This window comes from Polaromonas sp., assembly GCF_030680935.1.
GTDB lineage: Bacteria > Pseudomonadota > Gammaproteobacteria > Burkholderiales > Burkholderiaceae_C > Polaromonas.
In genome coordinates this window covers 1-50,766 of sequence record NZ_JAUXUP010000064.1, presented here as the reverse complement: position 1 = coordinate 50,766, position 50,766 = coordinate 1, and the positions used below count along the sequence as shown (strand labels likewise).

Genomic DNA, 50,766 nt, shown 5'->3' with positions numbered 1-50,766 from the left:
AGCATTCTGATCAGCGCCTGGCTGCATTGCCCCGGTGGAATCACTTCTACAACTGGCACCGCCAGCACCATGGGATCGGGCTCAAACCACCCATGTCCAGGCTCTCAGCTACAAACAACCTCTTGACACTTCACAACTAGGAGCCGCGCAGGTTCCGCACCATCTCGATATGCGGAATCTCAACCTCATCAAAAACTTCGCCGCGCGGCGTAAAGCCGAGCCGGGCGTAAAAACCTTCGGCGCTTCGCTGCGCGTGCAGCAACACTTCGGTGTCGCCGCGCTGTTCGGCCTGAGCCACCAAGGCCTGAAGCAGCCCGCGCCCCAGGCTGGCGCCGCGCAGCACGCGGTTGACCGCCATGCGGCCAATTTTTGCACTGCCCGGCGCATGTTGCAGCAGCCGGCCGGTGGCAATCGGCTGGCCCAGGCCGTTGTAGGCCACGGCGTGGATGGCGGTGGCGTCGGCCTCGTCCCACTCCATGTCCATCGGAATGCCCTGCTCTTTGATAAACACCGCAGTGCGGATCACGCCGGCGTGCTCGCCCAGCTCTGACCACGCGCCGGTCTTGATCGTGACCATGGCATCGCCCGCCTCAAAGCCGGTCAGGATGTCGCGCAGCGCCTGCGGCACGGGCCGTGAGGTTTGCGTCGCCGGATCGGCAAACACGTAAACCAGCTCACAGCTGATCAGAAGTGCATCGCCGCGGAAGATGGCACCGGTGAACACCATCGAGGAGTTGCCGATGCGCGCGCATTTCATGCCGATATCGATCTGGTCGTCACAACGCGCCGAGCCGTGGTATTCGACCGTGGCCTTCTTCACATACAGGTCGCCACCGAGCTGGTGCATGGCTTCTTCATAGGGCAAGGCCAGTGCGCGCCAGTAGTCGGCCACCGCGGTGTCGAAGTACATCAGGTAATGCGCGTTAAAGACGATTTTCTGCATGTCCACCTCTGCCCAGCGCACGCGCAGACGGTGGAAAAATCGGAAGTCCTGTCGTTTCATATCAGTCTCTTTATTTGGCAAAGGCGTTTCGCAGGGCGTGCGCCGCATGGGCATGGGCTTGCCGGGCTTCGACAATGATGCGGCCCATCTTGATGAATTCGTGTGTCACGCCGCGGTAAATCTCCAGGTCCACCGTCACTCCGGCCGCGCGCAGTTTATCGGCATAGGCCACGCCTTCATCGACCAGAGGGTCGCATTCGGCCAGACCTACCCAGGCGGGGGCCACGCCCTCGACATCGGGCGCGTTGAGCGGCGCAAAACGCCGGTCTTCGCGATCGGCCGGGCTGCGCAGGTACTGGTTGAAGAAAAATTCAATGTGCGCGGCCTCCAGCACAAAGCCCTGGGCAAAACGCCGGTGTGAGGCCGAGTCCTGCTGCGCTGCGCAGCCCGGGTAAATCAGCAGTTGCAGCTCAAGCGGCAAAGCCATGTCCCGGGCCTGGATGGCGCAAGCCGCTGCCAGAGTGCCACCTGCGCTATCGCCGCCAACCGCCAGCCGGGTGCAGTCCAGGCCTTTGTCGTCGGCGTGAAAGGACAGCCAGGCCAGTGCGTCCCAGGCGTCATTGGCGGCGGTCGGGAATTTATGTTCGGGCGCCAGCCGGTAGTCGACCGAAATCACGGCGCAGCCGGCCAGTTGGCTGAGCTGGCGGCACAGGATGTCGTGCGAAGCGATGCTGCCAATCGTAAAACCGCCGCCGTGAAAATACAGCAGCACCGGCAGCGCCTCGTGGGATGGCGCGTACAGGCGCAGTGGCAGCGCATACCCGTCGCGTGCTGCAATGGTGAAGTCTTCTACCCGGGCCAGTAGTGGGGATGGAATCTCCAGAATGCCGGCGCCTGCCTCGTAGGCTGCCCGCGCCTGTAGCGGGCTCAGGGTGTGCATGGCTGGCCGCGCCGCGCGCGCCATGCGCACCAGCACGTCGCGCATGGCCGGGGTCAACAAATCGCTCGGGTCGGCGGGGCGCGTCATGGTATGAAAAAATCCGGTGATGGCGCGCCTATCACCAACGTGACGGCGATCAGGGTTTGCTTGTTTATCAAGGCGCTTCCAGCCATTAAAGTAAGGACACCAGATCGTACAACGCTACAAAGAGACAACACCCCATGGCCTTTATCTATTACGTGACACAAATCCAGTTTGACTACGGTGCAGTCAAGCTGCTCAAACAGGAGTGCGAGCGCGTTGGCATCACCAAACCGCTGATCGTCACCGACGCCGGCGTCAAGGCGGCTGGCGTACTGCAAAAAGCACTGGACGCGCTGCCCGGCATGACGGTGGCGGTGTTTGACCAGACCCCGTCGAACCCGACGGAAGCCGCGGTGCGTGCCGCGGTCACGGTGTACAAGGCCCAGGGCTGCGACGGCCTGATTGCCGTCGGCGGCGGCTCGGCCATCGATTGCGCCAAAGGTGTGGCGATTGCCGCCACGCACGAAGGCCCGCTCAAGACCTACGCCACCATTGAGGGCGGCTCGCTGAAAATCACCGACCGGGCCGTGCCGCTGATTGCCGTGCCCACCACCAGCGGCACCGGCAGCGAGGTGGCACGCGGCGCCATCATCATCCTGGACGATCACCGCAAGGTCGGCTTCCACTCCTGGCACATCGTTCCGAAAGCCGCCATCTGCGACCCCGAATTGACGCTGGGCCTGCCCGCCAAACTGACGGCCGCCACCGGCATGGACGCGATTGCACACTGCATGGAAACCTTCATGGCGCCCGCCTTCAACCCGCCGGCCGACGGCATAGGCCTGGACGGCCTGCAGCGCGGCTGGGCCCACATCGAACGCGCAACGCGCGACGGCAGCGACCGCGAAGCCCGCTTCAACATGATGAGTGCCTCCATGCAGGGCGCGATGGCCTTCCAGAAAGGCCTGGGCTGTGTGCATTCCCTGAGCCACAGCCTGGGCGGCGTCGATCCGCGCCTGCACCACGGCACGCTGAACGCGATGTTTTTGCCGGCGGTGGTCAGCTTCAACGCGAGCGCCGAATCGATTCAAAAGGAAAACCGGCTGAACCGCATGGCGCAGGCCATGGGTTTGGCTTCGGGCAGCGACATACCGGAAGCCATCAAGGACATGAATGCCCGCCTCGGTTTACCGGCGGGACTGGCTGCCATGGGTGTGCAGCGCGATCAGTTTGACCAGATCATCGTGGGCGCGATGGCGGACCATTGCCACAAGACGAATCCGCGGATCGCGACGGCGGGGGAGTATGAGGAGATGCTGGCGTCATCGCTTTGAACGTTGCCTGAACGGCAGGACTGTACTTATCAGAAATTCTTGACCGTTTTCTTGCGCAGCGATTCCGGCAGGTTCAGGGTCGCCGGGTCCCAACCTTCAATTTCCAGGACCCGGGTCAGACATTGCTCCATGAGTTCATGAGATTGCGCGGCTGCGGCCGCAATCGCTTCGTGCACCAGCCGGTCGTTGGCCGTGTCGTTGGCGCAGTTCATCTGGTAGTCGTATAACTCACGCAATTCAAACAGTGCGCGGCATACTTGTGCCGGGCAGGCGCACTGGTAAACCAGGGACTGGTCGATCACTTTGCTGAGTTGCGCGGCGCTGTATTTTTCTTGCATGGTTCAGGTTCCAGTGGAGGTTGGGGTGGTATCGGTGGCGGGGTTCAAGGCGATGCAGTCGATACCGTCATCAAAGCCACGAATGGCGATGCGTCCGATCGGTCGGGTGTTCGGATGGCTGAAGCGGGCCGCGGCGTAGGCTTGTTGGGTTGAGATGAGCTCGCGTGCGTTGGCCATGCTGCAAAGACGGGCAGCCAGATGCACGGTTGCGCCTATCACGTCGTATTGCTGCTTCTGCCCCGCCCGGCTGGAGTCGCCCACCAGGCCGGCCAGGATCAGCCCTCCTGCCACGCCAATCCCGTAGGGAAATATCTGCTGGCATCCATTGCCCGCCAGTTCCACGGCACAACGCAGCGCCAGATAGGATTTTCCCATTCCGCGGAAAACCGCCAGAATGCCATCGCCGGTGAATTTGACGACAGACCCTTCATAGTCGCGCACCAGCCTGGCCTGAATACTCAGGGTCTGGTTGAGCTGCCTGAAGAACTCGCGCGGCGGCAGTTGGGTGATCATCTCGGAGGAGCGGCGAATGTCGGTAAACAGCACCGTACCTTCAAAAAGCTCGACATCGCCGGCAGGATTCCGGTCCATGGCGGACAACGCATCCTCGGGCAACAGGTTTTCCAGTCGCGCAGCCTTGACTTCCATCGCGCGGGTGGCCTGTTTTCCTTGGGCCAGATCACCGAGTGCGGCCCTGAAACGCTGTATCAAAAACGGTTTTTCGAGGATGGCATCGACCGCGCCGGTGTCCCGGCTCCAGTTGCGCAGCCGCTTGATGGCCGGTCCTGCCGAGGCGATGGCCAGAATGGCCGTGTGCGGCGCGATCTGCCTGATCAGCCCACAGGTCTCCAGGCTCTCAGGAAAATCGAAGTGGTAATTGAAAACCACCAGATCCGGCGAGGTGCTGGCCAAGGACTGGGCCAGGCCGGAAACATCGGAGATATGCGCGACCTGGGTAAAACCTTGCGCCCGGATGTCGGCCATCAACAGGGCAGCGGTGACCGGATCGTGGTCCATCACCAGCAGTTGCATCTTGTTTTCGCTAGCCATGGGTTGGGGGTTCAAACTCTCTTGCTGTCTTGGGCGTAAGGGATGTTTCCCGACTTCCCATACCGCGAAGGACCTTAGCACAGGGTCTGAAGCCATGCTTGTTGCACTGGAACTGCCTTTGCTCGGGACATGCGTGTTGCGGTGACTTACAGCTTGTGCACCTGCCCCATGTCCGGCCGCAACAGCCACTCCTGCAACTCGTCCACCAGTTGCGCGCTGGATGTGACAGCGCTGCGCCAGGCCTTCATGCGGCCCGGCACATCGGTGCCGTAGCGCAAAAAGTCGTTGCGGTCGGGCAGCTTGCCGTTGGGCAGCGTTTTGACCCAGGCCGGGTCGGGCGCGAGCAGCACCATGTTGTCCAGAAAGTGGGTGGCGCCGTGGCGCCACTTCAGGCTTTTGTCCAGCCAACCGGGCACCACGGCCTGCTGGAAGTGCGGGTACAGCACCAGCCCTGCGGATTTTGAGTCATTCTGGCCTTCAGCCCTTTCCCCGCCTGCGTGCGCAGCTATCAAATCAGAAGCATAGTTGAGGTGCAAGTGGTAGTCGGTGATGCCGCCGTCCCAGTAGGCACCGCGCGGCGCGCCGGCAATGTCGTGCACCGCCTTGAGCATGAAAGGAATGGAGCAGCTGGCCTGCAGCGCCGGGTTGAAGTTGGCTTCGCTGAGTGCCACCTGCCGGGTGCGGTAGTCGCTGGTGGCAAAGGGCAAAGGCGCGTCCTGGCTGGAAAATACCACCCGCTCCAGCCAGGCGCCCATGGCCTTGCGGTGTACGGTGTTGGTCAGAAAGGCGCCGAAATAACCCAGCGGCGTACGCAGCCTGTGCTCCCGCCCCAGCAGGTGCCGCCCGCGCGAGGTGACGATGTGCAGCCGGTAACGCGGGTGCTGCAACACCTCCTGTACCCGGCCGCCGTAAAAGGTCGCCAGGCTCTGGCCAAACTGCTCGCTGACGCGATGGGCACTGGGCCGCTTCTGGCCGGGCTCGACGGAAAATTGCTGGGCAATGTAGTCGTCTTCGAGGCGCTGGAAAGCCTCTATCGGGTTCGCCAGGCAGGCGGTGGCCATGCGCCAGGCGCCAATCGAGGCACCGACCAGATGCACCGGCTGGTCGGTTGAAGCCAGCCACTCGCCAAAGATGAAGCGGTCCAGCGGCCCCAGCACCAGGCCTTTGGGCCCGCCGGCCGCGCCCGGCACCACCCGCACGTCCTGCGCTTGCAGGCCATGTTCGGCGATGTGCTGGCGTGCTTTGGGGCCGGCGTAAATGCGCAGAGCGTTTATGGACAAGGTCTGGTTGCTATGATTTCAGGAGCTGCTGGCGCCCGCCAGTCAGGGGAAAGATGTGGATTTGACCACGCAAGTTCCGCTCCATCGGGCCTCGGGGAGATTTTTTGCCTATTTCTTCAGTCCCGCCAGCTTGCTGAAGGCCGACTCCATGGCCGTCGAGGTCGCCGGCTGCGGCGCCCGGTTCTGCCCGCCATCATAGTTTCCGCCGCGATTTTGACCCTGGCCCGGCCGCGCACCTTCAAAGCGGTTGTCGCGCGGAGCGTCGCGCCGTGCGGGCGCGGCGTCCAGCTTCATGGTCAGGGCGATGCGTTTGCGCGCCACGTCCACCTCGGTCACGCGAACCTTCACGATGTCGCCGGTTTTCACCACCTCACGCGCGTCGGTGACAAACTTGTTGGACAACTGGCTCACATGCACCAGGCCGTCCTGGTGCACGCCGATGTCGATGAAGGCGCCGAAAGCCGCCACGTTGCTGACCGTGCCTTCCAGCGTCATGCCTTCCTTCAAATCCTTGATGTCTTCCACGCCATCGTTGAAACGCGCCACCTTGAAGTCCGGGCGCGGGTCGCGGCCTGGCTTTTCCAGCTCGGCAAGGATGTCCTTGACGGTGATCACGCCGAACTGCTCGTTGGCAAACAGCTCGGGCTTGAGCGTCTTGAGCATGTCGGCGCGGCCCATCAGTTCGGCCACCGGCTTGCCGGTGTGCGCCATGATTTTTTCGACCACCGGGTAGGTTTCGGGGTGGACGCCGGTCATGTCCAGTGGGTTGCTGCCTTCGGCCTGGCTGCGCAGGCGCAAAAAGCCGGCGCTCTGCTCGAAGGTCTTGGCGCCCAGACCGGTGACCTTGAGCAGATCAGCGCGGCTGGCGAAAGCGCCGTTGGCATCGCGCCAGCGCACCACGGCTTTGGCGACGGTGTTGCTCAAGCCCGAAACCCGCGCCAGCAGCGGCACGCTGGCGGTGTTGAGGTCCACACCCACGCTGTTGACGCAGTCCTCGACGACGGTGTCCAGGCTGCGCATCAGGTCGCTCTGGTTCACATCGTGCTGGTACTGGCCCACACCGATGGACTTGGGGTCGATCTTGACCAGTTCGGCCAGCGGGTCCTGCAGGCGCCGCGCAATACTCGCAGCGCCGCGCAGGCTCACATCGACATCGGGCATTTCCTGGCTGGCGAACTCGCTGGCTGAATAAACCGAGGCGCCGGCCTCGCTGACGACGACCTTTTCAATCACCTGTTCGATCTTCGCCATGCCCTTGATCAGGTCCGCGGCGAGCTTGTCGGTTTCCCGGCTGGCGGTGCCGTTGCCGATGGCGATCAGGTTGACGCCGTGTTTCTCACAGAGTTTGGCCAGGGTGTGCAGCGAACCGTCCCAGTCCTTGCGCGGCTCGTGCGGATAGACCGTCGAGGTTTCGACCAGTTTGCCGGTGGCATCCACCACCGCGACCTTGACGCCGGTGCGTATGCCGGGGTCCAGGCCCATGACCACACGCGGGCCGGCCGGCGCAGCAAGCAGCAGGTCGCGCAGGTTGTCGGCAAACACCTTGATCGCGACTTTTTCGGCCTCTTCACGCAGGCGGCTGAACAGGTCGCGTTCTGTGGACAGGCTCAGTTTGACCTTCCAGGTCCAGCCGACACATTTGCGCAACAGGTCGTCGGCCGCCCTGCCCTTGTGGCTCCAGCCTATGTGAATGGCGATTTTTCCTTCCGCGATGCTCGGCTTGCCGGGCTCGGGGATCTCGGGCAACAGCAGCTTGGCGTCGAGAATCTCCAGTCCACGGCCGCGGAACACCGCCAGCGCGCGGTGCGAAGGCACGCGGCCTATCGGCTCGTCGTAGTCGAAGTAGTCGCGGAATTTGCTGTTGTCGATGTTGTTTTCGTCCTTGCCGGTCACCAGCTTTGACGACAGCAGGCCTTCGGCCCACAGCCACTGGCGCAACATCTGCAGCAGGCCCGCATCTTCCGCCCAGCGTTCGCTGAGGATGTCGCGCACACCGTCGAGCACGGCCTGCACCGTGGTGAAATCGTCGCCACTTTCCATTTTTTTGGCCTTGACGAAGGCCACCGCCGCGTCGGCGGGTACCAGGGAAGGGTTGGTGAACAGTTTGTCGGCCAAAGGCTCAATGCCCGCCTCACGCGCCATCTGGCCCTTGGTGCGGCGTTTCAGCTTGAAGGGCAGGTACAGGTCTTCCAGCTCCTGTTTGGTGGGTGCGGCGGCAATCGCAGCTGCCAGCTCGGGCGTCAGCTTGCCTTGCTCATCAATGTTTTTGAGCACAGCTTCGCGCCGTTCTTCCAGCTCGCGCAGGTAGCCGAGTCGGAATTCCAGTTCACGCAGCTGGATGTCGTCAAGTCCGTCGGTGACTTCCTTGCGGTAACGCGCGATAAACGGGACGGTGGCCCCGCCATCGAGCAGCTCCACGGCGGTTTTGACCTGATGCTCCTGAACCTTGATTTCTGCGGCGATCTGGCGAATGATTTTTTGCATGTGAGTTTGAAATGGCGCTGACGGAAGGTGAGGCAAAGTGGGCGAGTGTGCCACACCCCGCCCGCCCCGACTCAGGCACTTTGCCTACAAAATGACCGGCCACCCGCGGCCATAATGAAACCTTCAATTTCAGGAGCCACCCATGCGTATCCGAACCATTGTGCTGATACTCGCGATTGTGCTGATTGCGGGTTTTGCAGCGCTGAATATGGACGAATTCACCCGCACATCGGTGCTCAGCCTTGGCTATACCACCGTGCAGATCCCGCTGGGGCTGGTCATGCTGGTATTGCTGGCCACACTGCTGCTGGTGTTCCTGGCTACCACCTTGTATATCCAGAGCACCCACCTGCTGGAAATGCGCCAGTCCACGCGCGCGCTGACCGCGCAGCGGGAGCTGGCCGACAAGGCCGAGGCCTCCCGGTTTACCGAACTTCGCCAATACCTTGAAGCCCAGGCCCTGGCCGCCCAGCAGCGTGAAGCCGCGCAGGCCACCGTGCTGGCGGAGCGGCTGGCCCAGAACCAGCAGCTGATCACCAGCAAGATCGAGCAGTCCGGCAACACCCTGGCCGCCTATATTGGCGAGCTGGAAGACCGTCTGGAAAAACGTGATGGCGTGCCGTCAGGCGCGCGGCACACCGACACGCCGCCCTTGCGCTAGGAGTCTGGGCGGCAGAAGGCCAAAAGCCAGTAAGAACAGCGGCGTCTGGCCGACAAACAGGGGTTACTTTTTTTCAAGGACCCCGGCCATGGCTTCATCCGCTTCCAAATTGATAGCTGCTTGCGCTTTGCTGACTTGGGCTACAGCCACATTTGGCATGCAAAGCCAGTGCGCCGCCGCCTCGGGCACGCTGGTCACGCCGGTGCTGGAGCTCTACACCTCTGAGGGATGCAGCTCCTGCCCGCCAGCCGACAAGTGGGCCTCTGCCTTCAAGGGAAAAGACCTGGTGGTACAGGCTTTTCACGTGGGCTACTGGGACTACATCGGCTGGGTGGACCGTTTTGCCGCGCCAGCCCACACCACCCGCCAACGCGAACTGGCAGAAAAGAATCGCCTGCGCAGCATCTACACGCCGCAGGTGGTCGTCAATGGCCGTGACTGGCCGCAGTGGCGCGGCGCCGAATCGCGCATCAGCGGCGCCCGGGAAGCGGCGCACACGCACATTGCGCTCAAGCGGCTGGCAGACGACCAGTTTGAAGCCACCGTCACACCCGGCACCGCTGGCGCTGCGCAGGCCTGGGCTGCGTACTGGACCGTCACCGAACATGGGCACAACTCCAAAGTCAAATCCGGCGAAAACGCGGGCGAATTTCTCAAGCACGATTTTGTGGTGCGCCAGTACACCCAGGCTGGTGAGTACAAAAGCGCAGGCGCTGTGCCCACGCGGCTGGTTTTGCGCAGCATTGCAGCCACACCTGGCCATGAGCGCCAGATCAACCTGGTGGTGTTTGAACCAACCAGCGGCAAGACCCTGCAGGCCTTGAGCCTGCAATGCCAGGGCTGACACAAATGACACCAGGCATGAAAAAAGCCCTGCTGCTGGCGGCATCTCACGCTGCCGTTCTGCTGTTCGGGTTCGGGTTGGGCATCTATCTGTTGCCCATTCTGACGGCGCCGCAAGGCCCGTCCTCGGCAAACGTTCAGGCGATTGCGCAGGCCGCTCCCTACACCGGCACGCTGCGCCGCGATCTGCGGGGCAGCGATCTGCTGCACTGGGGCGAAGGCACGGTGTCGGTGGGTCAACAAAACATCACGCTGGTGGGCAAACTTTCGCCCGGCCCAGACTACAAGCTTTATCTGGTGCCAGAGTTCGTGGAGGACGAGGCACAGTTTCTCAAGCTCAAGTCGCAATCGCTGCGTGTGGGCGAGATCAAGACCTTCAAGAACTTTGTGGTCCCGGTGCCGGCGGGGGTAGACCTGATGCGCTACAACACCGTGCTTGTCTGGTGTGAGACGTTTTCAGAGTTCATCTCGGCGGCCAGATACCGGTAAAAGAGGCTTTGATGGGAAGTTCCCTGCCGAAGGCAAAAACGTTTCAGGGTATAGCCGGTACTGTCGGCCTGTGCGCGACGCTACGCGCAGCGCAACCCAACCCAATCCACCGGAAACCACCATGGCTGCATGGTGGCGCCGGGCGATTTGCTGACTGCCATGGGCCGCAAATGGAGCGGGATCAGACCTTGGGCTGCTCCTGCACACTTCTTCCCACCAGGTAGCCCGCCAGCGTACCCAGCAGCCCGGTTACCGGCGCAATCTGCTGGCTGTCGTAACCGGCGACCACCAGAAACACCGCCAGCACAATGATGGTGAGCATGCCGAACAGGCGCAGGACCAGCCCGGCGGCAATGCCATGGCGCAGCGCCCAGGTGGCCAGCACCATCACCAGAAGACCAAACAGCAAGATGGACGCACTGATCGTCATGGCGTCTGTCACGGACCACCAGGGCACTTTGCCGGGGGGGAGACCGGCAGTGGGTTGCTGGGTGACGGCGGCCCTTGCCGCTGCGAGGCTGGCGGTCTGCGCCTGAAGCTGCTCGGCAATGGTCTGGCTCATTTGGTGCCTCCCTTGCTGGCCAGTTTGACGGCTGTCTCAAGCTCTTCGATGCGTTTGGTCTGCAGCGCCACGGTTTTCTCAAGCTCCTCAATCAACGCGGCTTGCTTGCTGCAGGAGGACCAGGCACCGGGGCTGCCGTGGATGTTGGGCAAATTCGCAACCGCATGGCCTGAATGCATGCCAGGTACCGAATCAACACTGTCAAACTTCTTTTTGGTGAATCCGGAGGGGCCTGTTGCCTGCGCCAGCGCCAGCCCAGGGCTGGCCAGCACGAGCCATACAACTACGCTCCACGGACGAACAAGGCGTTTCATGGACTTCTCCTCGACTGCTGAGTAGTGGGAGGAAAAGAATAGACCCGCTCCATCTGCCGCGCATCCCCCAATTAGGGGATACACGGGTGCCTCAGTTCAAGCCTCGCGCAAGGCCTTCTTCAGATCTTCACCGAGCTCCGGTTTGTGCGCAAACGGACTGGTCGGATTGCGCGCCTGCAGGATGTCTTCCAGCCGTGTCTGTACCGAGCCAATCGCCTTGGGGTGGCTGTAGATGTAGAACTGGTTGGCAGCCACCGCGTCAAACACTTTTTGCGCCACGTCGGCCGCCGTGACCTTGCCCGAGCCAACGGCCTTGTCGCTCATGGCCTGCCCGATCAGCTGGCTGCGTGTCGGTTTGGCGGCTGGCAGATCATCAGGCCGGTTGCGCTGGCTCTGGCTGATGCCGGTGGGCACAAAGAAGGGGCACAGCACGGAGGCGCTGATCTGGTCGGTGACCAGCGACAGGTCCTGATACAGCGTCTCGCTCATGCTGACCACCGCATGTTTGCTGACGTTGTAGATGCCCATGTTGGGCGCATTGAGCAGGCCGGCCATGCTGGCGGTGTTGACGATGTGGCCCTGCCAGGCCGGGTCTTTTTTCGCGGCCTCCAGCATCATGGGCGTGAACACCCGCACGCCGTGGGCCACGCCCATCAGGTTGACGCCGATGACCCATTCCCAGTCTTTGAGCGTGTTCTCCCAGATCAGGCCGCCCGCGCCGACGCCGGCGTTGTTGAAAACAAAATGCGGCGCACCGAAACGCGCCAGCACGGCCGCGCCCAGCGCCTCGACCTCGGCCGCTTTGGAGACATCCAGGCGGAAAGAAAGGACTTGAGCCCCGGTGGCACCGATCTCGGCAGCGGCCTTGTCGAGTGCATCCTGCTGCACGTCGGCCAGCACCAGGTTCATGCCGAGTTTTGCGCCTATGCGCGCGCACTCGAGGCCGAAGCCCGAGCCGGCACCCGTGAGAACCGCCGTTTTGCCTTTGAAATCCGTGATCATCAATAACTCCTTGAATTAAGCGGGACGCAGCATTTCGACATGGGGCTGGCCATCTTCGATATACGGCTCACCCTGTTTTGAAAATCCGTGCTGCTGGTAAAACTTGTCCAGGCGCGCCTGCGCGCCAATCCGTATGGGCTGCGGGCCCCAGCGCTGAAACATGCAGGCCATCGCCTGGCGCATCAGTTCGTGCCCGATCCCCAAGCCGCGCGCCGCCTGCCGGGTGATGACCCGCCCTATGCTGGCCTCGACAAACTTCACACCGGGGGGGAAGCAGCGCGCATAGGCCACCAGCTCGTCGTCGGCAGTGCCCAGAAGATGCACGGCCGCGGGGTCTGCGCCGTCCATGTCCTGGTAGGCACAGTCCTGCTCGATCACGAACACCTCGGTGCGCAGTTGCAGCACCGCATACAGGTCACGCGCAGTCAGTGCGTCAAAGGGCACGGCCCGCCAGTGCAGCCCGCTCATGCCGGGGCAACAGCTTTCAGCGCGTAACCGATGCGCGGAAAATGCACATGCAGTTTGCCGGTCCGCTCGTCGGTGCGGCTCAGGGTGTAATGCGTGCGGGTCGCGGCGATCAGTTCGCCTTCGGTCGGCTCGGGGCCGAAACTTTCGGCGGTGATGCTGACGCGGCTGCCCAGCGCAATGCCGTGCTCGTCCTGAAAGGTACTGTCGGTCAGCAGGCCCTGACCCACCGCCATCGGCTCGGCTTCGGCGGCCACGGCAATCGCTCGCGCGGCGTCAAACTTTTCCATGCTGCCCTGGCCAATCGCGTTCATGCGGTCCATCCAGTCGATGACCGCGGGGGTGTGCGCCAGGATGTCGGCCACCACCGGCGTACGTACCCGGGTGAACCACAACGGGTGGTAGGCCGCAAAGTCGGCGATACAGGGCACCTGGCCGAGGAGGAAAGGCTGCTCGTCAAGCATGTCCGAGAGGCGCCGCAGATAAGACCTGTACGCAGCAGCGGCGTCAGCCGGGCGCAGCCGTGTCATGTTGAAACTCATGGACTTGCGGTCTTCACCGAAGGCTTTGGCGGCTTCGGGTGGCACGCCGGCAAACATCTGGGCCGCGCCTTTGGGCCCCAGGTTGTGCGCCATGGCGGCCCAGAACAAGGTGCTGTCGGCCCATTGCGCAATCGTGCGCGCCAGCCCCTTGCCGGGTTCGGGGTAGATCGAAGGGGTGGGCTGCAGATGCTCCAGCACGTCGGCGATCAATGCGCTGTCGCAATAAATGTCGGCCCCGACCTGCAAAAATGGTGTCTTGCGGTAGCCGCCGGTCAGCGCCAGCACATCGGGCTTGGGCATGATGCTGGGGATGACCACCGACTTCCAGGGCAGCTGTTTGTAGCCCAGGATGAGGCGGATCTTTTCTGAAAAGGGCGATGTCGGGTAGTGGTGAAGAATCAACTCGGCCATGGGTGTCTCCTGAAAGTTCTATTGCGGCATCGCACGGTGAACCAATGCGTCAAAGTCGGTGCCGGCGCCCAGCGTGCCGAAGGCCTGGCCCCAGTTGCCCGCCAGCCGTGAGTCGCAGAAGGCGCTGAACACCGCAGCGGGGGCAGTCTGGTAAAGCAGCGCGGCCTGCACTGCCAGCGCCACGTCTTGCGCCAGCCGCCGCGCTTCGATTTCGGTCGCCATCTCTTCCACGCGGGTTGGCAAGGCGGCTGCCAGCCGGTCCAGCGCGGTATGCGCGCCTTTGGCCGGCGCCAGCTCGTGTGCCAGCGCGGCCGCTGCGTCGGCCTTGCGCAAGGCGCGCAACAGGTCGAGGGCCATGATGTTGCCCGCGCCTTCCCAGATGGAATTGAGCGGCATCTCACGGTAGATGCGCGCCATGATGCCTTCACCGCCCTCTTCCACATACCCATTGCCGCCCAGGCATTCCATGGTTTCCTGTGCAAAGTGGCTGCCGCGTTTGCAGATCCAGAATTTGGCCACTGGCGTCAGCAGGCGCGCCATGGCCTGCTCATGGGAATCCGTGGCGTGGTCAAAGGCCCGCGCCAGGCGGATGGACAGTGCCGTGGCGGCTTCGGATTCGAGCGCCAGATCGGCCAGCACATTGCGCATCAGCGGCTGGTTGATCAGCGGCTTGCCAAAAGCCTGACGCTGGGCGCAGTGGTTCAGCGCGATGGACAGGGCCTGGCGCATCAGGCCGCTGGTGCCCAAGGCGCAGTCGAGGCGGGTCATGGTGCCCATCTCCAGGATTTGCGGTATTCCGCGGCCTTCGTCACCCACCAGCCAAGCGGTGGCGCTTTCAAACTCGACTTCGGAACTGGCGTTGGCCTTGTTGCCGAGCTTGTCCTTCAGGCGCTGGATGCGAATGGCATTGAGCGTGCCGTCGGGCAACACGCGCGGCAGGAAAAAGCAACTGAGCCCGGCCGGCGCCTGCGCGAGCACGAGGAAAGCGTCGCACATGGGGGCCGAGAAAAACCATTTGTGGCCCGTCAGCCGAAAGCGCTGGCCCCAGTGGTCGTTTCCATCAGCTAGGGCCTGTGTGGTGTTGGCACGCACGTCGGAGCCGCCCTGCTTTTCGGTCATGCCCATGCCCATGGTCACGCCGGTTTTTTCGGAAAACAGCTTGAGTGCCGGGTCATAGGCTCGGCTGCCTAGTTTGGGCGCCCAGTCGGCATGAATCGCGGCATTGCCGCGCAGCGCCGGCGTGGCCGCGTAAGTCATGGAGATGGGGCACAGCGTGGATGGCTCCAGCTCGGTGAACAGCATAAAACCCGCTGCCCGAAGCACGTGTGGCGAATCACTGTGCCCGGCCCACGGCGTGCCATGCAGGCCCGCGCTCACGGACAGTTTCATGAGTTCGTGATACCCGGGATGAAACTCGACCTGGTCCACCCGGTGGCCGAATCTGTCGTGGCTGTGCAGCGCCGGCGTGTGGGTGTTGGCCAGCCGCGCATGGGTCTGCATCTCTGCACTGCCCAGCCGCGCGCCCAGCGCCGACAGCTCAGCAGGCGCCAGTGACGGGGCGTTGAACTTCAGGGCATCACGCAGCGGCCGGTTCGTATCGAACAGGTTGTAGTCCACCAGCGGCGCAGGCTGGTTAAAAACTTCGTGCGTCATGAGCATGTCGCCTTAGCGGGAGAAGGTACGGCGTAGCGAGCGGTCATCAGGCGAGGCGGACGGAGCGCAGGATCCGGAACGTACTTCAGGTACGTGAGGATTTCGAGCACCGCCCAACGACGCATGGTGACCGCGCAGTAGCCGCACTAGATGAGCTTCACAAGCTGTTTGCCGAAGTTCCTGCCTTTGAGCAGGCCCAGGAAAGCGTCAGGCGCGGCGGCGATGCCCTGCGCCACCGTCTCGCGCGGCTTGAGCTTGCCGGTGCCCACCAGCGTGCCAAGTTCCTTCAGCGCATCCGGCCAGATTTCCATGTGTTCGCTGACGATGAAACCCTGGATCTTCAGGCGGTTGGTCAGGATCAGTTGCGGATACGTCATCGGCAGCGGCTGGCCGTCGTAGCCGGCGATCATGCCGCAAAGCGCGATGCGGCCAAACGCGTTCATGCGGCTCAGCACCGCGTCGAGAATCATGCCGCCGACGTTTTCAAAATAACCGTCGATACCGTCAGGGCAGGCTTCCTTCAACGCCTTCGACAGCGACGCAGCATCCTTGTGCTGCTTGTAATCAATGCAGACGTCGAAGCCAAGTTCATCGACAGCGTATTTGCACTTGTCCGGACCGCCGGCAATGCCGACAGCGCGGCAGCCGCGTGCCTTGGCCAGGGCGCCGAAGGCACTGCCCACGGCGCCGGTGGCGGCGCTGACCACAACAGTCTGGCCGGCTTTCGGTTCAATGATCTTCACCAGGCCGTACCAGGCCGTCACGCCGGGCATGCCGACCGCGCCCAGGTAGTGCGAGAGCGGCACATGGGTGGTGTCGACCTTGCGCAGCGCGCCGGGCTGGTTTGCGTCCACCACGCTGTATTCCTGCCAGCCGCCCATACCGACGACCTTGTCACCAACGGCGAACTTCGGATTTTTCGACTCGACCACCTCGCCTGCCGTGCCGCCGCCCATCACCTGCCCCAAAGCTTGCGGAACCGCATAACTCTTGGCGTCGTTCATGCGGCCGCGCATGTAGGGGTCCAGGCTCATGAAATGGTGACGCACCAGCACCTGGCCGTCCGCCAGCGCCGGCGTGTCACTGCTGACGAGCTTGAAGTTGCTGGCGACAGCTTCGCCGGTGGGGCGGTTGTCGAGATGAATTTGCTGATTGACTGGCATGATGGTGTCCTGTTCTGCTATGAATGTAATAGCTGCTTGCGCCCGTTGGTAAAGGGCCAGAGCCTGATTTTGTTATATAAAACTGAAAAAGCAGTCTTAATCGGTCGAAATGCCTGAACGAAGCGGGTTGACCTCACGCGCGCCCACCGCGAGTCGTTTGACGTATTTGAAAGTGCCGGTGGCGTGCGCGCAGGCCTTGCCGTCTTCGTCATAGGCGGTACCCTCGGTAAACGCCATGGTGGCGGTGCTGTGCATCAGCCGGCCCTTGCCGCTGAGCTTGCCACGCGCCGGTTGCATGAAGCTGGTTTTCATCTCGATGGTGACCACACCCATCTCCTGGCGTGCGCTGCGTGCCGCCGTCGCCATGACCACATCCAGCAAGGTCATCAGCGCTCCGCCGTGCGTGACAGCAAAGGAGTTGAGATGTTCGGGCTTGGGCAAGTAGTCAATCTGCGAATGCCCGCCTTCAAACAGCACCAGCTCGAAACCGAGGTGATCAACAAAAGGAATCTCAACGCCGAAGTTCATGGCTTGATCAGCCACCTGTTACTGAAGACACACCGCCGTCCACTGCCATCCACTGGGCCGTGATGTGTTTGCCGGCGTCAGATGCGTAGAGCACACACAGGCCTTTGAGGTCTTCATCGTCACCGAGGCGGCGCAGTGGCGCGTGGGCGGCGAGCTTTTCTTCACCCAGGGCCTTCAGGGTTCCGACGGTCATGCGGCTCGGGAAAAAGCCCGGGCAAATCGCGTTGACCGTGATGTTGTACTTGCCCCATTCACAGCCGAGTGCGCGGGTGAAGTTGATGACCGCGCCCTTGGAGGTGTTGTAGGCGACGGTGGTCATCTCGGGCGGGTTGCCGCCCAGGCCGGCAATCGATGCCACGTTGATGATGCGGCCGGAGCGGCGCGCAATCATGCTCTGTTTGGCAATGTGCTGGCTCAGGATGAAGTAGCCGCGGATATTGAGATTCATCACCTTGTCCCAGGCCTCGACCGGGTGGTCTTCAGCCGGTGCGCCCCAGGCAGCGCCGGCGTTGTTGACCAGAATATCAACATGACCGAGGCGCTTGATGGTCTCATCAGCCAGGCCGCGAATATCGGCCTCTTTCGAGCAATCGGCGGCAATCCAGTCCACGGCAATGCCGGCGGCCTTGAGCGTCGCCGCCGACTCTTCGAGGTCTTCGGCCTTGCGCGAGCTCAGCATGATTTTTGCACCCGCTTCGCCCAGCGCCTGCGCCAATTGCAGGCCCAGGCCGCGTGAGCCGCCGGTGACCAGGGCTGTTTTGCCGGTCAAATCAAAAAGTTGCTGGATGGTTCGTGTCATGGTTGTTGCTCCTTGAGTCTGGGGGAATATGCAAGAAGTGTCGCGCAAGGCGGCTTCTGCGGCTGTCGCGCGGTGGACGTCTCAGTCGCCTGCGCTCAAGCGTGATCGGACATATATCAGGCCAAAACCAATGGCTGCCACGATAGCGCCGGCCGCCACCATGGACCAGCCGGTCGCATCGTCGCTGCGCTGCACCGACAGCCCCAGCACCAGCGTGAGCAGCCCGCCGTAGATCAGGACCCAGATCAGCTGCTGTAACCGGGCAATGGACTTGCTCGACGTGGTGCTGCCCGATTCCTTGAAAAACCCCATTTAAAAAGCCTCCTCCGGCAATTCGGCACAAGTCAGGTCGCGGGAAGCGACCACCTTGAGCCATGCGTCGATTTTAGGCAGTTCATAGTGATAAAAGTAGCGTACCGCGCCCAGCTTACCTGCCGTCACAGCGATCGAGTTTGTAGCATCAGCCTGCAAGGCTGCGAGCGCCACGTCCAGCCAGATCCAGGCCAGCACGGTATGGCCGAAGCCTTGCATGTAGGGCACGGCATTGGCCAATGCGTCCAGCGGATTGCCAGTGGCCCAAGCTGCCTTTGTGGTTGCGCCGACCTGCTGCAAGGCCTTGCTCAACGCGTTGGCATAGGCGGCCAGTTCCGGCATCTGGATGGCCCGCTCTACCGTATTGTTGATGCGCGCAGCCAGCAGTTGCAGGCCTTTGCCGCCTTCCATCAGCACCTTGCGGCCCAGCAGATCAGTCGCCTGAATGCCGTGAGTGCCTTCATGGATCATGTTGAGGCGGTTGTCGCGCCAGTACTGCTCGACCGGGAAGTCTCGCGTGTAACCGTAGCCACCGTGGATCTGGATGGCCAGCGAATTGGCCTCCAGGCACCACTCGCTGGGCCAGCTTTTGGCAATTGGCGTGAGTACCTCCAGCAACAGCCGGGCCTCGTCAGCGGTCGCAGCTTCTGCGGTGTGCTGCTCGTCCACCAGGCGCGCGCAGTACAACTCCAGCGCCAGCGCGCCCTCGCAATAACTCTTTTGAGCCAGCAACATGCGTTTGACGTCCGCATGTTCAATGATGCGCACCTGTGGCTGAGCCGCGTCTTTTCCTCCCGGACCCACGGGCCGGCCCTGAGGCCGGTTTTTGGCATAGTCCAGGCTGGCGTAATAACCGGCCATGCCCAGCATGACCGCCGCCGTGCCGACGCCAATCCGCGCCTCATTCATCATGTGGAACATGCAGCGCAGGCCCTCATGCGGCTTGCCGACCAGATAACCCACGGCACCCGCTTTGTCATTGACTGGGTACTTGCCCTCGCCAAAGTTCAGCAGCGTGTTGGTGGTGCCACGCCAGCCGAGCTTGTGGTTCAGGCCGGCCAGCGCCACGTCGTTGCGCACGCCCGTCAGCTGACCATCGCTGCCAACCATTTTCTTTGGCACGATGAACAGCGAGATGCCGCGCGTGCCGGGAATCAGCTTGCCATCCGGCCCCGGGATCTTGGCCAGGACCAAATGGATGATGTTTTCGGTGAGCTCGTGCTCTCCGGCCGAAATCCACATTTTGTTGCCTTTGATGCGGTAACGCGGGCCCAGCGCCTCGGCTTCAAAGTCGTCGCCGTCGGGGACAGCGCGTGTGGTGATATCGCTCAGCGAAGAACCGGCCTCCGGCTCGGACAGACACATGGTGCCGGAAAAGCGCCCGGCAAATTCGTTGCGCGCAAACACCTCTTTTTGCGCTTCGGTGCCGTGCACCAGCAACAGGTTGGCATTGCCCTTGGTCAGCAAACTGGATCCCATGCTGACCGAGGCCATGGCGAAAAAGCAGTTGGCCGCAGCCTCTATGGTGTAGGGCAACTGCATGCCACCTTCGTCATAGTCTTGCGCGGCGCTGAGCATGCCCGATTCGGCGTAGGCACGATTGGCCTCATGTGTGGCCTGCGGCAGGATGACCTTTTCGCCGTCAAAATGCGGCTCCTGGGTATCGACCAGCCGGTTGAAGGGCGCGTATTTTTCACGCGCGATGCGTTCGCAGGTGTCGAACACCGCATCGAAGGTCTCGCGCGAATGGTCGACAAAGCGTTCGCGCTGGGTCAGCGACTCGGCGCCCAGCCATTGATACAGCAGAAAATCCAGGGTGGGCCTAAGGCTCATGGTGCTCTCACTTTAGCTGGCTCACGGCCATTAAAAATAAGGGCCGAGCAGGCTGTCCGGTTTATCCGTTGCGCCTTGCTCAGCCCCTGATCAGTGTGCTTGTCGAAAGAAACTCAAAGCACTTCAAAGATGCCCGCAGCGCCCATGCCGCCACCAATACACATGGTCACGCAAACACGTTTGGCGCCGCGGCGTTTGCCTTCTATCAGGGCGTGGCCCGTCAAACGCTGACCGCTGACGCCGTAGGGGTGACCGACGGCAATCGCGCCGCCGTTGACGTTGAGCTTGTCCATCGGGATGCCGAGCTTGTCGCGGCAATAAATCACCTGCACAGCAAACGCTTCATTGAGCTCCCACAGGTCAATGTCACTGACCTTCAGGCCGAGTCGCGCCAGCACCTTGGGGATGGCGTAGACCGGACCGATGCCCATCTCGTCCGGCTCGCAGCCTGCCACCGCAAACCCAAGAAACCGGCCCAGCGGCTTCAGGCCTTTTTTCTCGGCCACAGTTTCGTTCATCACCACCACGGCGCCGCCGCCGTCAGAAAACTGGCTGGCGTTGCCGGCAGAAATCACACCGCCGGGAATGGCCGGCTTGATGCCGCTGATGCCTTCCTTGGTCGTGCCTTCGCGAATGCCTTCGTCCTTGCTGACCGTCACCTGTTTGGTGGTCAGGCCCATGACGGCGTCGGCCACCCCCATGGTGACGGTGATGGGGGCAATTTCGGCATCAAAAAGGCCGGCCGCCAGTGCGGCGGTGGCCTTTTGCTGGCTGGCCGCGCCATATTCGTCCATCTGCTCGCGCGAGATGCCGTAACGTTTGGCGACCTGCTCGGCGGTCTGCAGCATGTTCCAGTAGATCTCGGGCTTGTTTTTGACCAGCCAGGAATCGGCCAGCATGTGGGTGTTCATTTCCTGCTGCACGCAGGAGATGCTTTCAACGCCGCCAGCCACGTAAATATCGGCTTCACCAGCAATCACACGCTGCGCGGCCAGGGCAATGGTCTGCAGGCCTGACGAGCAGAAGCGGTTGACGGTGACACCCGAGACGGTGATCGGGCAGCCGGCGCGCAAGGCGGCCTGGCGGGCGATGTTGGCACCCGTCGCACCCTCGGGGTTGGCACAGCCCATGATCACGTCATCGACCTCACCGGCGTCGATGCCGGCGCGTTTGATAGCGTGTTCAATCGCGTGGCCGCCAAGAGTGGCGCCGTGTGTCATGTTGAAAGAGCCCTTCCAGCTTTTGGCCAGGGGGGTGCGGGCGGTGGAAACGATTACAGCTGAAGTCATGTGAATCTCCGGAAAATGGGGTGTTAGTTGAAAGACTTGCCTTCGGCTGCAAGTTTGGCCAGCAAGGGTGCTGGCTGCCAGAATGCCGCGTCGTCCAGCGGGTTCTGGGCAAATCGCTGCATGCTTTGAACCACATTGAACAGGCCGACCTGATCGGCGTAGTTCATGGGGCCGCCACGGTAGATCGGAAAACCATAACCCATCAGGTACACCATGTCGATGTCGCTGGCCTTGGACGCAATGCCCTCTTCCAGAATGTGGGCTGCTTCGTTGACCAGGGCGTAGACCAGGCGCTGGACGATTTCGTCATCAGATATCTTGCGCGGCGTGATGCCCAGCGCAGCGCGATGGTCTTCGATCATTTTGACCACTTCGGCGTTCGGGATGGCATCGCGTTTGCCGGGCACATAGTCGTACCAGCCGGCACCGGTTTTCTGGCCAAAACGGCCCTTCTCGCACAACAAGTCTGCGGTCTTGCTGTATTTCATGTTCGGCTTTTCCTGGTAGCGGCGCTTGCGGATGGCCCAACCGATGTCGTTGCCAGCCAGGTCACCCATGCGGAACGGGCCCATGGCCATGCCGAACTTTTCCATCGCCTTGTCCACCTGGGCCGGCGTGCAACCTTCGTCGAGCAGGAAGCCGCTTTGGCGTCCGTATTGCTCAATCATGCGGTTGCCAATAAATCCGTCGCAGACGCCGGACACTACGGCGGTTTTCCTGATCTTCTTGCTGACGGCCATCACTGTAGCCAGTACGTCCTTGGCGGTTTTCTCACCGCGAATGACTTCAAGCAGCTTCATCACGTTGGCCGGGCTGAAGAAATGCATGCCCACCACGTCCTGCGGGCGTTTGGTGAAGGCGGCAATCTGGTTGACGTCCAGCGTGGAGGTGTTGGAAGCCAGTATGGCGCCGGGTTTCATCACGCGGTCCAGTTCCTTGAAAACTTTTTCCTTGACGCCCATTTCCTCGAACACGGCCTCAATCACCATGTCGGCCTCTTTCAGGTCGTCATAGCTCAGGGTGGTGGTGAGCAGGCTCATGCGCTGCTCGTATTTGTCCTGCTTGAGCTTACCCTTCTTGACCTGGGCCTCGTAGTTCTTGCGAATAATGCCCAGGCCCTTGTCCAGTGCCTCCTGCTTCATCTCCAGCATCTTCACGGGAATTCCGGCGTTCAGGAAGTTCATGGCAATGCCGCCACCCATGGTGCCGGCGCCAATGACGGCGACGGACTGGATGTCGCGCTTGGGGGTGTCTTCCGGCACATCCGGAATTTTGGAAGCGGCGCGTTCTGCCATGAAGATGTGGCGCAGGGAGCGGCTCTCGGGCGTGAACATCAGGGCGGTAAAAATCTCGCGCTCAAAGGCCATGCCTTCGTCGAATTTTTTCTTGGTGGCAGATTCCACTGCGTCCACACACTTGCCCGGTGCCGGGAAGTTTTTCGCCATGCCCTTGACCATGTTGCGAGCGAACTGGAAGTAAGCATCACCGTTGGGGTGTTTGCATGGCAGATTGCGTACCAGCGGCAAGGGACGGGTGTCAGACACCGCTTGCGCGTAGGCCAGCGCCTCCTCAGCCAGCGACTCGGCGGATGCCGACATCTTGTCAAACAGCTTCTGCCCGGGGATCTGGGCCAGCAGTTCGCTCTTGACCGGCTCGCCACTGACAATCATGTTGAGTGCGGGTTCCACCCCCAGTGCGCGGGGCAGGCGCTGCGTACCGCCGGCGCCCGGGATCAGGCCCAACTTGACTTCAGGCAATGCCACGCTGCAGCCCGGCGCCGCAATGCGGTAATGGCAACCGAGGGCCAGTTCCAGCCCGCCGCCCATACACACTGAATGAACCGCAGCCACCACGGGCTTGGAGGAATTTTCAACCGCGAGGATCACGCTGAGCAAATTGGGTTCTGCCAGCGCTTTGGGCGAGCCAAATTCCTTGATGTCGGCACCGCCCGAGAAGGCTTTTCCGCCACCGGTCAGCACAATCGATTTGACGGCAGTATCGGCATTGGCTTTTTGCAAACCGTCGGTAATGCCCACACGGGTGGAATGACCCAGGCCGTTGACCGGTGGGTTGTTCATGGTGATCACCGCCACGCTGCCGTGGACTTCGTATTTAGCTGTCATGTGTTTTCCTTTGTTGCTTGGTGGCCAGCTGCTGGGTGCTGCGAGACCTGACAAGGTCGGACTGGCAAAAATAGAACGACCGTTCTTTTCTTATTGTAGAGAGCTTATGTTGCAGTGCAACCCTGGGGCTGGCTGCATTGTCCCTGCCGCGACAAAAACAGGGGTTATGCCCCCGCAGGGAGGCTGTGAAGATTTCGTAGCGAGCGGGTCGAGGTAACTTCGAGGAGCGGAGCCGTACAGGAGTACGGTGAGCACCACAGGAGCCAGATCGGGCCGCGCAGTAGAAAGATTCATGGTCTCTCAGACTTCCAGCCACTCCTTGCGGATATAGGCATCGGCACGCAGACTGTCTGGCGTCCCCTGAAACACGATGCTGCCATGGCCCATGACCAGTGCCCGGTCCGAAATCGCCATGGCAATCGTGAGTTTTTGCTCAATCAGCAGCACCGAAATACCCTTGGCCTTGAGCGTCTGCAGGTACTGCCCCACCAACTCGACAATTTTAGGAGCCAGGCCCTCGGTCGGCTCGTCAATGATGATCAGGTCGGGGTCGCCCATCAAGGTGCGGCACAAGGTCAGCATCTGCTGTTCGCCACCGGACAGCACCCCTGCCTCTGTGTGTTGGCGCTCCTTCAGACGCGGGAACATGCCGTACATGTCGTCAAACGACCAGCGGCTGCCCTTGCCCTTGCCTTTTTGTCCGAGCATCAGATTCTGGTGCACCGTCAGCGTCGGGAAGATGTCCCGGTTCTCAGGCACGTAACCAATGCCCAGGTGCGCGACTTCATAGGCTTTGTGCCCGGCAATCTGCTTGCCCCGCCACTGAATATCACCCTGGCACTCCACCAGACCCATGATGGCTTTGGCGGTGGTCGATCGGCCTGAGCCATTGCGCCCCAGCAGCGCCACAATTTCACCAGGCTGCACGTCAAATTGCACGCCATGCAAAACATGGCTTTTACCGTAGTAGGCGTGGAGGTTTTCTATTTTGAGCATGTTCAGTGGCCTCCCACCTGTGAATCTGCCACGGAAGAGCCCAGATAGGCCTCTTGCACGCGCTGATTGGCCCGCACGGCTTCTGGTTCGTCAAAGGCCAATACTTCGCCATAAACCACGACCGCAATCCTGTCGGCCAGGCCGAAGACCACCCCCATGTCGTGCTCCACCGTCAGCAGGGTTTTTCCCACGGTCACCTCCTTGATGAGGCTGATGAAGCGGGTGGTTTCGCTGCGGCTCATGCCGGCAGTCGGTTCATCCAGCAGGATCACATTCGCGCCGCCGGCAATGGTGATGCCGATCTCCAGTGCGCGTTGTTCGGCGTAGGTCAGGTTGATGGCCAGCACATCACGTTTTTTGTCGAGCTTGATCATTTTCATCAGCTCGTCAGCCCGGTCATTGGCGTCATCCAGACCCGCCAAAAACTTCAGAAAGGTGTACTTGTAGCCCAGACTCCACAACACACCACAGCGTAAATTTTCGAAGACGCTGAGCTTGGGAAATATGTTGGTGATCTGAAAACTGCGTGACAGACCAAGCCGGTTGATTTCAAAAGGCTTTTTCCCCTCAATCCGCTGGCCGTTGAGCAGCACCTGGCCGCTACTGGGCTCAAAACGGCCGCTGATCAGGTTGAACAGCGTGGACTTGCCGGCGCCGTTGGGACCGATGATGCCGACCCGTTCGCCGGCAGTCACTGCCAGATTGATACCGCGAATGATTTCAGTCTTGCCGAAACTCTTGCGCAGGTCTTTCAGTTCTAAAGCGTAAGCTGCCATCACATAGCCTCCCGGCGCTTGATTTCTTTTTCGATGTATTCCTGAATCTCGCTCCACTCGCGCAAAAAGTGGCGGCGTGTGACCTCAAACAGCCCCAGCCCGGTCAAGGTGACAAATGCCGCGCCAAACCAGCTGTCCAGCCCCTTGGCGTCCAGCGGAATACCCGCAAACCGCAACTCGGAGCCCAGCGTGGTGCTGAGTTGGAGGTGGTAGACCATTTCGATCATCGCGGCGGCGCCCACCAGCAGGATCAAAGCAGTGACGGCGAGCGCCAGGTAGCTGACCCAGAGTTGTCTGAGCTTGCCAAAGGCGGCCACACGCAGGTTCATCATGATCAGGCTGGCAATGCCCCCGGGCGCGTACATGACCATGAACAGGAAGATCAGGCCCAGGTAAAGCAGCCACGCCTGGGTGAACTCCGACAGCAGTACAAAAGCCAGGACCATCAGGATGCCGCCAATGATGGGCCCAAAGAAAAACGTCGCGCCGCCCAGGAATGTGAACAGCAGGTAGGCGCCCGAACGCGCAGCACCCACCACTTCAGCAGTGACGATTTCGAAATTCAGCGCCGCCAGCCCACCCGACAGGCCGGCAAAAAATCCGGCAATGATGAAGGCGAAATAACGTACCTTCTGCGTGTCGTACCCGACAAATTCAACCCGCTCCGGGTTGTCGCGCACTGCGTTGAGCATGCGCCCCAGCGGTGTGCGGGTGAAGGCAAACATGGCGCCGACCGCCACAAAGGTGTAGACCGCGATCAGGTAGTACACCTGAATTTGCGGGCCAAAGGTGATGCCCATCACGGCTTTTCCCGTCACCCGGTTGCCGGACACGCCGCCTTCGCCACCAAAAAATTCGGGAATCATCAGCGACAGCGCAAACACCAGTTCGCCCAGGCCCAATGTGATCATGGCAAAGGTGGTGCCCGACTTGCGCGTGGTGACATATCCGAACAACACGGCAAACCCCACACCGGCCAATGCACCCACCAAGGGGACCAGAGACACCGGCAGGGACAACGAGCCATTGCCGATGTTATTGAGCGCGTGGATGGCCAGAAACGAGCCCAGGCCGGTATAAACCGCGTGGCCGAAGCTCAGCATGCCGCCCTGCCCCAGCAACATGTTGTAGGACAGACAGGCGATGATGGCAATGCCCATCTGCGACAGCACCGTCATGGCCAGGCCACTGCCGAACAAAAGCGGAGCCACGGCAAGCACCAGCGCAAACAGTCCCCAGGTGAGCCAGCGCCCGATATTGAGGGGCGTAAAGGTGTAATGTGTTTTCATGGCTTATCCCTCCCGCTTGCCGAGCAAACCGCGCGGCCTGAAGATCAGGATCAGCACCAGAAACAGGTAGGGCAGGATGGGAGCCACCTGGGACAAGGTGAGCTTGATGTAGGAGTTGTTGGCCACGGCAGCACCGAGTGGCACGCCCAGTTGCTCCGCCAGGGTAGCCAGTGAGTAGTCGAAGGCCACAGCAAATGTCTGGATCACACCTATGAGCAGGGAGGCCACAAACGCACCCGACAACGAACCCATGCCACCGACCACCACCACCACGAAGATGACAGAACCCACGGTAGCCGCCATGGCCGGCTCGGTCAGGAAAGTGCTGCCGCCAATCACACCTGCCAGGCCCGCCAGCGCGGAACCGGCACCAAAAACCAGCATGAAGACGCGAGGCACGTTGTGTCCCAGCGATTCGACCGCGTCAGGATGCGTCAGCGCGGCCTGGATCACCAGCCCAATGCGCGTACGGGTCAGCAGCAGCCAGACGGAAGCCAACATGATCACGGCCACCAGCATCATGAAACCGCGCGTGGCGGGAAACGGCGAACAGACGATGCGTACCGCCGCATCGGCAGTGCTGCAAAGTTCGGCGGGCGCGCTGCCCCAGATCAGGCGTAAACCCTTGATCGAATCGTTGATCAGCGTGAAGGCCGGCCCCTGAAGTACCTCTGGCGGGCGAAACTCCACCGCAATGCGGCCCCAGATCAGCTGCACCAGCTCCACGATCACATAAGACAAGCCAAAAGTGATCAGCAGCTCTGGCACATGACCAAACTTGTGCACCTTGCGCAAGCTGACACGCTCAAACAGCGCGCCCAGCCCGCCCACCACCAGCGGCGCAATCAACAAGGCGGGCCAGAACCCGACAAACTGGGCCACGGTGTAACCCACATAGGCGCCCAACATGTAAAAACTGGCGTGCGCGAAGTTCAGCACGCCCATCATGCTGAAAATCAGCGTCAGCCCGGAACTGAGCATGAACAGTAAAAGCCCGTAGCTCAGCCCGTTCAGCATCGAGATGATGAAAAACTCCATTCAGCTTGACCTTCCTCGTCGATAAAAATAAAAGAGCCCGATACGGCAACCCGCTCGGGCTCTGTCTCTTCAGGCGTCGGTGTTTACGGACGCTTCATCTGGCAGCTGGTCGGAGTGCTCGAAATGTAGTTCGGGTACTCCTTCAGCATCGCCAGGGTCATGCCGGTTTTCTCAGGGCTGTAAGGGTTTTTGGCATCTGCCTTTTGCCAGACCGACATGTACAGCGGCTGCTGCAGCTGGTGGTCTGCCTTGCGCATCTCCACCTCTCCGTTGAAGCTCTGCACACGCAGGCCTTCCATCGCCGCCGCCACCTTGACAGGGTCGGTGGACTTGGCCTTGGCCATGGCCGCGCCCAACATTTCATAGATACGGATGGTGGAGCCGGTGTAGAAGTCGTCGTTGTACTTGGCGTTGAACTCCGTCATCCACTTTTCCATCTGCCCACCCATGTTGTAGTGGTTGTAGGCGATCTGATAGACACGTCCGGCGCCATTCTGTCCCAGGGCGGTTGGCGTGCCAGTGACACCGGCGTAGTAGGTGAAGAACTTGCCGTTGTAGCCGTTCTCGTTGGCGGCCTTGATCAGCAGCGACAGGTCGGAGCCCCAGTTGCCGGTGATCACGGTGTCTGCGCCGGATGCCTTGATCTTGGCGATGTACGGAGCAAAGTCACGCGTTTGCGCCAGCGGGTGCAGGTCTTCGCCGACGATCTGGATGTCCGGACGTTTGCGCGCCAGGGCATCCTTGCCGAACTTCACCACCTGATGGCCGTGCGAGTAATTCTGGTTCAGGAAATAAACCTTCTTGATGTCTGGCTGGCCAGCCATGAAGCTGGACATCGCCTCCATCTTCATCGAGGTATCGGCATCAAAACGGAAGTGCCAGTAACTGCACTTGCTGTTGGTCAGGTCCGGGTCCACCGCCGAGTCATTGAGGTACATCACCTCTTTGCCCGGGTTGCGCTCATTGTGTTTGGTGATTGCATCGGACAGGGCCAGCGCGACGGAGGAACCGTTGCCCTGGATGATGTAACGCACGCCCTGATCAATGGCCGCTTTCAGCGCGTTCAGGCTTTCTGCCGGGCTGAGCTTGTTGTCGATGGTCGAGAACTCGAAATTCACGCCAGCAGGGTTGCCGGTTCCGCTGTATTTTTCGGCAAAAAACTGGTAACCCTTGGTCTGGGCGACGCCCACTGGACCCAGCAGCCCGGTCAGGGGATCAATCCTGACCAGCTTGACGGTCTGGCCTTTGAGCGGCCCGGGTGCAAACATCGGCGCGCCGGCTGCCTTGGCGGGAGCGGCTTTGGCCGCAGGTGCAGCCTTGGCCGCGGGTGCGGCCGGTTTGGCTGGCGCAGCAGGCTGCGCAAAAACGGTACCGGCGCATGCAAAAGCAGCGGCCAGTGCGAGGTGTCTGATCTGAAAAGTCATCAATGTCTCCTAGGTAATCACAATGAAACAAGCGTACAAGTTTTGTGCAGTGCAGCGATCAGGGAATGCCCCTAAGCAGCCCGGTTTCTATCGCCCATGCGACAGCGGTGTCGCCACAGCCGGACTGCCCGTTCTGCACTGCAGCAGTGCAGGTCCCAAGGCTGTCCTGACTTCAGGACGAGGGCAACTGATAGTCCTTTAGTTGTTCGCGCAAGCGGGTTTTCAACATCTTGCCTGTCGCCCCCAGAGGAATGGCGTCGACAAACACCACATCATCGGGAATCTGCCATTTGGCGGTCTTGCCTTCATAAAACTGAAGCAACTCCTCACGGCTGACTTCTGCGCCCGGCTTCTTGACCACTGCGATGATCGGGCGCTCGTCCCATTTGGGATGCCGCACGCCAATGCAGGCAGCCATGGCCACTGCGGGGTGCGCCACGGCGATGTTTTCAATGTCGATGGAACTGATCCATTCGCCGCCTGACTTGATCACGTCCTTGCTGCGGTCGGTGATCTGCATATAACCGTCGGGGTCAATCGTCGCCACGTCCCCTGTCGGAAACCAGCCGTCGATCAACGGGTTGCCGCCCTCGCCCTTGAAATATTCGCCCACGATCCACGGCCCCTTGACATGCAAATCGCCGAAAGCCTTGCCGTCCCATGCAAGCTCCTTTCCCTCCGGGTCGACGATTTTCATGTCCACACCAAAAATCGCCCGCCCCTGTTTGAGCCTGATCTTCATCTGCTCGTCTTTGGACATCTCCAGGTGTTTGTTTTTCAGCGTACACAAGGTCCCCAGCGGCGACATTTCTGTCATGCCCCACGCATGCAAAACCTCGACACCATAGTCTTCCTGGAAGGCGTGGATCATCGCAGGCGGGCAGGCAGAACCGCCTATCACCGTGCGTTTGAGTGTGGAGAACTTCAGCCCGGCCGGTTTCATGTGGCCCAGCATCATCTGCCAGACGGTAGGCACGCCGGCAGCATAAGTGACTTTTTCACCTTCAATCAGCTCATACACCGACTTTCCATCCAGGCCCGGGCCGGGAAACACCAGTTTGGCGCCAGTCAAAGCAGCCGAGTACGGGATACCCCAGGCGTTGACGTGAAACATCGGTACCACGGGAAGAATACTGTCGCGTGCGCTCAGGCACATCACGTCGGGCAATGCCGCCGCATAGGCGTGCAGGATGGTCGAGCGGTGGCTGTACAACGCGGCTTTCGGGTTACCGGTGGTGCCGCTGGTGTAACACATGCTGGACGCGGAGTTTTCGTCAAAACTCGGCCACTGGTAGTCGGCCGAATGCGGGGCAATCCAGGCCTCGTAGCTGCTGAGGTTGGGGATGCCACTGCCTTCGGGCAGTTTGTCCGCATCACACAGTGCAATGTAGTGCTTGATGGTGGTGCACTTGGCATGAAAAGCCTGCACCAGTGGCAGGAAAGACATGTCAAAAAACAGCACCTGGTCTTCGGCATGGTTCGCAATCCACGACACCAGATCGGGATGCAGGCGCGGATTGAGCGTATGCAACACGCGGCCCGAGCCGCTGACCCCGAAGTACAGCTCCAGGTGGCGGTAGCCGTTCCAGGCCAGGGTGGCAATACGGTCGCTGAACTGAAGTTTGAGCGCATCCAGCGCACTGGCCACCTGGCGCGAGCGGCGCGCGACGTCCCGGTAGGTATAGCGGTGGATATCGCCTTCGACGCGGCGCGAGACAATTTCCGCGTCGCCGTGGTGGCGCTCGGCGAAATCGATCAACGAGGAGATCAACAGCGGTTGGCCTTGCATTAAACCCAGCATGGGTGTTTCCTTTTCTTCTGGCATTCGGGGTTTCAGTATCGCGCAGCAGCAAGCGGGCTTGCAGGGGGAATGCCCGCATGTATGCATGACTCGCCAAATTGGAGCGCCTAGTTTGACCATGTTGCGCCCGCACGGCAAAACCTGTCGCGGCGCATACAGTTTCTTGGTAGTTACCCTTGAGAAGAGCAGCTGACGGAAAATCACTGCCATGTTCCCGGATATCTCAGCACCCAGCACGCATTTTCTTCAGCAGCACAACTGGTTCACCCAGTTGCCGCCAGCTCAACAGGCCCATGTAGCGGAGCGCACTTTTACCCTTGCGGGCCTCAAGGGAGACGTGATGTTGCATGCCGGCGCTGAAGTCAAGGGCTGGTATGCCGTTCTGTCGGGCCTGGTCAAGCTGCAAAGCAGCTCGGGACAGGGGCGGGTGTCTGCTTTTCTGGGGGTACCGGACGGCGAATGGTTTGGCGAAGGCTCGACCCTGAAGACCGAGCGGCGCCGCTACGAGGTGATTGCCTTGCGCGACACGGTGCTGCTGTGCCTGCCGAGGGCACAGTTTGACGACCTGCTGGCGCACTCCCTGCCCTTCAACCATTTCCTGGTCGGGCACCTGAACCGGCGCCTCGGTCAGGCCATGACCATCATTGAGGCCGGGCGGCTACGCGCGCCGGAACAACGTGTTGCCCTGTACCTGAGCCGGCTGTTCTGGCACGGCAGGCGCCGGCTGGTGCTTTCGCAGGAGGAACTGGGACATCTGGCCGGCCTGTCACGGCAAACGGTGAACCGGGCCCTCAAGTCCATGGAAGAGCAAGGCCTGGTGTCGCTGGATTTCGGGCGGGTGACGATACTCGATGCGGATGCCCTGGCTGCCTACGCCACAGCCACCGAGGGGCCTTAACCCCTCATGCACGCGGCTGTTGGCCGCATAGGACAATGACGGGATGAACGCCGTCATCAACGAATCGCTTGCGGCCATCCCGGGTCAGGCATGGAACAACCGCTTCGCCACGCTGGGATCGGATTTTTATACAGAACTCCAGCCCACGCCACTGCCCGCCCCCTGCTGGATCAGTCGTAACGAGGCTCTCGCGTGCGAGCTCGGGCTGCAAGAGCAGTGGTTCGCATCGCAGGAGTCTCTGGAGGTCTTCACCGGCAACCGCATCCTGGAAGGCTCGCAACCACTGGCCAGCGTGTACAGCGGCCACCAGTTCGGCCAGTGGGCCGGGCAACTGGGCGACGGGCGCGCCATTTTGCTGGGCGAACTGAGCACCGCTTTGGGACCGCAGGAAATCCAGCTCAAGGGCGCAGGCGCCACCCCCTATTCCCGCATGGGTGATGGCCGCGCGGTGCTGCGCAGTTCGATCCGGGAGTACCTGTGCTCCGAGGCCATGCATGGCCTGGGCATCCCCACAACCCGCGCGCTGTGTGTGACGGGATCGAACGCCAGGGTGCGCCGCGAGGAGATGGAAACCGCAGCCGTTGTGACACGCACCGCGCCCAGCTTTATCCGTTTCGGCCACTTCGAACACTTCAGCTACAGCGACCAGCACCAACAGCTCAAGACCCTGGCGGACTACGTCATCGACAACTTTTACCCGCGCTGCCGGGACACCACCCAGGCCTATGCGGCGCTTTTGCAGGCGGTGAGCGAGCGCACCGCCCACATGGTGGCCGCGTGGCAGGCCGTCGGGTTTTGCCACGGTGTGATGAACACTGACAACATGAGCATTCTGGGCCTGACGATTGACTACGGCCCTTTCCAGTTTCTCGACGCCTTTGACCCCGGCCACATCTGCAACCACTCCGACACGCAGGGCCGCTACGCCTACAACAAGCAGCCCAACATCGCCTACTGGAACCTGTTTTGCCTGGGCCAGGCCCTGCTGCCGCTGATGGACTCGCAGGAGCAGGCGCTGGCCGCGCTGGAGTCGTATAAGACCGTGTTTCCGGATGCCCTGCAGGCCCGCATGGGCGCCAAACTGGGTTTGCCGGACACCCGAACCGATGACAAAAGCCTGATCGAAAACACCTTCAAGCTACTGGCAGCCGACAAGGTGGACTACACGATATTCTGGCACCGGCTGGGCGCTTTTGGCACAGCGCAGGGGCGTGAAGCGGTGCGGGACCTGTTCATGGACCGGTCCGGGTTCGATGCCTGGGCGCTATCGTATTCAGAGCGGATTGCGCAGGTGGACAAAGGGCTGAGGGCCGATTTGATGTTAAAGAATAATCCACGGTACGTGTTACGCAACCATTTGGGCGAGCAGGCCATACAGGCCGCGAAACTAAACGATTTTTCAGTGGTCAACACCTTGCTGACCTTGCTGCAGGCCCCATTTGATGAGCATCCGGGCCACGAAAGTCTGGCCGGTTTCCCGCCGGATTGGGCGGCATCGATTGAAATCAGCTGCAGTTCGTAAGCAAGCACAAAAATCGTCACAAGAGGTAGAGCCATGACTGTGAAAATCCAGAAGACTGATGCTGAGTGGAAGGCCCTGCTGGCCGAAAAAGGTGCAGAACGCGGCGCATTTGAAGTCACCCGCCACGCGGCCACCGAGCGCCCCTACACCGGCAAGTACGAGGCCGTCTGGGACGACGGCAGCTACCACTGCATTTGCTGCGGAAATCTGCTGTTTGACGCCAGCACCAAGTTTGACGCTGGCTGCGGCTGGCCCAGTTTTTCCGAGGCCGTGCCCGGCGCCATCACCGACATTGTGGACCGCAGCCACGGCATGACCCGCACCGAAACCGTCTGCAGCCAGTGTGGTGCACACCTGGGTCATGTTTTCCCCGATGGCCCGACCGACACCGGCCTGCGTTACTGTATGAATTCCGCCTCTCTCGACTTCGCGCGCAAATAGCTTGTTGGCTCCCCCGATAATCACCCCATGAAAATTCTCTTCGACTTCCTGCCCATCATTCTTTTTTTCGGCATGTTCAAGTATGCCGAAGGCAATACCGAATGGGCCGCGCGCACCGCCACTGACTGGCTGGGCTTCATGGTCTCTGGCGGGGTGGTGGGCACAGCCGAAGCGCCGGTGCTGCTGGCCACCGTGGTCGTCATTCTCGCCACCCTGGCGCAAATCCTCTGGCTGGTCGTGCGTGGCCGCAAGATCGACACCATGCTTTGGGTCAGCCTGGGCCTGGTCACGCTGCTGGGCGGCGCCACCATTTATTTCCATAGCGAAGCCTTCATCAAGTGGAAGCCCACGGTGCTGTACTGGGTCATGGGTGGTGCGCTGCTGGTCGGGCAGTTGGGGTTCGGAAAAAACGGCATCAAGTCTCTGATGGGCGCGCAAATGACCTTGCCCGATCCGGTATGGCGCACCCTGAACTACAGCTGGGTCGGCTTTTTTGCGCTCATGGGTGTGCTCAATCTCTGGGTGGCATTTACCTTTCCCACCGCCACCTGGGTCAATTTCAAACTGTTTGGCGGCATGGGCCTGATGCTGGCCTTTGTGTTGGGGCAGGCGGTTTTGCTGAACAAACACATCAAGACCGAGCCATGACCGCCATCAGCACCGCGCTTCCTGCCGACGCTTCACGCATAGAGGCACAACTGCGCGAACGCCTGAACCCCAGCCAGCTTGAAGTGCTGGACGAAAGTGCCCAGCATGCGGGCCATGCTGGCGCCAATGCCCAGGGTTTTGGCAGCCACTTCCGGGTGCGGATTGCCAGCCCGGCATTTGCGGGCAAGAGCCGCGTGGCGCGCCACCGGCTTGTGTATGATGCACTGCAAAATTTCATTGACGAGGGCCTGCACGCGCTGGCCATCGAGATCATCGAAACCCCGTGATTTTCAGACAGACGCTTTTTGCGTCTGCCCCTTCGCCCACACCGGTTCATTCCTGAGGAAACCATGAAAAAGAAACTTTTGATCGCTAGCGCCCTTGCCGGCTTGATGGCGCTGGGCGCTTCGGGTGCATTTGCCCAGAATGTGGCCATCGTCAATGGCAAGGCTGTGCCCAAGACCCGCCTGGACGCGCTGGCGCAGCAACTGGCACGCACAGGCCGGCCTGTCACGCCAGAGATGCAGGGCCAGATCCGGGAAGAAGTGATCGCGCGCGAAGTCTTCATGCAAGAGGCCGAAAAGCTGGGTCTGGCGGCCAGCGATGACTTCAAGGTCCAGATGGAGCTGGCGCGGCAGGCCATCCTGATCCGGGAGCTGTTTGCCGATTTCCAGAAGAAGAACCCGGTGACCGATGCCGACCTGAAAGGCGAGTACGACAAGTTTGTTGCAGCCAACGGCGGCAAGGAATACAAGGCCAGGCACATTCTGGTGGAAAAGGAAGACGAAGCCAAAGCCATCATTGCCAGCCTGAAAAAAGGCGGCAAGTTTGAAGACATCGCCAAGAAGTCTTCCAAAGACCCAGGCTCTGGCGCCAACGGCGGTGACCTTGATTGGGCCAACCCAAGCAGCTACGTGCCCGAGTTTGCCGAGGCCATGATCAAGCTGAACAAGGGCCAGACGACCGACGCACCGGTGAAGAGCCAGTTCGGCTACCACATCATTCGCATTGACGACATCCGTACCGCCAAACTGCCAGCGTTTGAAGAGCTGAAGCCGCAGATTGCACAGCAGATGCAGCAGCAAAAACTGGCGGCTTTCCAGCAGGGGCTGCGCGAAAAAGCCAAGGTAGAGTAAGTCCCCCGCTTTCTCCGCACTCAAAAAAAAAACGCGGCCAGGTGCCGCGTTTTTTCATGGCAGCCCCGCTTTCATGGCAACGCTGAACTGCGGCAACTTGCTGGTGTCTGCCCTGTTGACGCACACAGCGTGGCTCGCGTCAAATAGGTGGCATACCAACCATCTGGATGCCTGCATGAACACGCCTGCCTTGCGCCACACCCTCCTTGCCGGCCCTGCCCGACAGGCGGCCACGCTCCTTGTGACCCTCACGAGCGCCCTGCTTGCCGCCTGTGCGTCGATGCCGCCTGCGCCCGTGGCCGAGCTGGCGCCTACCGGCAAGCTGCGCGCAGCGATCAACTTCGGCAACCCCATCCTGGCGACAAAAGATGCGGCCACTGGCGAAGCCCGCGGCGTGTCGGTGGACCTGGCGCGTGAACTGGGGCGCCGCCTCGGCGTGCCGGTCGAGCTGGTGACCTTCCCTGCCGCCGGCAAGGTGGTCGAGGCAGTCACCGCCGCGCAGGTGGACATCGGTTTTGTCGCGATTGACCCGGTTCGCGGCGCGGGCATGGCCCAGACCGCGCCCTACGTGATCATTGAAGGCGCCTACCTGGTGAAAAACGACTCGCCGATCAAAAGCAACGCAGAAGTGGACCGCCCTGGCAACCGCATCGTGGTCGGCAACGGCAGCGCCTATGACCTGTACCTGACGCGTGAGCTGAAAAATGCCAGGCTGGTCAAGGCAGCCACCTCGCCAGCGGTCACCGACACTTTTCTGGCGCAAAACATCGAAGTCGCGGCCGGCGTGAAGCAGCAACTGCAGGCCGATGCCCAACGCCTGCCCGGCCTGCGCCTGCTCGATGGCCGCTTCATGGTGATCCAGCAAGCCATGGGCCTGCCCAAGGGCCGCGAGGCCGGTGCACGTTACGTCACGGCCTTTGTGGAAGAAATGAAGGCCTCCGGTTTTGTGGCTGACGCATTGGCCCGGCACAAGATCGAAGGCGCGGCGGTGGCGCCCGTCGCCGGGAAAAACTGAGTCTTACCCCACCCAGCGGCGTGCATTGCGCCAGAGTTCCATCCACGGGCTGGGCTGGTTGGCATCCAGCGGTGTCCAGCTCATCTGGATGTTGCGGAACACGCGTTCCGGGTGCGGCATCATGGCCGTAAAACGGCCGTCGGCCGTCGTCACCGCAGTCAGGCCACCGGCGCTGCCGTTCGGGTTGGCCGGGTAGGCCTCCGTGGGCTGGCCGTGGTTGTCGGTGAAACGCATGGCGGCAATCGCCTTGGCGGCATCGCCGCGGTGCGCAAAATTGGCATACCCCTCGCCGTGCGCCACCGCGATCGGCATGCGGTAGCCGGCCATGCCGGCAAAAAACAGGCTGGGCGAATCCAGAGCTTCCACCTGGCTCAGGCGTGCCTCGAAGCGTTCACTGCGATTCGTGGTGAAACGCGGCCAGGCGTCCGCGCCGGGAATGATGTCTGCCAGTTCGGCAAACATCTGGCAACCATTGCACACGCCGAGGCCGAAGGTGTCGGTGCGAGCGAAGAAGGCCTGGAACTGCGCCGACAGCGCCGGGTTGAAGGTAATGGAGCGGGCCCAGCCGATGCCGGCGCCCAGGGTGTCGCCGTAACTGAAGCCACCGCAGGCCACCACACCCGTGAAGTCGGCCAGTTGCGCGCGGCCGGCCTGCAGGTCGGTCATGTGGACATCGAAGGCCTCAAAGCCGGCCTGGGTGAAGGCGTAGGCCATCTCGACATGCGAGTTGACGCCCTGCTCACGCAGAACGGCGACTTTCGGACGGGTCAGGTTCAGCGCCGGACTGGCAATATTTGCTATCGACTTTATAGCTGTTTGCGCAGCTGGTGAAAGGGCTGGAGCCTGATTTGATCCCAAAAACACGTGCAAACCAGGATCCAGCGGGTTGCCAGCGGCGGCGTGCTCCTGATCAGCGCAGGTCGGGTTGTCGCGCTGCTGGTTGATCTTCCAGCTCACGCTGTCCCAGACCTGGTGCAGGTCCTGCAGTTTCGCGCTGAACACAGCCTTGGTGTCGCGCCAGACCTGCACCTCGCCCTTGCCAACGTCGAGCGAGGCGTGCTGCGGGCGCGTCTTGCCGATAAAGTGGCTGAACTTCGACAGGCCATGGTCGCGCAGGGTCTGCATGACTTCGTTGCGCACCGAAGTTCGCACCTGGATGACGGCGCCCAGCTCCTCGTTGAACAGTGCCTTGAGGGTCAGTTCTTCGCGGCGCGCGCCGACTTGCGATGCCCAGTTTTTGCTGTCGCCCGTGTCCATGCGGCTGTCGTGGATGCCATCACCCTCGACCAGCAGCATGTCGATGTTGAGCGACACACCCACATGGCCGGCAAACGCCATCTCGCAGGCGGTGGCAAACAGGCCGCCGTCGCTGCGATCGTGGTAGGCCAGCAGCCGGCCTTGGCCGCGCAGGGTATTGATCGCGGTGACGAGGTTGACCAGGTCTTTCGGATCGTCGAGATCCGGCACGTCACCGTTTTCCAGCTCCAGCGTCTGCGCCAGGATGGAGCCGCCCATGCGGTTTTTGCCCTTGCCCAGATCGATCAGGATCAAGGTCGTGTCGGCCTCTAGCGCGTTAAGCTGCGGCGTCAGCGTGCCGCGCACGTCCGCCAGCGTGGCAAAGGCGCTGACGATCAGCGAGACCGGCGAGGTGACCTTTTTGCTGGCGCCATCGTCGGACCAGACCGTGCGCATGGACAACGAGTCCTTGCCGACAGGAATCGACACACCCAGCGCCGGGCACAACTCCATGCCGACGGCTTTCACGGTGGCGTACAGCGCGGCGTCCTGGCCCGGCTCGCCACACGCGGCCATCCAGTTGGCGGACAGCTTGACACGCGGCAACTCAATCGGCGCGGCCAGCAAATTGGTGATGGCCTCGGCCACTGCCATGCGTCCGGAGGCGGCGGCATTGACCGCTGCCAGCGGCGTGCGTTCACCCATGCTCATGGCCTCGCCGGCAAACCCGGCGTAGTCGGCCAGGGTCACGGCGCAGTCGGCGACCGGCACCTGCCAGGGGCCAACCATCTGGTCGCGGTGCGTCAGCCCGCCGACGGTGCGGTCGCCGATGGTGATCAGGAAACGTTTGGACGCCACCGTTGGGTGGCTGAGCACGGCAATTGCGCTGGCCTGCAGGTCCACGCCGGTCAGGTCAATCGGTTTGATCTCATGGCGGACAGTTGTCACATCGCGCTGCATTTTTGGCGGCTTGCCCAAAAGCACATTCATCGGCATATCTACCGGTAATGCCTGGTCGGCATCCGACAACACCAGCTGCTTTTCCTCAGTGGCCGCGCCAATCACGGCAAACGGGCAACGCTCGCGCTCGCAAAAGGCCTGGAACACCGGCAGCGATTCCGGCGCAATCGCCATCACATAACGTTCCTGGCTTTCATTGCTCCAGATTTCCTTGGGCGACAGGCCGCTTTCTTCCAGTGGCACGGCGCGTAGGTCAAACGTCGCACCGCGCCCGGCGTCGTTGACCAGTTCGGGGAAGGCATTGGACAGGCCGCCGGCGCCCACGTCGTGGATCGCGAGGATCGGGTTGTCGGTGCCGAGCTGGGCACACTGGTTGATGACTTCCTGGGCACGGCGTTCGATCTCGGGGTTGCCGCGCTGCACCGAGTCGAAGTCGAGTTGCGCCGCGTTGGCGCCCGAAGCCATGGAGCTGGCCGCGCTGCCGCCCATGCCGATGCGCATGCCGGGGCCACCGAGCTGGATCAGCAGCGTGCCGGCCGGGAACAAAATCTTCTTCGTCAGTCGCGCGTCGATCGTGCCGACGCCACCGGCGATCATGATGGGCTTGTGGTAACCCCAGCGCTGGCCACCCACGGTCTGTTCGTACTCGCGGAAGTAACCCGCCAGATTGGGACGGCCAAACTCGTTGTTGAAGGCCGCGCCGCCCAGCGGGCCCTCGGTCATGATTTGCAGCGGGCTGGCGATGTGTTCGGGTTTCCCGAAGTCGCCATCAAACAGGCGCGACACGGTAAAACCTGTCAGGCCGGCTTTGGGTTTGGAGCCGCGCCCGGTCGCGCCCTCGTCGCGGATCTCGCCGCCCGCGCCGGTGGATGCACCGGGGAAAGGCGAGATCGCCGTCGGGTGGTTGTGCGTCTCCACCTTCATCAGCACGTGGGTCAGCACGCCCTCAAAATCGCTATAACTTTGATAGCTGGTTGCGCTTTCTGCATATGGGCTGGAGGCCGATTTTGCATAAAACTTCTGAACCGGCAGGCCTTCCATGACGGACGCGTTGTCTGAATAGGCCACCACCGTGTGCTGTGGGTGCAGCTTTTCGGTGTTGCGGATCATGCCGAACAGGCTCTTGTCCTGCGCCACGCCGTCGATGGTGAAGTCGGCATTGAATATCTTGTGGCGGCAATGTTCGCTGTTGGCCTGCGCGAACATCATCAGTTCGACGTCGGTCGGGTTGCGCTGCAGGCCGGTGAAGGCGGTCACCAGGTAATCGATTTCGTCGGCGGCCAGCGCCAGGCCGAACTCGCTGTTGGCGGCTTCCAGCGCTGCCTTGCCGCCAGCCAGCACGTCAATCGTTTGCAGGGCCGCGCCCTGCAATTCAGTGAACAGGCCGGCAGCCTGCGCGCGGTCAGTCATCACGCTTTCGGTCATGCGGTCGTGCAGCAGCGCTTCGACCTGGGCGCGCTGCGTATCGCTCAGCGCACCTTTGGCGAAAAACCTGGACTTGAGGCTGACGCGGTATTCGGTGATGCGCTCGATGCGTTTGACGGCCAACCCGCAGTTGTGGGCGATGTCGGTGGCCTTGGAAGCCCAGGGCGAGACGGTGCCGAAACGCGGCGAGACGATGAACAAAAAACTGTCTTCACCCGCCGCTGCAGCCGGTTCACCATAACTGAGCAGTGCCGCCAGGCGGGCCTTGAGTTCGTCACCCGCCTCGGCTTCGGTCGCCACCAGGTGCACAAAACGTGCGTTGATACCGCTGATGGTGGGTTCTATGGTTTGCAGGCGGGGAAGCAGTTGCTGGACGCGGAAGTCGCTCAGGGCGCTGATACCGTGGGCATCGCCCTCGAAAGTCGTCAGGTGCAGGGTCACGGTGGCGGTGGCCTTGTTGGTTGTCGGCGGGGCCGCGCAGGCCCGCCGGGGGTTTGGCAGCGCTGCGGGCCTGCCGGGGTACTCGTTAACCCTGAATTTTATCAGCGATGGCCGCCGTCGCCGCCTGTTCAGAGCCCAAGTGGGATAATCGCGGCATGAGTATTACGTACAAAGACGCGGCCGGCATTGAAGGCATGCGGGTTGCCTGCAAACTGGCGTCCGAAGTGCTGGACTACCTCACACCCTTCGTGAAAGCCGGTGTCACCACGCGCGAGATCGACAAGCTGGCCAACGACTACATGGTCAACGTGCAGGGCACGGTGTCGGCCACCCTGGGCTACCAGCCAGCCGGTTATCCGCCCTACCCGGCTTCCCTGTGCACCTCGCTGAACCATGTGGTCTGCCACGGCATCCCCAACGACAAACCGCTGCGCAAGGGCGACATCATGAACATTGATGTCACTGTCATCACCAAAGACGGCTGGTTTGGCGACAACAGCCGCATGTACCTGATTGGTGACGTGTCGATTGCGGCCCGGCGCCTGTGCAAGGTGACGTATGAAGCCATGTGGCACGGCATCATGCGTGTCAAACCCGGCGCGCGGCTGGGCGACATCGGGCACGCCATCCAGGTGTTTGCCGAAAAGCAGGGCTTCACCATCGTGCGCGAATTTTGCGGCCACGGGATTGGCCAGCGCTTCCATGAAGAACCCCAGGTGCTGCATTACGGCCGACCCGGCACGCTGGAAGAGCTCAAGCCCGGCATGACCTTCACCATAGAGCCGATGATCAACGCCGGCAAACGCGAGATCAAGGACGGCCCCGAAAAAGACGGCTGGACCATCGTCACGCGCGACCATTCCCTGTCGGCGCAGTGGGAGCACACGGTGCTGGTGACCGAAACCGGCTACGAGGTCCTGACTCTGTCGGCCGGCAGCCCGCCGATCCCTGAATTTGTGCCTTCTGTGCCGCTGCGGGCTGTAGCGCCAGAGGCAAGCGTCTCCACCGCCGATTCAGCCGCCTGAACCGGCGCCACCGGCCGGTCTGCCCCGCATGCGGTCCACGCTGCCCTCTTCTTCCCTGAGCGCCGAAGCGCTGGCCTTGCGCGAGCAATACCGGGCCGGCAAAGCAGCCCTGCTGGTTTCGCTGGCCAACAGCGGTTCCTCCACGCGTGGCCTGCGCAGCCTGCTGCACCGGCTGGCGCGGCACACCGACACCACCCTGCGCCGGCTCTGGCTGCGCGCCGGTTTTCCCGCCGCCTGCTCGCTGGTGGCGGTGGGCGGATTTGGCCGGGGCGAGCTGTTTCCGCATTCAGATGTGGATGTCCTGCTGCTGCTGCCTGACGCCGTCGCCGTGGGCGCCAACCCCGACCTGACCAGCCGCATCGAAAAATTCATTGGCAGTTGCTGGGACACCGGGCTGGAGATCGGCTCCAGCGTGCGCACCCTGAGCGATTGCGCCGAAGAAGCCGCCAAAGATGTCACGGTTCAGACATCCTTGCTGGAGGCGCGGCTGCTGGCGGGCTCCAAAACCCTGTTCGCGGCGCTGGTCCAGCGCCTGGACGCCGCGATGGACCCGCAGGCCTTTTTTGTGGCCAAGACGCTGGAGCTGCGCCAGCGCCACAACAAGTTTGAAAACACGCCCTACTCGCTGGAGCCCAACTGCAAAGAGTCACCCGGTGGCCTGCGCGACCTGCAGGTCATCCTGTGGGTGGCGCGTGCGGCGGGGCTGGGCAAGTCCTGGGACGATCTGGCGCAGAGCGGTCTGGCCACCGCGTTTGAAGTGCGCCAGATCAAGGCCAATGAAGCGCTGCTGGGCTTGATACGCGCGCGCCTGCACCTGGTGGCGGCACGGCGCGAAGACCGCCTGGTGTTTGACCTGCAGACCGTGGTGGCAGAGTCTTTTGGCTATGTCACGGTGGCGCAGGAGGGCAACGGTCGCGTCATTTCACGCGCCAGCGAAGCGCTGATGAAGCGTTTTTACTGGGCCGCCAAGGCGGTGACCCAACTTAACCAGATCCTGCTGCTGAACATCGAGGAGCGGCTGTACCCCAGCGGCCATACCCCGCAAGTCATCAACGCAAACTTCCTGAACAAGGACGGCATGATCGAGGTCGCCAGCGATGACCTGTACCTGAAAACCCCCCACGCCATTCTCGAAACCTTCCTGATTTACCAGACCACGGTGGGCGTCAAGGGCTTGTCGGCGCGCACCCTGCGGGCGCTGTACAACGTGCGCAGCGTGATGGACGCGCGTTTCAGAAGGGATCCGGTCAACCGGGACACCTTCCGCCAGATCCTCCAGCAGCCGGTCGGCATTACCCACGCCATGCGCCTGATGAACCAGACCTCGGTACTGGGCCGTTACCTCTGGGTGTTCCGCAAAATTGTCGGGCAGATGCAGCACGACCTGTTCCATGTGTACACCGTCGACCAGCACATCCTGATGGTATTGCGCAATGTTCGGCGTTTCTTCATGGCCGAACACGCCCACGAATACCCGGCGTGTTCACAACTCGCCGCAGGCTGGGACAAGCCCTGGATTCTCTATATTGCCGCGTTGTTCCACGACATCGCCAAGGGTCGCGGCGGCGACCATTCAGAGCTCGGCTGCCGCGATGTGCGGGTGTTCTGCCGCCAGCACGGCATTGCCGCCGCCGACGCTCAATTGATCGAATTTCTGGTCGGCGAACACCTGACCATGAGTCGCATCGCCCAGAAAGAAGACCTGAGCGACCCGCAGGTCATCGCCGGTTTTGCCAAACGCGTCGGCAATGAACGCTACCTGACCGCCCTCTACCTGCTGACCGTGGCAGACATACGCGGTACCAGTCCCAAGGTCTGGAACGCCTGGAAAGGCAAGCTGCTGGAAGACCTGTACCGCTACACCCTGCGTGTGCTGGGTGGCCGTGCGCCCGACGCAGACGCCGAGGTGGAATCCCGCAAGCGTGAGGCCCTGACCATCCTGGCGCTGCATGCCGAGCCGTTTGAGGCGCACAAGGCCTTGTGGGACTCCCTTGACGTCAGTTATTTCATGCGCCACGAAGCGGGCGACATCGCCTGGCATGCGCGCCAGCTTTCGCGCCATGTCGGCAGCGCCAAATGTATTGTGCGGGCACGGCGTTCAGCCACTGGCGAAGGCCTGCAGATACTGGTGTACACGCCGGATGCGCCAGATCTGTTTGCCCGCATCTGCGGCTATTTTGAAGAGGCCGGTTTCAGCATTCTCGATGCCAAGGTGCACACGGCCAGACCGCACAAGGGTTCGCCCGGTTATGCGCTGGATACCTTTCAGGTTGTCAGCCCCACGCTGGCCGACCACTACCGCGAGCTGGTGGCCATGGTGGAGGCCGATCTGGACCGCGCGATTGAAGAAAACGGGCCACTCCCGGCGCCGGGTAAAGGCAGGGTATCGCGCCGCGTCAAAAGTTTTCCGATCACGCCGCGTGTGGACCTGCGACCTGACGAAAAAGCCCAGCGCTGGCTGCTCAGCGTCTCGGCCAGCGACCGCGTCGGGCTGCTCTATTCGATTGCCCTCGTGCTGGCCCGGCACCGCATCAACCTGCAGCTTGCCAAAGTCACCACCCTGGGTGAACGTGTGGAAGACACCTTCCTGATCGATGGCCCGGAGCTGCAGCACAACAAGGCGCAGATCGCCATCGAGACTGAGCTGCTGGAAGCCTTGTCCTCCTGAGCGCGGCGCGGCACTCTGAGGCGGCCTTGCTTTTATCCTCAGGAAATATATAATTCATAGCTTGTCAGCACAAAGAGTTATAAAAGAATAACAAGACTTTGTGTACCTGCCGCGCCTCGTCGTGGGAACCCACTCCCAAGGAGGAACACCATGGTGAAATCGCTGCTCCGGCTGTCTGCTGGCATCGACATCCTGAACCGAAAAATCGGTCGCAGCTGCATCTGGCTGATTCTGGCCTCCATCCTGATCAGCGCCGGCAATGCCTGGACGCGCAAGCTGTTTGACGCCAGCTCCAACGCTTGGCTGGAGATCCAGTGGTATCTGTTTGCTGCCGCCTTCCTGGGCGCCGCCGCCTACACGCTGCTGGTCAACGAACATGTGCGGATCGACGCCATCTCGCAATTCTTTTCCGAGCGCACGCGCGCCTGGGTGGACCTGCTGGCCTTCCTGCTCCTTATCCTTCCCGCCTGCGTGCTCCTGATTTTTCTCGGCAGCGAGTTTTTCTACCAGGCCTGGGAATCGGGCGAGATGTCCTACAACGCGGGCGGCCTGATCCGCTGGCCCGTGTACCTGTGTATACCGCTCGGCTTCTCGCTGCTCGCCCTGCAAGTGCTCTCCGAAGCCGTCAAACGGCTGGCTTTCCTGACCGGCCACCGAAGCACAGCCCTGAGCAGTGAGGCCGACCTGCCGACATTTCGCTTCGGTGGCAAGACGCCGGGAGACGCAGCATGACCGCGTGGATCATGCTCAACATGGCGCCCATCATGTTCGGCTGCCTGGCGCTGTTTCTGGTCAGCGGTGTGCCTGTCGCCTTTGCCCTGGTGTCCTGCGGGCTGGTTTTCGGCTTCATCGGCATAGAGCTCGGCATGCTGCCGCCCAGCCTGATGCAGGCCCTGCCTCTGCGCATGCTGGGCATCATGTCCAACGAGACGCTGTTGGCCATTCCCTTTTTCACCTTCATGGGCCTGGTGCTGCAGCGTTCCGGTATGGCCGAGGACCTGCTGGAGACCGTCGGGCAGGTTTTCGGCCGCATGCGCGGAGGCCTGGCACTGGCCGTCGTGGTGGTCGGCTCGCTGCTGGCCGCCACCACCGGTGTGGTGGCGGCGTCCATCATTGCCATGGGGCTGATCTCCATGCCCATCATGCTGCGTTACGGTTACGACCGGCGTGTGGCCAGCGGCGTGATCACCGCGGCCGGCAGCCTGGCACAGGTGGTTCCACCTTCGCTGGTGCTGATCGTGATGGCCGACCAGCTCGGCCGCAGCGTCGGCGAGATGTATGCCGGCGCCTTGCTACCCGCAGTCATGCTGATCGGGGCTTATGCGGCCCTGGTGGTGATCATGGCCTTGGTGTTTCCCAAAATGCTGCCGGCGCTCCCCCCCGAGGCCCTGATCTACAAGGAGGCGGATGGCGCGAGTGGATCGCGCTCGCTGCTGGTCCTGACCGCCCTCAGCTGCGTTGCGGGCTGGTTGGCGCTGCATTTTTATCCGTACGTGCTGGAGGCCATCGACCGGAACGTGGACGCGCCCAAGGACGAACTGGTCATGGTCGCCCTGGCCGGTGGCGTGCTTTTTGCCTTTTTTGCGGCGCTCGCCGACACGCTACTGGGAACTCGCTGGTTGTCCAGGCTGGCACGGCGTGTGGCTTTCGTGCTGATCCCACCCCTGCTACTGATCTTCCTGGTGCTTGGCACCATCTTTCTGGGAATCGCCACGCCAACAGAGGGCGGCGCCATGGGCGCGGTGGGCGCCCTCATCCTGGCCGTCGCGCGCCGGCGCCTGGATATCAATCAGGCCATCGACGCCCTGCTGGCCACCACCAAACTGGCTGCGTTTGTGCTCTTCATTCTGCTGGGCGCCACGGTGTTCAGCCTGACTTTCCAGGCCGTGGACGGCAATGTCTGGGTGGAACACCTGTTCGACAAGTTGCCGGGCGGAAGCACCGGCTTTCTGATCGCCGTGACCGCCATGGTTTTCGTGCTCGGGTTTTTCCTGGACTTTTTCGAGATTGCCTTCATTCTTCTGCCCTTGCTGGCACCGATTGCCAACAAGCTGGAAATCGACCTGATCTGGTTCGGCGTCCTGATCGGTATCAACCTGCAGACCTCCTTCCTGACGCCGCCATTCGGCTTTGCCCTGTTCTATCTGCGCAGCGTCGCTCCTTCGGAAGACTATGTGGACGCCGAAACCGGCCAAAAAATCGCTCGCATCACCACCGGCCAGATTTACGCGGGTGCCCTGCCCTTTATTGCGATACAGGTTGTTTTGCTGGGCCTGATCATCGCGTACCCGCAACTGGTTATTGGCGAACGGGCCCATGCCGCCAAGGTCAAACTCAAGCAGGGCGTGATCTCTGAGCGGATGCTGGAGATGGCACCTGGCGGTGAGTACCAGACCGGTCCAGCGATGGACATGAATGCCCTGTTTGGCCTGCCGCCCGAGCCGCCAGCCTCCGCGCCGGTTGATAAATAAATAATATATATGCTAATCAATAGCTTGCATCATTTATATTATGTAGAACATTAATATGTTTACCCCCTTGCCTAGAGGCCAACTGAGAGGAGTCGCTCAGACACTCCCTGGCCTCGACACCAGACCGCCGCCCGAATACCTTCATGAAAATCCTGACCGGTTTGCCGTGGTCTCCAGGCATGGCAGGGGCACAGGGGCAGCCAAAGGCACTGCTGGTTAATCGGTGAGCGCCGTAGCCACGCCGTGGCACGCGCCCTGGTCCGGCACCGCATCAATCTGCAGTTCGCCAAAGTGCCCCTCCCTGGGCGAACGCGTGGAAGACACCTTCCTGATCGACGGACCTGAATTGCAGCAGCACCGAGCCCAGATAGCGATTGAAACCGAACTGCTGGAAGCATTGTCTTCCTGAGCACGGCACGCGGTCTTACGTCAAGACTTTCTTTTGGCATACGCAAGCTGTTTGACCACCCTTCCCTTCCAATGAGTGGCGGCAAACCCAGTGGTCTCTTCGCCGCCGCCTTCCTGGCGCTCCCGTCTCCACGCTGCTGGTCAACGCACATGGGTATAAAAATGGTGGACGCCATTGTGGCACCGGCCAATAACCCCGTACTTGACGTTCAGCTTGTCCTTTATGCTTATGCCCGATGACATCGGGCGAGCAGTGTTTGCTACCCAAACCACCAGAGAGGCTCCTCATGGATTGGCAACAAATGTTGGACACCTTCGCGCGCATGCCGCCCGAAGAAAAGCAGATCTGGTGGCAAGTTGCGGCAGGGCTGTTGGCATTGATGCTGGGCCTGCTCTGGCTGGAAAGCCGCTACTTCAAGCCCAGCGCCCGGGTTGGCAGCTGGCTGTCGGTTCGGCTGATGTCCATCCTTGCGGCACTTCCAACGGTTGCCATCGTGATCGTGCCTGCACGTGCGGTGGGAGGCCCCGCGGCACTGGGCCTTTTCATCCTTTCACTGTATACGCTGGCTCCACTGGTGTGGTTTGGCAGCCATGTGCTGGTGGGGCGGCGAGTGCGCCCGGTGCTTACGGTGCTGGAAAGCCTTGCGCTAGGGGTCACCGGTTTGGCCATTCTGGCGATACCGGGCACCGCCTACTTCGCCATGGAAGGGCCTCTGAATGCCGCTTCGCGCGAGATCGGCCAGCGCCGCGAGGTGCCGGCGGACAACCCGCCGCTGGAACACCAAGTGCAACCTGTGCAGCGCTACAACCTGGCGGGCGCCGGGCTCATCTACACCCAGTCGCTTATTGGCGCGCCCGATATGCGGCTGGTGCGGGTAGAACTGCGCCAAGGTGGGCAGTGGCCCAAAGACCAATCCACCGCGCACCCCGTTTACTGCACCCATGGCAATGACGTGCACCTGATGTGGTCCGCCAAAGAGCCACCACCCTACCTGCGCCTGCACTGGGCGCAATCCAACGGCTCCGTCATTCGTTCGGAATTCACCCCGCAGATTGCTTTTGAAGCCGCGCCCCCTGCGGCGGAGTTCAGCATGGGCTTTCGCCCTGATGGCGTAGACCCCATTGCCCCCATTCCGCGCGCGCGGGCCTACCTCGTGCTGACCAAAGAAGGGCTCGCACCGTACACCCAAATACTGGGCAACCCACCCGGCGCAGGCGAAGTACGTACCACCGATTGCGTGATGACAGGCTTCAAACGCGTGACCAGCACCGAAGACTGGCAAGTGCAGGCCATTGGCCTCTTGTTCTATCTGCCCACGGGCAGCGCCGCATTGCGCAGCCTCATCGAGAGGCCATAGTTAAATAGGCCTCTAGCCTTTGTGGAATATGCGCGAGCAGCTACCAAAAGCGTAGCAATTCAAACCTCGCACCATGGCAAATAGCAAGGGAGCCCACCATGGCTAATAAGAACACCCATCAAAAACTGGCCGATTTAATCGGCGCCGACAACGCGCGGGCATCCGTCAACCGAGCAAGGTCTATCGGTGAACTCACCAAGCGCGGGCGCAACGCCCAAGGCTATTCGCCTCTGCGAATCCTTGGGCTGCTGGGCAACTTGGCCCGTATGCTTGCCGTTGGGCCTGCCGCCCGAGCCGCCAGCCTCCACGCCGGTTGACAAATAAAGTAGTAATCTTTATAATAATCAACGAGTTACATAATTTATGTTATGTAAACCATCAATGTAGTTGCGCCTTGCTGGGGTGGTCAGCTGTCCTTGTCACCCACTGCCACAGGAGGCCAACATGAAGAGTCGCTACACAGAAATTATGTCGGGAGAGGAGACTCTCAGGCACTCCTTGGCCTCGGCTCCCGACCGTCGTCCCTTGGCCAGACGCGTCTTCTTCAAACCGGACAGCCATGAGTTGCAGGCGGAGTTTCTGCCCTTGATTCAGGCCCACGCCGATTACCTTCGTGAAAATCCTGAACGGTTTGCGCTGGTCTCCGGCCATACCTGGGGTACCGGCAGCCAGCGTTATTGCTGGCTGATCGGTGAGCGCCGCAGCCGCGCCGTGGCACGCGCCTTGATACGGGCAGGTGCACGCGCCAGCCAGATCACCGGACACAGCAAGGGGTCAGCGACCCCGGTGCTCGATGAAGGCAGCAAGGCACCGCTCTACCGGCGGCGCGCCAATATCGAATATTGTTCAGCCGACGAATTGGCAGCCAAGCTGATTCCCGCGCCGGGGGCGCCAGCCTGGTGGAAGGCTGTCCTGGGCTCCGCGCCGCTGAAAACTGCCTGAAATCCTGACCGGACGGTCACCCCTGCCGGGGTTCTGCTGAACCGCCCCCCCCCCCGATGGGCTGCAAGACTCAGTCATCGGCCGCATCCAGCCCGGGAAACAGCACCTCGGTGAAGCCGAACTGCGTAAAGTCCCGAACGCGCATCGGATACAACTGGCCGATCAGATGGTCACATTCGTGCTGCACCACCCTGGCATGAAAACCCTCGACGGTGCGGTCAATCGGGTCACCGTACGGGTCTACACCGGTGTACCGGATACGTGAGTAACGTGGCACCAGCCCGCGCAGGCCGGGCACCGACAGGCAACCCTCCCAGCCGTCTTCCTCTTCGTCCGACAGGGGCGTGATCACCGGGTTCAGCAACACGGTGCGCGGCACCAGCGGCGCGTCCGGGTAACGCGGGTTGACCGCATCGGTGCCGAAAATCACCAGTTGCAGGTCCACGCCGATCTGCGGAGCAGCCAGGCCAGCGCCGCTGACCGCACGCATGGTTTCGAACATGTCGGACACCAGCAGGTGGATCCCGTCGGAGTCGAATACGGTCACGGGCGGCGCAATGCGCAGCAGGCGCGGATCGCCCATTTTGAGGATTTCGCGGATGGTCATGAGCCGATTATCGCGGCGCTAAACCCATCGTGCCTGCCCGTCGGTCACGCTCTGGGCCGAAGACGCGGTATCAACCAACCGGGCTCAGGGCGAATGCGGCCCCGCATCCAGCAGGGCCAGCAAGGCCGCTTCGTCAATCACTGCCACGCCCAGCTCCTGCGCTTTGGTCAGCTTGCTGCCGGCCTCGGTGCCCGCCACCACGTAATCGGTTTTTTTGCTGACCGAGCCCGCCACCTTGCCGCCGGCGGCTTCCACCCGGTCTTTGGCATCGTCCCGGCTCAGCGTTGGCAAAGTGCCGGTAATCACAAAGGTCTTGCCCGACAGCGGCTGCGGCGCACGGGCAGCCGGTTCGCCCTCCAACCAATTCACCCCGCAGGCGCGCAACTGCTCGACCACCTCGCGGTTGTGCGCCTGGTCGAAGAAGGTGCGCAGGCTTTTGGCGACGATGGGGCCGACGTCGCTGACCTCCAGCAACTGCTCTTCTGTGGCGTCCATGATGGCGTCGAGCTTGCCAAAATGGCGCGCCAGTTCCTTGGCCGTGGCTTCGCCCACATGGCGTATGCCCAGGCCGAAGAGAAAACGCGGCAAGGTGGTGGTCTTGGACTTTTCCAGCGCCTGCAGCAGGTTCTGCGCGGACTTGTCGGCCATGCGGTCCAGCCCGGCCAGGGCCGTCAGGCCCAGCTTGTAGAGGTCTGGCAAGGTGCGGATGATGTTGGCGTCGACCATCTGCTCAACCAGTTTGTCGCCCAGGCCTTCGACCTCCACCGCACGCCGGTGGGCGTAATGCAGGATGGCTTCCTTGCGCTGGGCGCCGCAGAAAAGGCCACCGGTGCAACGGTAGTCGGCTTCGCCTTCTTCA

General features: G+C 61.6%; 47 protein-coding genes and 1 other RNA gene. 19 read left to right on the top strand and 29 right to left on the bottom strand.

Features of this window, described 5'->3' with window-relative positions; all coding sequences use genetic code 11:
- Window positions 1–136: 136 nt before the first annotated feature.
- Together Q8L50_RS15595 and Q8L50_RS15590 are read right to left on the bottom strand one after the other, a co-directional pair.
- Complete coding sequence (locus Q8L50_RS15595; protein ID WP_305349551.1) at window positions 137–1,003, bottom strand: YbgC/FadM family acyl-CoA thioesterase; 867 nt, start codon at window positions 1,001–1,003, stop codon at window positions 137–139.
- A gap of 10 nt (window positions 1,004–1,013) precedes the next feature.
- Window positions 1,014–1,970 (bottom strand): alpha/beta hydrolase, encoded by a 957-nt coding sequence (locus Q8L50_RS15590; RefSeq protein ID WP_305349550.1) that lies wholly within the window; start codon window positions 1,968–1,970, stop codon window positions 1,014–1,016.
- A gap of 134 nt (window positions 1,971–2,104) precedes the next feature.
- On the opposite strand from Q8L50_RS15590, the gene Q8L50_RS15585 reads away from it, so the two are divergent.
- Window positions 2,105–3,241 carry an iron-containing alcohol dehydrogenase gene (locus Q8L50_RS15585; RefSeq protein WP_305349549.1) on the top strand — a complete coding sequence of 379 codons (1,137 nt, stop codon included), beginning with the start codon at window positions 2,105–2,107 and terminating at the stop codon, window positions 3,239–3,241.
- Window positions 3,242–3,270: 29 nt separating this feature from the next.
- Here Q8L50_RS15585 and Q8L50_RS15580 read toward each other — a convergent pair whose 3' ends face one another.
- The 4 genes from Q8L50_RS15580 to Q8L50_RS15565 form a co-directional block, all read right to left on the bottom strand.
- Window positions 3,271–3,579 carry a hypothetical protein gene (locus Q8L50_RS15580; RefSeq protein WP_305349548.1) on the bottom strand — a complete coding sequence of 103 codons (309 nt, stop codon included), beginning with the start codon at window positions 3,577–3,579 and terminating at the stop codon, window positions 3,271–3,273.
- A 3-nt stretch (window positions 3,580–3,582) separates the two neighbouring features.
- On the bottom strand, window positions 3,583–4,629 hold the full coding sequence (locus Q8L50_RS15575) for an adenylate/guanylate cyclase domain-containing protein (RefSeq protein WP_305349547.1): 1,047 nt from the start codon (window positions 4,627–4,629) through the stop codon (window positions 3,583–3,585).
- Window positions 4,630–4,775: 146 nt separating this feature from the next.
- Window positions 4,776–5,903 (bottom strand): phospholipase, encoded by a 1,128-nt coding sequence (locus Q8L50_RS15570; RefSeq protein WP_305349554.1) that lies wholly within the window; start codon window positions 5,901–5,903, stop codon window positions 4,776–4,778.
- Between the two features lie 114 nt (window positions 5,904–6,017).
- Window positions 6,018–8,393, bottom strand: coding sequence for a Tex family protein (locus Q8L50_RS15565; protein ID WP_305349546.1), 2,376 nt, complete (start codon window positions 8,391–8,393; stop codon window positions 6,018–6,020).
- Between the two features lie 142 nt (window positions 8,394–8,535).
- Here Q8L50_RS15565 and Q8L50_RS15560 point away from each other — a divergent pair, with 142 nt between their 5' ends.
- The 3 genes from Q8L50_RS15560 (at window position 8,536) to Q8L50_RS15550 (ending at window position 10,386) form a co-directional block, all read left to right on the top strand.
- On the top strand, window positions 8,536–9,054 hold the full coding sequence (locus Q8L50_RS15560; RefSeq protein ID WP_305349545.1) for a hypothetical protein: 519 nt from the start codon (window positions 8,536–8,538) through the stop codon (window positions 9,052–9,054).
- Between the two features lie 88 nt (window positions 9,055–9,142).
- A complete protein-coding gene (locus Q8L50_RS15555; RefSeq protein WP_305349544.1) occupies window positions 9,143–9,898 on the top strand; it encodes a thioredoxin family protein in 756 nt (251 codons plus the stop codon).
- 17 nt (window positions 9,899–9,915) lie between these two features.
- Entirely contained in the window at window positions 9,916–10,386 is a 471-nt protein-coding gene (locus tag Q8L50_RS15550) for a DM13 domain-containing protein (protein WP_305349543.1), read from the top strand.
- A 181-nt stretch (window positions 10,387–10,567) separates the two neighbouring features.
- On the opposite strand, the gene Q8L50_RS15545 is transcribed toward Q8L50_RS15550, so the two are convergent.
- From Q8L50_RS15545 to Q8L50_RS15450, 20 genes are all read right to left on the bottom strand, one after another.
- Window positions 10,568–10,948, bottom strand: a complete 381-nt coding sequence (locus Q8L50_RS15545) for a hypothetical protein (RefSeq protein ID WP_305349542.1) — start codon at window positions 10,946–10,948, stop codon at window positions 10,568–10,570.
- Entirely contained in the window at window positions 10,945–11,262 is a 318-nt protein-coding gene (locus Q8L50_RS15540) for a hypothetical protein (RefSeq protein ID WP_305349541.1), read from the bottom strand. Before Q8L50_RS15540 ends, Q8L50_RS15545 begins: the two co-directional genes overlap by 4 nt.
- Window positions 11,263–11,358: 96 nt before the next feature.
- Complete coding sequence (locus Q8L50_RS15535) at window positions 11,359–12,264, bottom strand: SDR family oxidoreductase (protein WP_305349540.1); 906 nt, start codon at window positions 12,262–12,264, stop codon at window positions 11,359–11,361.
- Between the two features lie 15 nt (window positions 12,265–12,279).
- Window positions 12,280–12,732, bottom strand: a complete 453-nt coding sequence (locus Q8L50_RS15530) for a GNAT family N-acetyltransferase (protein ID WP_305349539.1) — start codon at window positions 12,730–12,732, stop codon at window positions 12,280–12,282.
- Window positions 12,729–13,682: a glutathione S-transferase family protein gene (locus Q8L50_RS15525; protein ID WP_305349538.1), complete on the bottom strand. Its 954-nt coding sequence runs from the start codon at window positions 13,680–13,682 to the stop codon at window positions 12,729–12,731. Before Q8L50_RS15525 ends, Q8L50_RS15530 begins: the two co-directional genes overlap by 4 nt.
- A gap of 18 nt (window positions 13,683–13,700) precedes the next feature.
- A complete protein-coding gene (locus Q8L50_RS15520; protein ID WP_305349537.1) occupies window positions 13,701–15,341 on the bottom strand; it encodes an isovaleryl-CoA dehydrogenase in 1,641 nt (546 codons plus the stop codon).
- Window positions 15,342–15,355: 14 nt separating this feature from the next.
- Window positions 15,356–15,430: non-coding RNA, sX9 sRNA (locus Q8L50_RS15515), on the bottom strand.
- 51 nt (window positions 15,431–15,481) lie between these two features.
- On the bottom strand, window positions 15,482–16,498 hold the full coding sequence (locus tag Q8L50_RS15510) for an NADP-dependent oxidoreductase (protein WP_305349536.1): 1,017 nt from the start codon (window positions 16,496–16,498) through the stop codon (window positions 15,482–15,484).
- Between the two features lie 96 nt (window positions 16,499–16,594).
- The gene (locus tag Q8L50_RS15505) at window positions 16,595–17,026 is read right to left on the bottom strand and encodes a PaaI family thioesterase (protein ID WP_305349535.1); all 432 of its coding nucleotides are present in this window, start codon (window positions 17,024–17,026) and stop codon (window positions 16,595–16,597) included.
- A 7-nt stretch (window positions 17,027–17,033) separates the two neighbouring features.
- Window positions 17,034–17,825 carry an SDR family oxidoreductase gene (locus Q8L50_RS15500; RefSeq protein ID WP_305349534.1) on the bottom strand — a complete coding sequence of 264 codons (792 nt, stop codon included), beginning with the start codon at window positions 17,823–17,825 and terminating at the stop codon, window positions 17,034–17,036.
- 81 nt (window positions 17,826–17,906) lie between these two features.
- Window positions 17,907–18,137: a hypothetical protein gene (locus Q8L50_RS15495; RefSeq protein WP_305349533.1), complete on the bottom strand. Its 231-nt coding sequence runs from the start codon at window positions 18,135–18,137 to the stop codon at window positions 17,907–17,909.
- Window positions 18,138–19,970, bottom strand: coding sequence for an acyl-CoA dehydrogenase (locus tag Q8L50_RS15490; protein WP_305349532.1), 1,833 nt, complete (start codon window positions 19,968–19,970; stop codon window positions 18,138–18,140).
- A 113-nt stretch (window positions 19,971–20,083) separates the two neighbouring features.
- Window positions 20,084–21,259: an acetyl-CoA C-acyltransferase gene (locus tag Q8L50_RS15485; protein WP_305349531.1), complete on the bottom strand. Its 1,176-nt coding sequence runs from the start codon at window positions 21,257–21,259 to the stop codon at window positions 20,084–20,086.
- 23 nt (window positions 21,260–21,282) lie between these two features.
- The gene (locus tag Q8L50_RS15480; RefSeq protein ID WP_305349530.1) at window positions 21,283–23,382 is read right to left on the bottom strand and encodes a 3-hydroxyacyl-CoA dehydrogenase NAD-binding domain-containing protein; all 2,100 of its coding nucleotides are present in this window, start codon (window positions 23,380–23,382) and stop codon (window positions 21,283–21,285) included.
- Window positions 23,383–23,682: 300 nt separating this feature from the next.
- Entirely contained in the window at window positions 23,683–24,378 is a 696-nt protein-coding gene (locus Q8L50_RS15475; protein ID WP_300519446.1) for an ABC transporter ATP-binding protein, read from the bottom strand.
- Window positions 24,379–24,380: 2 nt separating this feature from the next.
- A complete protein-coding gene (locus Q8L50_RS15470; protein WP_305349529.1) occupies window positions 24,381–25,154 on the bottom strand; it encodes an ABC transporter ATP-binding protein in 774 nt (257 codons plus the stop codon).
- Window positions 25,154–26,443, bottom strand: a complete 1,290-nt coding sequence (locus Q8L50_RS15465; protein WP_305349528.1) for a branched-chain amino acid ABC transporter permease — start codon at window positions 26,441–26,443, stop codon at window positions 25,154–25,156. Before Q8L50_RS15465 ends, Q8L50_RS15470 begins: the two co-directional genes overlap by 1 nt.
- 3 nt (window positions 26,444–26,446) lie before the next feature.
- Window positions 26,447–27,481, bottom strand: a complete 1,035-nt coding sequence (locus tag Q8L50_RS15460) for a branched-chain amino acid ABC transporter permease (protein ID WP_305349527.1) — start codon at window positions 27,479–27,481, stop codon at window positions 26,447–26,449.
- Between the two features lie 83 nt (window positions 27,482–27,564).
- Window positions 27,565–28,749 carry a branched-chain amino acid ABC transporter substrate-binding protein gene (locus tag Q8L50_RS15455; RefSeq protein ID WP_305349553.1) on the bottom strand — a complete coding sequence of 395 codons (1,185 nt, stop codon included), beginning with the start codon at window positions 28,747–28,749 and terminating at the stop codon, window positions 27,565–27,567.
- A gap of 328 nt (window positions 28,750–29,077) precedes the next feature.
- A complete protein-coding gene (locus tag Q8L50_RS15450) occupies window positions 29,078–30,706 on the bottom strand; it encodes a 3-(methylthio)propionyl-CoA ligase (protein WP_305349526.1) in 1,629 nt (542 codons plus the stop codon).
- Between the two features lie 208 nt (window positions 30,707–30,914).
- Between Q8L50_RS15450 and Q8L50_RS15445 the strand changes: the two genes are divergently transcribed.
- The 7 genes from Q8L50_RS15445 (at window position 30,915) to Q8L50_RS15415 (ending at window position 36,366) form a co-directional block, all read left to right on the top strand.
- Entirely contained in the window at window positions 30,915–31,604 is a 690-nt protein-coding gene (locus Q8L50_RS15445) for a Crp/Fnr family transcriptional regulator (RefSeq protein WP_305349525.1), read from the top strand.
- Window positions 31,605–31,647: 43 nt separating this feature from the next.
- Complete coding sequence (locus tag Q8L50_RS15440; RefSeq protein ID WP_305349524.1) at window positions 31,648–33,126, top strand: YdiU family protein; 1,479 nt, start codon at window positions 31,648–31,650, stop codon at window positions 33,124–33,126.
- Window positions 33,127–33,159: 33 nt separating this feature from the next.
- Entirely contained in the window at window positions 33,160–33,567 is a 408-nt protein-coding gene (gene msrB / locus Q8L50_RS15435) for a peptide-methionine (R)-S-oxide reductase MsrB (protein ID WP_305349523.1), read from the top strand.
- 27 nt (window positions 33,568–33,594) lie between these two features.
- Window positions 33,595–34,215, top strand: coding sequence for a septation protein A (locus tag Q8L50_RS15430; protein ID WP_305349522.1), 621 nt, complete (start codon window positions 33,595–33,597; stop codon window positions 34,213–34,215).
- Window positions 34,212–34,502 (top strand): BolA family transcriptional regulator, encoded by a 291-nt coding sequence (locus Q8L50_RS15425; protein ID WP_305349521.1) that lies wholly within the window; start codon window positions 34,212–34,214, stop codon window positions 34,500–34,502. The genes Q8L50_RS15430 and Q8L50_RS15425 overlap by 4 nt, the downstream gene beginning before the upstream one ends.
- Before the next feature lie 63 nt (window positions 34,503–34,565).
- The gene (locus tag Q8L50_RS15420) at window positions 34,566–35,351 is read left to right on the top strand and encodes a peptidylprolyl isomerase (RefSeq protein ID WP_305349520.1); all 786 of its coding nucleotides are present in this window, start codon (window positions 34,566–34,568) and stop codon (window positions 35,349–35,351) included.
- 280 nt (window positions 35,352–35,631) lie between these two features.
- Window positions 35,632–36,366, top strand: a complete 735-nt coding sequence (locus Q8L50_RS15415; RefSeq protein ID WP_305349552.1) for an ABC transporter substrate-binding protein — start codon at window positions 35,632–35,634, stop codon at window positions 36,364–36,366.
- Between the two features lie 3 nt (window positions 36,367–36,369).
- Here the strand turns inward: Q8L50_RS15415 and purL are convergent, their stop codons facing one another.
- Window positions 36,370–40,428, bottom strand: a complete 4,059-nt coding sequence (purL, locus tag Q8L50_RS15410) for a phosphoribosylformylglycinamidine synthase (RefSeq protein WP_305349519.1) — start codon at window positions 40,426–40,428, stop codon at window positions 36,370–36,372.
- Window positions 40,429–40,583: 155 nt separating this feature from the next.
- Here purL and map point away from each other — a divergent pair, with 155 nt between their 5' ends.
- The 8 genes from map to Q8L50_RS15370 all read left to right on the top strand — a co-directional run bounded on the left by map (window position 40,584) and on the right by Q8L50_RS15370 (window position 49,300).
- Window positions 40,584–41,453, top strand: coding sequence for a type I methionyl aminopeptidase (gene map, locus Q8L50_RS15405; RefSeq protein ID WP_305349518.1), 870 nt, complete (start codon window positions 40,584–40,586; stop codon window positions 41,451–41,453).
- Between the two features lie 28 nt (window positions 41,454–41,481).
- Window positions 41,482–44,121 carry a [protein-PII] uridylyltransferase gene (locus Q8L50_RS15400; RefSeq protein WP_305349517.1) on the top strand — a complete coding sequence of 880 codons (2,640 nt, stop codon included), beginning with the start codon at window positions 41,482–41,484 and terminating at the stop codon, window positions 44,119–44,121.
- 150 nt (window positions 44,122–44,271) lie between these two features.
- Complete coding sequence (locus Q8L50_RS15395; protein ID WP_305349516.1) at window positions 44,272–44,853, top strand: TRAP transporter small permease subunit; 582 nt, start codon at window positions 44,272–44,274, stop codon at window positions 44,851–44,853.
- Window positions 44,850–46,592: a TRAP transporter large permease subunit gene (locus Q8L50_RS15390; RefSeq protein WP_305349515.1), complete on the top strand. Its 1,743-nt coding sequence runs from the start codon at window positions 44,850–44,852 to the stop codon at window positions 46,590–46,592. Before Q8L50_RS15395 ends, Q8L50_RS15390 begins: the two co-directional genes overlap by 4 nt.
- 223 nt (window positions 46,593–46,815) lie before the next feature.
- The gene (locus Q8L50_RS15385; RefSeq protein WP_305349514.1) at window positions 46,816–47,001 is read left to right on the top strand and encodes a hypothetical protein; all 186 of its coding nucleotides are present in this window, start codon (window positions 46,816–46,818) and stop codon (window positions 46,999–47,001) included.
- 301 nt (window positions 47,002–47,302) lie between these two features.
- Window positions 47,303–48,358, top strand: a complete 1,056-nt coding sequence (locus Q8L50_RS15380) for a hypothetical protein (protein ID WP_305349513.1) — start codon at window positions 47,303–47,305, stop codon at window positions 48,356–48,358.
- Window positions 48,359–48,456: 98 nt separating this feature from the next.
- On the top strand, window positions 48,457–48,675 hold the full coding sequence (locus Q8L50_RS15375) for a hypothetical protein (protein ID WP_305349512.1): 219 nt from the start codon (window positions 48,457–48,459) through the stop codon (window positions 48,673–48,675).
- A gap of 208 nt (window positions 48,676–48,883) precedes the next feature.
- A complete protein-coding gene (locus tag Q8L50_RS15370) occupies window positions 48,884–49,300 on the top strand; it encodes an OmpA family protein (protein ID WP_305349511.1) in 417 nt (138 codons plus the stop codon).
- Window positions 49,301–49,370: 70 nt separating this feature from the next.
- On the opposite strand, the gene def is transcribed toward Q8L50_RS15370, so the two are convergent.
- On the bottom strand, window positions 49,371–49,907 hold the full coding sequence (def, locus tag Q8L50_RS15365; protein ID WP_305349510.1) for a peptide deformylase: 537 nt from the start codon (window positions 49,905–49,907) through the stop codon (window positions 49,371–49,373).
- A gap of 84 nt (window positions 49,908–49,991) precedes the next feature.
- Window positions 49,992–50,766, bottom strand: a 775-nt coding sequence (locus Q8L50_RS15360) for a helix-hairpin-helix domain-containing protein (protein WP_305349509.1), incomplete at its 5' end; no start/stop codon positions are given.

Coding starts and splice junctions, on each gene's coding strand:
- Q8L50_RS15595 (WP_305349551.1), bottom strand. CDS start 1,003: ATGAAACGACAGGACTTCCGATTTTTCCACCGTCTGCGCGTGCGCTGG.
- Q8L50_RS15590 (WP_305349550.1), bottom strand. CDS start 1,970: ATGACGCGCCCCGCCGACCCGAGCGATTTGTTGACCCCGGCCATGCGC.
- Q8L50_RS15585 (WP_305349549.1), top strand. CDS start 2,105: ATGGCCTTTATCTATTACGTGACACAAATCCAGTTTGACTACGGTGCA.
- Q8L50_RS15580 (WP_305349548.1), bottom strand. CDS start 3,579: ATGCAAGAAAAATACAGCGCCGCGCAACTCAGCAAAGTGATCGACCAG.
- Q8L50_RS15575 (WP_305349547.1), bottom strand. CDS start 4,629: ATGGCTAGCGAAAACAAGATGCAACTGCTGGTGATGGACCACGATCCG.
- Q8L50_RS15565 (WP_305349546.1), bottom strand. CDS start 8,393: ATGCAAAAAATCATTCGCCAGATCGCCGCAGAAATCAAGGTTCAGGAG.
- Q8L50_RS15560 (WP_305349545.1), top strand. CDS start 8,536: ATGCGTATCCGAACCATTGTGCTGATACTCGCGATTGTGCTGATTGCG.
- Q8L50_RS15555 (WP_305349544.1), top strand. CDS start 9,143: ATGGCTTCATCCGCTTCCAAATTGATAGCTGCTTGCGCTTTGCTGACT.
- Q8L50_RS15550 (WP_305349543.1), top strand. CDS start 9,916: ATGAAAAAAGCCCTGCTGCTGGCGGCATCTCACGCTGCCGTTCTGCTG.
- Q8L50_RS15545 (WP_305349542.1), bottom strand. CDS start 10,948: ATGAGCCAGACCATTGCCGAGCAGCTTCAGGCGCAGACCGCCAGCCTC.
- Q8L50_RS15540 (WP_305349541.1), bottom strand. CDS start 11,262: ATGAAACGCCTTGTTCGTCCGTGGAGCGTAGTTGTATGGCTCGTGCTG.
- Q8L50_RS15535 (WP_305349540.1), bottom strand. CDS start 12,264: ATGATCACGGATTTCAAAGGCAAAACGGCGGTTCTCACGGGTGCCGGC.
- Q8L50_RS15530 (WP_305349539.1), bottom strand. CDS start 12,732: ATGAGCGGGCTGCACTGGCGGGCCGTGCCCTTTGACGCACTGACTGCG.
- Q8L50_RS15525 (WP_305349538.1), bottom strand. CDS start 13,682: ATGGCCGAGTTGATTCTTCACCACTACCCGACATCGCCCTTTTCAGAA.
- Q8L50_RS15520 (WP_305349537.1), bottom strand. CDS start 15,341: ATGCTCATGACGCACGAAGTTTTTAACCAGCCTGCGCCGCTGGTGGAC.
- Q8L50_RS15510 (WP_305349536.1), bottom strand. CDS start 16,498: ATGCCAGTCAATCAGCAAATTCATCTCGACAACCGCCCCACCGGCGAA.
- Q8L50_RS15505 (WP_305349535.1), bottom strand. CDS start 17,026: ATGAACTTCGGCGTTGAGATTCCTTTTGTTGATCACCTCGGTTTCGAG.
- Q8L50_RS15500 (WP_305349534.1), bottom strand. CDS start 17,825: ATGACACGAACCATCCAGCAACTTTTTGATTTGACCGGCAAAACAGCC.
- Q8L50_RS15495 (WP_305349533.1), bottom strand. CDS start 18,137: ATGGGGTTTTTCAAGGAATCGGGCAGCACCACGTCGAGCAAGTCCATT.
- Q8L50_RS15490 (WP_305349532.1), bottom strand. CDS start 19,970: ATGAGCCTTAGGCCCACCCTGGATTTTCTGCTGTATCAATGGCTGGGC.
- Q8L50_RS15485 (WP_305349531.1), bottom strand. CDS start 21,259: ATGACTTCAGCTGTAATCGTTTCCACCGCCCGCACCCCCCTGGCCAAA.
- Q8L50_RS15480 (WP_305349530.1), bottom strand. CDS start 23,382: ATGACAGCTAAATACGAAGTCCACGGCAGCGTGGCGGTGATCACCATG.
- Q8L50_RS15475 (WP_300519446.1), bottom strand. CDS start 24,378: ATGCTCAAAATAGAAAACCTCCACGCCTACTACGGTAAAAGCCATGTT.
- Q8L50_RS15470 (WP_305349529.1), bottom strand. CDS start 25,154: ATGGCAGCTTACGCTTTAGAACTGAAAGACCTGCGCAAGAGTTTCGGC.
- Q8L50_RS15465 (WP_305349528.1), bottom strand. CDS start 26,443: ATGAAAACACATTACACCTTTACGCCCCTCAATATCGGGCGCTGGCTC.
- Q8L50_RS15460 (WP_305349527.1), bottom strand. CDS start 27,481: ATGGAGTTTTTCATCATCTCGATGCTGAACGGGCTGAGCTACGGGCTT.
- Q8L50_RS15455 (WP_305349553.1), bottom strand. CDS start 28,749: ATGTTTGCACCCGGGCCGCTCAAAGGCCAGACCGTCAAGCTGGTCAGG.
- Q8L50_RS15450 (WP_305349526.1), bottom strand. CDS start 30,706: ATGCTGGGTTTAATGCAAGGCCAACCGCTGTTGATCTCCTCGTTGATC.
- Q8L50_RS15445 (WP_305349525.1), top strand. CDS start 30,915: ATGTTCCCGGATATCTCAGCACCCAGCACGCATTTTCTTCAGCAGCAC.
- Q8L50_RS15440 (WP_305349524.1), top strand. CDS start 31,648: ATGAACGCCGTCATCAACGAATCGCTTGCGGCCATCCCGGGTCAGGCA.
- msrB (WP_305349523.1), top strand. CDS start 33,160: ATGACTGTGAAAATCCAGAAGACTGATGCTGAGTGGAAGGCCCTGCTG.
- Q8L50_RS15430 (WP_305349522.1), top strand. CDS start 33,595: ATGAAAATTCTCTTCGACTTCCTGCCCATCATTCTTTTTTTCGGCATG.
- Q8L50_RS15425 (WP_305349521.1), top strand. CDS start 34,212: ATGACCGCCATCAGCACCGCGCTTCCTGCCGACGCTTCACGCATAGAG.
- Q8L50_RS15420 (WP_305349520.1), top strand. CDS start 34,566: ATGAAAAAGAAACTTTTGATCGCTAGCGCCCTTGCCGGCTTGATGGCG.
- Q8L50_RS15415 (WP_305349552.1), top strand. CDS start 35,632: ATGCCGCCTGCGCCCGTGGCCGAGCTGGCGCCTACCGGCAAGCTGCGC.
- map (WP_305349518.1), top strand. CDS start 40,584: ATGAGTATTACGTACAAAGACGCGGCCGGCATTGAAGGCATGCGGGTT.
- Q8L50_RS15400 (WP_305349517.1), top strand. CDS start 41,482: ATGCGGTCCACGCTGCCCTCTTCTTCCCTGAGCGCCGAAGCGCTGGCC.
- Q8L50_RS15395 (WP_305349516.1), top strand. CDS start 44,272: ATGGTGAAATCGCTGCTCCGGCTGTCTGCTGGCATCGACATCCTGAAC.
- Q8L50_RS15390 (WP_305349515.1), top strand. CDS start 44,850: ATGACCGCGTGGATCATGCTCAACATGGCGCCCATCATGTTCGGCTGC.
- Q8L50_RS15380 (WP_305349513.1), top strand. CDS start 47,303: ATGTTGGACACCTTCGCGCGCATGCCGCCCGAAGAAAAGCAGATCTGG.
- Q8L50_RS15375 (WP_305349512.1), top strand. CDS start 48,457: ATGGCTAATAAGAACACCCATCAAAAACTGGCCGATTTAATCGGCGCC.
- def (WP_305349510.1), bottom strand. CDS start 49,907: ATGACCATCCGCGAAATCCTCAAAATGGGCGATCCGCGCCTGCTGCGC.